At 64.8% G+C, this 53,575-nt stretch carries 52 protein-coding genes and 1 pseudogene; 26 read left to right on the forward strand and 27 right to left on the reverse strand.

Annotated elements, in window-relative coordinates; all coding sequences use genetic code 11:
- Positions 1-324 (reverse strand): ISAs1 family transposase (locus tag ABWV23_RS20350; protein WP_353351152.1); only part of this gene is annotated, 324 nt, incomplete at its 3' end.
- 706 nt (positions 325-1,030) lie between these two features.
- On the opposite strand from ABWV23_RS20350, the pseudogene ABWV23_RS20355 reads away from it, so the two are divergent.
- The 6 genes and pseudogenes from ABWV23_RS20355 to ABWV23_RS20380 form a co-directional block, all read left to right on the forward strand.
- Positions 1,031-1,255, forward strand: a pseudogene (locus tag ABWV23_RS20355) (transposase); the annotation flags it as partial.
- Between the two features lie 248 nt (positions 1,256-1,503).
- Positions 1,504-1,965, forward strand: coding sequence for a helix-turn-helix transcriptional regulator (locus ABWV23_RS20360; protein WP_353351154.1), 462 nt, complete (start codon positions 1,504-1,506; stop codon positions 1,963-1,965).
- A gap of 223 nt (positions 1,966-2,188) precedes the next feature.
- Positions 2,189-4,018 carry a site-specific integrase gene (locus ABWV23_RS20365; RefSeq protein ID WP_353351156.1) on the forward strand — a complete coding sequence of 610 codons (1,830 nt, stop codon included), beginning with the start codon at positions 2,189-2,191 and terminating at the stop codon, positions 4,016-4,018.
- A complete protein-coding gene (locus ABWV23_RS20370; RefSeq protein ID WP_353351158.1) occupies positions 4,011-5,714 on the forward strand; it encodes a hypothetical protein in 1,704 nt (567 codons plus the stop codon). The genes ABWV23_RS20365 and ABWV23_RS20370 overlap by 8 nt, the downstream gene beginning before the upstream one ends.
- A 151-nt stretch (positions 5,715-5,865) precedes the next feature.
- The gene (locus tag ABWV23_RS20375; RefSeq protein ID WP_353351160.1) at positions 5,866-6,156 is read left to right on the forward strand and encodes a hypothetical protein; all 291 of its coding nucleotides are present in this window, start codon (positions 5,866-5,868) and stop codon (positions 6,154-6,156) included.
- Between the two features lie 35 nt (positions 6,157-6,191).
- Positions 6,192-6,467, forward strand: a complete 276-nt coding sequence (locus ABWV23_RS20380; RefSeq protein ID WP_353351162.1) for a CcdB family protein — start codon at positions 6,192-6,194, stop codon at positions 6,465-6,467.
- Positions 6,468-6,521: 54 nt separating this feature from the next.
- On the opposite strand, the gene ABWV23_RS20385 is transcribed toward ABWV23_RS20380, so the two are convergent.
- From ABWV23_RS20385 to ABWV23_RS20405, 5 genes are all read right to left on the reverse strand, one after another.
- Complete coding sequence (locus ABWV23_RS20385) at positions 6,522-6,821, reverse strand: hypothetical protein (RefSeq protein WP_353351164.1); 300 nt, start codon at positions 6,819-6,821, stop codon at positions 6,522-6,524.
- Positions 6,822-6,960: 139 nt separating this feature from the next.
- Entirely contained in the window at positions 6,961-7,281 is a 321-nt protein-coding gene (locus ABWV23_RS20390; RefSeq protein WP_353351166.1) for a type II toxin-antitoxin system RelE/ParE family toxin, read from the reverse strand.
- Positions 7,268-7,513, reverse strand: a complete 246-nt coding sequence (locus tag ABWV23_RS20395; RefSeq protein ID WP_353351168.1) for a type II toxin-antitoxin system ParD family antitoxin — start codon at positions 7,511-7,513, stop codon at positions 7,268-7,270. Before ABWV23_RS20395 ends, ABWV23_RS20390 begins: the two co-directional genes overlap by 14 nt.
- A gap of 504 nt (positions 7,514-8,017) precedes the next feature.
- Positions 8,018-8,602 (reverse strand): hypothetical protein, encoded by a 585-nt coding sequence (locus ABWV23_RS20400; protein ID WP_353351170.1) that lies wholly within the window; start codon positions 8,600-8,602, stop codon positions 8,018-8,020.
- Between the two features lie 667 nt (positions 8,603-9,269).
- A complete protein-coding gene (locus ABWV23_RS20405) occupies positions 9,270-10,286 on the reverse strand; it encodes a hypothetical protein (protein ID WP_353351172.1) in 1,017 nt (338 codons plus the stop codon).
- A 312-nt stretch (positions 10,287-10,598) separates the two neighbouring features.
- On the opposite strand from ABWV23_RS20405, the gene ABWV23_RS20410 reads away from it, so the two are divergent.
- From ABWV23_RS20410 to ABWV23_RS20420, 3 genes are all read left to right on the forward strand, one after another.
- Positions 10,599-11,180: a hypothetical protein gene (locus tag ABWV23_RS20410; protein ID WP_353351174.1), complete on the forward strand. Its 582-nt coding sequence runs from the start codon at positions 10,599-10,601 to the stop codon at positions 11,178-11,180.
- A gap of 102 nt (positions 11,181-11,282) precedes the next feature.
- On the forward strand, positions 11,283-11,780 hold the full coding sequence (locus ABWV23_RS20415; RefSeq protein ID WP_353351176.1) for a hypothetical protein: 498 nt from the start codon (positions 11,283-11,285) through the stop codon (positions 11,778-11,780).
- A 435-nt stretch (positions 11,781-12,215) separates the two neighbouring features.
- Entirely contained in the window at positions 12,216-13,019 is an 804-nt protein-coding gene (locus ABWV23_RS20420; RefSeq protein WP_353351178.1) for a hypothetical protein, read from the forward strand.
- 722 nt (positions 13,020-13,741) lie between these two features.
- On the opposite strand, the gene ABWV23_RS20425 is transcribed toward ABWV23_RS20420, so the two are convergent.
- The 4 genes from ABWV23_RS20425 to ABWV23_RS20440 all read right to left on the reverse strand — a co-directional run bounded on the left by ABWV23_RS20425 (position 13,742) and on the right by ABWV23_RS20440 (position 15,433).
- The gene (locus ABWV23_RS20425; protein WP_353351180.1) at positions 13,742-14,125 is read right to left on the reverse strand and encodes a hypothetical protein; all 384 of its coding nucleotides are present in this window, start codon (positions 14,123-14,125) and stop codon (positions 13,742-13,744) included.
- Entirely contained in the window at positions 14,122-14,604 is a 483-nt protein-coding gene (locus tag ABWV23_RS20430) for a hypothetical protein (RefSeq protein WP_353351182.1), read from the reverse strand. The genes ABWV23_RS20425 and ABWV23_RS20430 overlap by 4 nt, the downstream gene beginning before the upstream one ends.
- Positions 14,601-14,900 (reverse strand): hypothetical protein, encoded by a 300-nt coding sequence (locus ABWV23_RS20435; RefSeq protein ID WP_353351184.1) that lies wholly within the window; start codon positions 14,898-14,900, stop codon positions 14,601-14,603. Before ABWV23_RS20435 ends, ABWV23_RS20430 begins: the two co-directional genes overlap by 4 nt.
- 143 nt (positions 14,901-15,043) lie before the next feature.
- Positions 15,044-15,433 (reverse strand): hypothetical protein, encoded by a 390-nt coding sequence (locus ABWV23_RS20440; protein WP_353351186.1) that lies wholly within the window; start codon positions 15,431-15,433, stop codon positions 15,044-15,046.
- 266 nt (positions 15,434-15,699) lie between these two features.
- Here ABWV23_RS20440 and ABWV23_RS20445 point away from each other — a divergent pair, with 266 nt between their 5' ends.
- The 3 genes from ABWV23_RS20445 (at position 15,700) to ABWV23_RS20455 (ending at position 18,330) form a co-directional block, all read left to right on the forward strand.
- Positions 15,700-16,350, forward strand: coding sequence for a hypothetical protein (locus tag ABWV23_RS20445; RefSeq protein ID WP_353351188.1), 651 nt, complete (start codon positions 15,700-15,702; stop codon positions 16,348-16,350).
- A gap of 439 nt (positions 16,351-16,789) precedes the next feature.
- A complete protein-coding gene (locus ABWV23_RS20450; RefSeq protein WP_353351190.1) occupies positions 16,790-17,101 on the forward strand; it encodes a helix-turn-helix domain-containing protein in 312 nt (103 codons plus the stop codon).
- A 2-nt stretch (positions 17,102-17,103) separates the two neighbouring features.
- The gene (locus ABWV23_RS20455; RefSeq protein ID WP_353351192.1) at positions 17,104-18,330 is read left to right on the forward strand and encodes a type II toxin-antitoxin system HipA family toxin; all 1,227 of its coding nucleotides are present in this window, start codon (positions 17,104-17,106) and stop codon (positions 18,328-18,330) included.
- A 172-nt stretch (positions 18,331-18,502) separates the two neighbouring features.
- Here ABWV23_RS20455 and ABWV23_RS20460 read toward each other — a convergent pair whose 3' ends face one another.
- From ABWV23_RS20460 to ABWV23_RS20505, 10 genes are all read right to left on the reverse strand, one after another.
- A complete protein-coding gene (locus tag ABWV23_RS20460; protein WP_353351194.1) occupies positions 18,503-19,564 on the reverse strand; it encodes a helix-turn-helix domain-containing protein in 1,062 nt (353 codons plus the stop codon).
- A 4-nt stretch (positions 19,565-19,568) separates the two neighbouring features.
- Entirely contained in the window at positions 19,569-19,862 is a 294-nt protein-coding gene (locus tag ABWV23_RS20465; RefSeq protein ID WP_353351196.1) for a WGR domain-containing protein, read from the reverse strand.
- Positions 19,863-20,269: 407 nt separating this feature from the next.
- The gene (locus ABWV23_RS20470; protein ID WP_353351198.1) at positions 20,270-20,503 is read right to left on the reverse strand and encodes a hypothetical protein; all 234 of its coding nucleotides are present in this window, start codon (positions 20,501-20,503) and stop codon (positions 20,270-20,272) included.
- A gap of 124 nt (positions 20,504-20,627) precedes the next feature.
- Complete coding sequence (locus ABWV23_RS20475; RefSeq protein ID WP_353351200.1) at positions 20,628-21,344, reverse strand: YjbF family lipoprotein; 717 nt, start codon at positions 21,342-21,344, stop codon at positions 20,628-20,630.
- Positions 21,323-23,545, reverse strand: coding sequence for a YjbH domain-containing protein (locus ABWV23_RS20480; RefSeq protein WP_353351202.1), 2,223 nt, complete (start codon positions 23,543-23,545; stop codon positions 21,323-21,325). Before ABWV23_RS20480 ends, ABWV23_RS20475 begins: the two co-directional genes overlap by 22 nt.
- 143 nt (positions 23,546-23,688) lie before the next feature.
- Positions 23,689-25,566: a polysaccharide biosynthesis protein gene (locus ABWV23_RS20485; RefSeq protein ID WP_353351204.1), complete on the reverse strand. Its 1,878-nt coding sequence runs from the start codon at positions 25,564-25,566 to the stop codon at positions 23,689-23,691.
- Between the two features lie 184 nt (positions 25,567-25,750).
- On the reverse strand, positions 25,751-26,734 hold the full coding sequence (galE, locus tag ABWV23_RS20490) for a UDP-glucose 4-epimerase GalE (protein ID WP_353351206.1): 984 nt from the start codon (positions 26,732-26,734) through the stop codon (positions 25,751-25,753).
- A 33-nt stretch (positions 26,735-26,767) separates the two neighbouring features.
- Positions 26,768-27,661, reverse strand: coding sequence for a UTP--glucose-1-phosphate uridylyltransferase (locus ABWV23_RS20495; protein WP_353351208.1), 894 nt, complete (start codon positions 27,659-27,661; stop codon positions 26,768-26,770).
- 150 nt (positions 27,662-27,811) lie between these two features.
- Complete coding sequence (locus ABWV23_RS20500) at positions 27,812-28,426, reverse strand: sugar transferase (RefSeq protein WP_353351210.1); 615 nt, start codon at positions 28,424-28,426, stop codon at positions 27,812-27,814.
- 10 nt (positions 28,427-28,436) lie between these two features.
- Positions 28,437-29,354 (reverse strand): NAD-dependent epimerase/dehydratase family protein, encoded by a 918-nt coding sequence (locus ABWV23_RS20505; RefSeq protein WP_353351212.1) that lies wholly within the window; start codon positions 29,352-29,354, stop codon positions 28,437-28,439.
- A 119-nt stretch (positions 29,355-29,473) separates the two neighbouring features.
- Here ABWV23_RS20505 and ABWV23_RS20510 point away from each other — a divergent pair, with 119 nt between their 5' ends.
- The gene (locus tag ABWV23_RS20510) at positions 29,474-30,598 is read left to right on the forward strand and encodes a polysaccharide biosynthesis/export family protein (protein WP_353351214.1); all 1,125 of its coding nucleotides are present in this window, start codon (positions 29,474-29,476) and stop codon (positions 30,596-30,598) included.
- 89 nt (positions 30,599-30,687) lie between these two features.
- Here the strand turns inward: ABWV23_RS20510 and rfbA are convergent, their stop codons facing one another.
- From rfbA to ABWV23_RS20535, 5 genes are all read right to left on the reverse strand, one after another.
- A complete protein-coding gene (gene rfbA, locus ABWV23_RS20515; RefSeq protein ID WP_353351216.1) occupies positions 30,688-31,560 on the reverse strand; it encodes a glucose-1-phosphate thymidylyltransferase RfbA in 873 nt (290 codons plus the stop codon).
- A gap of 1 nt (position 31,561) precedes the next feature.
- Positions 31,562-32,413: a dTDP-4-dehydrorhamnose reductase gene (gene rfbD, locus ABWV23_RS20520; protein ID WP_353351218.1), complete on the reverse strand. Its 852-nt coding sequence runs from the start codon at positions 32,411-32,413 to the stop codon at positions 31,562-31,564.
- The gene (gene rfbB / locus ABWV23_RS20525; protein ID WP_353351220.1) at positions 32,410-33,459 is read right to left on the reverse strand and encodes a dTDP-glucose 4,6-dehydratase; all 1,050 of its coding nucleotides are present in this window, start codon (positions 33,457-33,459) and stop codon (positions 32,410-32,412) included. The genes rfbD and rfbB overlap by 4 nt, the downstream gene beginning before the upstream one ends.
- A gap of 13 nt (positions 33,460-33,472) precedes the next feature.
- The gene (rfbC, locus tag ABWV23_RS20530; protein WP_353351222.1) at positions 33,473-34,045 is read right to left on the reverse strand and encodes a dTDP-4-dehydrorhamnose 3,5-epimerase; all 573 of its coding nucleotides are present in this window, start codon (positions 34,043-34,045) and stop codon (positions 33,473-33,475) included.
- Between the two features lie 88 nt (positions 34,046-34,133).
- A complete protein-coding gene (locus ABWV23_RS20535) occupies positions 34,134-35,183 on the reverse strand; it encodes a replication initiator protein A (RefSeq protein WP_353351224.1) in 1,050 nt (349 codons plus the stop codon).
- Between the two features lie 383 nt (positions 35,184-35,566).
- Here ABWV23_RS20535 and ABWV23_RS20540 point away from each other — a divergent pair, with 383 nt between their 5' ends.
- Positions 35,567-36,988 (forward strand): AAA family ATPase, encoded by a 1,422-nt coding sequence (locus ABWV23_RS20540; protein WP_353351226.1) that lies wholly within the window; start codon positions 35,567-35,569, stop codon positions 36,986-36,988.
- A gap of 28 nt (positions 36,989-37,016) precedes the next feature.
- The gene (locus ABWV23_RS20545; RefSeq protein WP_353351228.1) at positions 37,017-38,156 is read left to right on the forward strand and encodes a ParB/RepB/Spo0J family partition protein; all 1,140 of its coding nucleotides are present in this window, start codon (positions 37,017-37,019) and stop codon (positions 38,154-38,156) included.
- 162 nt (positions 38,157-38,318) lie between these two features.
- On the opposite strand, the gene ABWV23_RS20550 is transcribed toward ABWV23_RS20545, so the two are convergent.
- A complete protein-coding gene (locus tag ABWV23_RS20550) occupies positions 38,319-39,320 on the reverse strand; it encodes an NAD-dependent epimerase/dehydratase family protein (RefSeq protein WP_353351230.1) in 1,002 nt (333 codons plus the stop codon).
- Between the two features lie 160 nt (positions 39,321-39,480).
- Between ABWV23_RS20550 and ABWV23_RS20555 the strand changes: the two genes are divergently transcribed.
- On the forward strand, positions 39,481-40,497 hold the full coding sequence (locus tag ABWV23_RS20555) for a glycosyltransferase (protein WP_353351232.1): 1,017 nt from the start codon (positions 39,481-39,483) through the stop codon (positions 40,495-40,497).
- On the opposite strand, the gene ABWV23_RS20560 is transcribed toward ABWV23_RS20555, so the two are convergent.
- On the reverse strand, positions 40,454-41,275 hold the full coding sequence (locus ABWV23_RS20560) for an ABC transporter permease (RefSeq protein WP_353351234.1): 822 nt from the start codon (positions 41,273-41,275) through the stop codon (positions 40,454-40,456). The two genes, ABWV23_RS20555 and ABWV23_RS20560, sit on opposite strands and share 44 nt — an antisense overlap.
- A gap of 88 nt (positions 41,276-41,363) precedes the next feature.
- Between ABWV23_RS20560 and ABWV23_RS20565 the strand changes: the two genes are divergently transcribed.
- The 10 genes from ABWV23_RS20565 to ABWV23_RS20610 all read left to right on the forward strand — a co-directional run bounded on the left by ABWV23_RS20565 (position 41,364) and on the right by ABWV23_RS20610 (position 53,531).
- Positions 41,364-42,671 carry a KpsE/RkpR family capsule polysaccharide export protein gene (locus tag ABWV23_RS20565; RefSeq protein WP_353351236.1) on the forward strand — a complete coding sequence of 436 codons (1,308 nt, stop codon included), beginning with the start codon at positions 41,364-41,366 and terminating at the stop codon, positions 42,669-42,671.
- 63 nt (positions 42,672-42,734) lie between these two features.
- Complete coding sequence (locus ABWV23_RS20570) at positions 42,735-43,391, forward strand: ABC transporter ATP-binding protein (RefSeq protein ID WP_353351238.1); 657 nt, start codon at positions 42,735-42,737, stop codon at positions 43,389-43,391.
- A gap of 158 nt (positions 43,392-43,549) precedes the next feature.
- Complete coding sequence (locus tag ABWV23_RS20575) at positions 43,550-45,367, forward strand: glycosyltransferase family protein (protein ID WP_353351240.1); 1,818 nt, start codon at positions 43,550-43,552, stop codon at positions 45,365-45,367.
- A gap of 125 nt (positions 45,368-45,492) precedes the next feature.
- Positions 45,493-46,605: a hypothetical protein gene (locus ABWV23_RS20580; protein WP_353351242.1), complete on the forward strand. Its 1,113-nt coding sequence runs from the start codon at positions 45,493-45,495 to the stop codon at positions 46,603-46,605.
- A gap of 30 nt (positions 46,606-46,635) precedes the next feature.
- Entirely contained in the window at positions 46,636-47,706 is a 1,071-nt protein-coding gene (locus ABWV23_RS20585; RefSeq protein ID WP_353351244.1) for a hypothetical protein, read from the forward strand.
- A 54-nt stretch (positions 47,707-47,760) separates the two neighbouring features.
- Entirely contained in the window at positions 47,761-48,924 is a 1,164-nt protein-coding gene (glf, locus tag ABWV23_RS20590; RefSeq protein WP_353351246.1) for a UDP-galactopyranose mutase, read from the forward strand.
- Positions 48,925-49,279: 355 nt separating this feature from the next.
- Positions 49,280-49,786 carry a hypothetical protein gene (locus ABWV23_RS20595; protein WP_353351248.1) on the forward strand — a complete coding sequence of 169 codons (507 nt, stop codon included), beginning with the start codon at positions 49,280-49,282 and terminating at the stop codon, positions 49,784-49,786.
- A 35-nt stretch (positions 49,787-49,821) separates the two neighbouring features.
- Complete coding sequence (locus ABWV23_RS20600) at positions 49,822-50,769, forward strand: glycosyltransferase family 2 protein (protein ID WP_353351250.1); 948 nt, start codon at positions 49,822-49,824, stop codon at positions 50,767-50,769.
- Positions 50,766-52,643 (forward strand): FkbM family methyltransferase, encoded by a 1,878-nt coding sequence (locus ABWV23_RS20605; RefSeq protein ID WP_353351252.1) that lies wholly within the window; start codon positions 50,766-50,768, stop codon positions 52,641-52,643. Before ABWV23_RS20600 ends, ABWV23_RS20605 begins: the two co-directional genes overlap by 4 nt.
- A 150-nt stretch (positions 52,644-52,793) precedes the next feature.
- Positions 52,794-53,531 carry a hypothetical protein gene (locus ABWV23_RS20610; RefSeq protein WP_353351254.1) on the forward strand — a complete coding sequence of 246 codons (738 nt, stop codon included), beginning with the start codon at positions 52,794-52,796 and terminating at the stop codon, positions 53,529-53,531.
- The last annotated feature ends 44 nt before the right edge of the window (positions 53,532-53,575 follow it).

Consider the following 53,575-nt stretch of genomic DNA (forward strand, 5'->3'; position numbering starts at 1 on the left):
GCCGTCAACGGCGATGACATCCCCGTCCCTGAGGAGCGCGGTGACATCGGCCAGCACCTTGCCGAACGCGGCGTCGAGGGCCTTCGGGTCGATCATCCGGAATACTTCCGAGAACGTGTCGTGTGACGGGATGGCATGTTTGAGCTTCAGGAAGCTCCTGAAAAAGCTCTCTTTTGCGCGCCCAAACGCAGCCATCTCGGCGCAGGATGCCGAGCCGCAGAGCACGGCAACAAAGGCGATGACGAGGAGTTCACCGAGATCGTGGCGTGCGTTGCTGGCACGTGGATCCGGAATGTCGTCGAAGGCGGACAGGAAGATTTGCATGGTGCTGATGGGCTCCCAGGAATGAATCCACCACTCTGAATCCATCCCACCATCAGACGCAAGGAGGACGGTTCATGCCTTCAGTTCCAAACGCGATTCCCCTGTCCTTGGGATAGATGTATCGCGCGATTGACTGGACGGATTCTGCCTTCCCAGCCCAAAAGTGGTTCAGGCTTCCCAACACGGCGAATGGCCATATTGCGTTGATCGCGATGATCCAGCAGCTCTCCGACCCCGTGAAAGTTGGATTTGAGGCTACGGGTGGCCATGAATGGGTGCTCTGAACGGAACTGTCGATGCAGGGATTATCACTGTCCAGCTGTCTCCGGCACAAATCAAGGCGTACGCGCTTTCCCGGGGCACGTTGGCGAAGACCGACCGAATTGATGCCGAACTCATCGCCCGGTTCATGGCATTCAGACGGCAACCACAGAGGCGGTTACTTCAGACCGGAGTCCGGGCGAGAACTGCCAGATGAGAATCTACGTATTCTCAGAACCTTGACGACGCGGAGGGGGCAACTTGTCGATATGCGCAAGCGGCTCAGAGCCCAGATTGGCGCGCGCAGGAAGCAGGGTGTTTCTACCGACGTCGAGACCATGGAGAATGACCTCAAAGAGGTGCTCGATACTCAGATCGATGACTCAAAACGGCGGATCGAAAACGTCATCGCGCAAGTGGAGACTTCGCCGCCAGCGCGAACCTACTGCGATCAATACCGGGAATTGGTCCGGTCTCGGTTGCGATGCTGATTGCCGAATTTCCCGAATTGGGCCGGATGACCTCAGGCGAAGCCGCCGCCATGCCCAGCCTGGCGCCGGTTCCTCATGACAGCGGGGCGATGCGAGGCAGGAGAACGATTGCGGGCGGACGACGATCTTTTCGGCATGTGCTGTACCAGGCTGCGCTCGCCGCCGCCAACCACAAGCCAGTCGCAAAGCGTCTCAAAGATCGCGGGAAGCCACACAGAATCGTCATTATCGAAATTGCACGCAGGCTGGTCACAATCGCAAACGCGATCATCAAGACCGGTACACCTTGGCAGCTTCGGTCCGGTGAATACACACAGTTGTTTGTGATGTGCGCGGATGCCATCAAGGGCGTTACCCGAAGTTGCACCCCTCCGTGGGACATAACCGATTTTGGCGCGGTGATGCCGGGGTCTAATTGCGTTGGGCCATGCTCGATACGCCCCTCTCCCGCTCTGACCTCATCACCTACTTCGCCCTGGCGCCCGGAAGGCCTGGGGACAGGCGGCCGCTGGCCCGCGTGCTGCGGGATCTGGGGCTCTCCCTGCGCGGCGGCACCACCCGCTGGCCGGTCGTGTGGCGGGCGCTCGGGTTGGCGGAAGACCAGGATCCGGCGCATTTCGCCGAGCTGACCGCGCCGTTTCTGACCGCGCGCGGTGTTGCCGAGCTCCTGGGGGTTGCCGACCCGTCCATCATCTACCGCTGGGAGAAGGGCAAGCCGCCGACAGGCTCCGGACCGTTCCCGTCCGCCATCGACCTTTCCAACGGCCGCAAGGGCGCCCGCGCCAAACGCTGGCGCCGGGCCGAGGTGCTGGCCTGGCACGCGGGCAAGCCGCTACCCCGCTACGCGAAGCCCGCGCCGGTGTTCGGCGCCCTGACCCCGACACAATGAGGGGGCACCGCGATGGACTTCTGCCCCCCGGACACAGCGATCCGCGCCCTGGCGACCAAGGATACGCGCAAACGACCGGGACACGACCGCCCGGCCGGTTTCACCGGCGGCAACCTGCGAGGCCTGTGTGTCCGAAGCGCGTTTTGGCGACCGAAACCGCGCTTGAGCGATCCACACACCCCTCCCCGTTTCACATCACGAGCAAACAGAAAAGGACACCCCCATGCTTGATCTGACCGGCCGCCCGGCCGCCTCCAGCCTGGCCATGACGGCCGCCGCTCCGGCCCTCGCGGGGCCCACCCTCGCGGATCTTCACGCGCATGTCTCGGCCCGCAGCGATCTCAAACCCTCGGTCAAGACCCGCTACCTCGGCGCGATCGACGAGGCGGCGCGGATCGTCAACAAACCGCTGGCCCAGGTTGCCGCCGACCTGAACCTGGTCGAGGAGCGGTTTCCGCTCGACGGCTACGACCCCCTGCAGTGGCCCAGCAACGCGGCCTACCTGCTCTTCCGGCGCCGGTTGCAGGCACCGCTGAGGGAATTCCTCGGTGTGCATGCCAAGCTGGCGGCCCTGCGGGCGCAGCAGGACGATTGGACCCGGCTATTCGCGGCGGTCGCGCCGCTGACCGAGGGGAAAGTCGGAAAGAGCGCCGACTGGCATCCGATGAAGCTGGCCGCGCTCAAGAGCTTCGCGCTGGTCGCCCGCGCCCGGGGTCTCCAGCCGCGCGACCTGACCCTCGCCGCCGCGCGGCAGATCGATGGCGATTTCCAGGGCAACAAGCGAGAGTCGAACCGCCGGACGCTGCGGCGGCTGGACGAGCTTCGTGCTTTTCCGCAGCTGCTGCCGCTCCTGCCGGCCCAGCCGATCGGGTTCTCGGCCGAGCAGGTGGCGCCGTCCCGCCCGGCATTGCCGCACCACTGGGAGGCGCAATTCCTGCCCTGGATCGATGCCGTCACGAAATCCGGCTGGGACCCGGTCGACCAGGTCTTTGCGGATGACCACGCGGGCCATGCCCATGTGCTGCGCGCCGCGTTCCGCACCGCCCTGCGGATCGGGCTCGAGATCGGCGCCGTTTCGGAGAGCGCGGATCTGCAGGCGGTGCTTGCCGACGACGAGGTGCTCTGCGCCATCGCCGGCGAGATGTTCGCCCGGCGTCAGCGGTCGAAGCGGGACGGTCGCCTCGCGCCGCGCACGTCCCGCAAATACCTCAAGGGGTTGAATCAGGTGCGCGACCACCTCGGCCTCGACACGACCCTTCTCGGCCAGGTGCTGGCCAACAACGCGGTGGCGCGCGAGGGCAAGAAGGCCGACAAACGCATGACGCAGAAGAACCGTCAATTCTGCCAGGCGCTGGTCGAGCAGCGGTCGGTGCGGCAGCGGTTCCTCGGGTCGTTCGGCAAGCTGCGCGCGGAAGCCGAGGCGATCCTGGCAAGGGCCGCGCTGGAACAGCGCAAGCTCACCGGCCACGAGGTGGCGCGGGTGCGCCTGCTCGGCACCTGTGCCTGCTTTGCCGCCCTCGAGATCGGCGGGGCACCAATCCGGGTCGAGAACGCGATGGGGCTGACCTGCATCGGCGAGGATGCGCAGATCCGCATCCCCGACAAGGGCAAGAAAAAGATCGAGGTGCTGATTCCACCGGAGTTCACGAAAAACAAGGTCGAGATCACATTCCCGATCCGCGCAAACGCATATGGCTGCCACGACACGATCTGCTGGTATTGCCGGGTGATCCGGCCGCTGTTTCCGCATGCCGAGACCGGCCCCTACCTGTTCCCGGCGGTCAAAACCCCCGGGAGCCACCTGAACCCGGATTTTTTCGGGGCGGAGTTCGCGGCGCTGATGCGCACGGTGGGGAACCTGCCGATGACCCCGCACCAGATGCGGCACGGCCAGACCTCGCTGCTGCTCAACACCTATCCGGGCGAGATCGAGGTGATCGCCAAGCGGATCGACGATGCTCCGCAAACCCTTCGCCAATACTACGGCTGGCTCAACGCGCTGAAGCTCGTCGAGCGTGGCCAGGATCTGCTGGTGGGGCTGATGAATGACTGAGACAACCTATGACACCCGCAGCCGCGAGGAGATCCTCGCGGCCGATGCCTTCGCGCCGTTTCGCGACGCGCCGGGGTTGCCCACGCTTGGCCTGCGGGAACTTCGGACGCTCGACCGGTTCTTCCGCTTCGCCGCGGACCGGGGCGTCACCGTGCCGGGGCCCGAGGATTTCCTGGCCTTCACCGAGAAAGACCGCTCGACGCGACGGCTCGACGATCTGCGCACCGCCTTCGACCGGTTGCTGCCCGCGGGCACGCCGGTGCAGGAGACGGTGCGGGCGGCGATCCGGGCAAAGCGCCCGCGCCGCCGGGCCTGTGATCGGCGCAGCCGGGAGGACCTGCGCGCCGACCCACGGATGGCGCCCTATCGCGACCTGCCCGCCTTCGACGACGTGCCGCTCGAGGACCTGCGCGTGCTCGCACGGTTCCTCGCCTTTGCCGAGGCACGCGGGATCACCGTGCCGGCCGAGGAAGACTACCTTGCCTTCGCCGCCGATACCGCGTCCCCCCGGCGCCTGCGCGGCCTCAAGTCCGCCCTCGACCGGTTGCTGCCGGGCAACCCGGCGGTGCATGTCGTGCTCGCGGCGGCAATCGCGCGCAAGACCCCGGCGCGCTCCAGGGCAGGCCGGAAACCGCGCCCCGCTGCAAAGCGGCGCGTCGTCCCCTCCGAGCTCCCCAAGGACTGGCAGGCGCTGCTTCGGCAGATGCGGCTTGGCGCGCTTCCGATGCATGTTGCGGCTCCGGCAGCCTCCCGGATCGACAGCATGGAGGATGTTCTGCGCGAATACGTGAAAGTCCAGCGCGACGCGGGGGCGCCGCCCAAGATCTGTGTCGACGGCGTGCGGCGGCTCGAGACCTCGCGCAAGGCGCATGCCGAGGCGCGGGGGGAAACAACATACCAGGACCAGGGCAACCGCCCCGCGACCCGGCATACCGCCACCATGCGCCTGCGGCAGTTCGGTGAGGCCCTCGGGCTCGAGCCGCGGCTGCTTGCAGAGCTGCGCGCCCACGAGAACGCGCTGCGTCGGCAACTCGGCACCGTCGTGCCCCTGAAGTTCGGCAAGCTCGACAAGCTGCCGGCCCTCTCCGCCACGTGGGGGCTTGCCGCAAGCCTGCTCGAACAAAGCGCGCACGCGTCCCGGCGCCAGACCGGGCTGCGGCTGCTGAACGAGGCGGCGGTGATCGCGCTCTGGACGCTTCTGCCGCTCCGCCTTCGCGACGGGCAACTGCTGTGGAACCGCGATATCCGCTTCAACGGCACGCACTACCGAGTCGATATCAAGACCGGGAAGGAAGAGGAGCCGCTGCAAGGCGCGTTGCACCCGGTTCTGACCCCCTTCCTCGACGCGCTGGTGCTGCGCGGCATGGATCCCGCCTGGCTCGACGAGCTGCGCCGCCGGGCGATGGAGGAGGGTCTCGCGCTCTTCCGCGCGTCGAACGGCCGGATGCTGGCGGCCAGCTATCCCTCGAACGTCTGGCGGCACCACTTCGGCACCGGCGCGCATATCTCGCGCAGCCGGGTTCATTCCGAACTGGGCCAGCTTGGCCCCGAGGGCGTGGAGGCGGCGCTGGCGCTCAATGCGCAGCGCGATGCGCGCACCGCCGCCAGCTACCAGAGCGCCGCGGTAGAGGTGGCCCGGCGCCGGCGGGGCCAGGACATGGTCGACGCGCTGCTCGCCGAGGCCCTCGGGGAATAGCGGCGCAGATCCTCCGCCATGATCTTGCCTGGCCCCCCGCGCCTCCCAGCCCCTTCCGGAAAATGTTGATCAGATGTTGGCGTTATCAATTCTTGCGACGCTAAAGTGCAGGCACTTGTGTCATTTTTTGTGTTGCCATGCGTGTATCACTATGTACATCAGTTTGCACGGCAATCCGCATGAAAGCGAGGTCATCATGCCTTCACCGCTGAATATTCGTGACATCGGTCAAGATCGCAAGGCGGCCCTCGAATTGGAGGCGAAAGCCACAGGCCGTTCTATTGCGGAGGTTGTTCGGGACTGGATCGACGCTGGCATTGCACGGTCCAGAGCTGAGCGCGACCGTGCCGCCTGGATCGCGTCCGCTAAAGAAGGCATTGCCGATGAGAGCCTTCATCTCGAACAGAACGGACCCAGTCTCGCTCGGTTCAGGCAGGTTTGAGCGAGAACGATACAATGCAAGGAAGCATCCATCGCATGCGCGATGGCAACGAGATCGTGTGCCGTGTTCAGACGGATCTCGGCATTGAGACGCCCTATATTCTTTGTGCGCCGGTCCTCCCTCGCTCCGAATGGGGCGCGCTGGTTCCAAAGCTGCATATTCCCATGCATCTGGAAGGTGTCCCGCACGTCATAATCATGTCACAGTTGGTTGCGCTTCCGGGCACACAAATCGGTTCTGTTATTGGTGATGCGTCGGCCTGGCGCGACGAGATAGTCGCTGCCATTGATCTCCTGGTTTCTGGTTTTTAGCCCACGAGCAACCCATCAACATTTACCGACAGGGGCTGGCCCGCGCCTCCCCCCTTACCAGGCCGGGCGGACCGGTTTCAGGATGGGGGTCACCTCGGCCAGGACCCGCACCGCGGTGTGGTTCGAGGCGCACTCGGACGATCGCGACCGGACCACGTCGAGCGCCTTGACCCGCCGCCGCACATGCAACTGCAGCAGTTGATGGAGCCGGGCAACATGGGCGATGGAGCGCCCGCGCGCCAATTCCGAGCGCGGATAGGCCCGGCTCGGTTCCCGGATCGCGTCACAGCAGGCGCAGTGCTCTGCGCAGTAGAAACGGCCTGCGCGACCGAAGCGTCCCGCTGGAAGGGACAACCGCCACTTGCGATTGCAAGCCTCCTGCGCTGCCGCGCTCGAGCAACATTTCCTCGACCTCGCGCAGGCTCGGATTGAACCGGAATACAGCCAGACCGCCTGGGCGATGATATGGACGCCACGCGGCGTCACGCAGAGCTTAGTGGTCCACCGCCCTCAAGATCGCTTGCCAGTCCTGCCCTGCGCCCAGAACACGCAAGATCACCAGGTGATCCTCCTCGGTCCGGTAAATGATCAAGTGCTCTGCGCTGGAATGAATGCGGACAGGTGGGTCGAACTCGGAACGTCCACGTACCACCTCCGGCATGAAGAGCAACCGCTCGAGGGTATCTTCCAGGATGTCGGTATAGCGGTCGGCCTGCAGGAACGACCACTGCTGCGCCGTGTATAGCCAGATGTCTTCCAGATCGTTTTGGGCCGCAGGCGTCAGCCTGAAGGCGGTCAGGCTATTTGCGGTCATGTCGCTCCCGCATCCGTGCCTTGAACGCCTTGAAGTCGAACGGCTCGGGAGCACCGCTGTTCACGCCCTCGTCGATCGCCTGCTGCAACGCCTCGATCGCTTGCGCGCGCTCCTGATCGCGGCGAATGAGATGGCGCACATAGTCGCTCGTGTTGCTGAAGCTGCCGTCCTTCAGCCGGGATTCGACCCAGGTCTTCATCGGATCGGGAAGGGAAACATTCATCGTTGCCATGGAGCATCCTCCTTCATCCAATCCCCATAGCATGATTTGACAATAATTGGTAAGAACGATGGCAATGCTTGTCATATCTACCAACATATGAAGTCCGCTTTTGCGCGCCCCAAGCGGTTGATATCCCGGCCACAACGAAACCTCCTGATCCGAGTCTTGGCCTCAGGGCCCGTTGCATTCACGCGTTGCCGGCACCTTGCCGAATGCTCACTTCGGATCGAAGCTGGGAGGCAGGCATCCGATTGGTTTGCGGGCGACGGTGCCGCCCGCGCATGAACGCCTGTTCGCCGTCGCCAGCGGCTTCGGATCGAAGATCCCCGTCCAGGACACGCGAGACGAGACCGTCAAGGCCGCGGTTGCGGGCCCGGGCGACAAGCTCCGTCCTGGGCCGGTCGCCGGGCTGGCAATGGATCGAAATCCCGACGTCACGCCCCCCCCCCGGCATTCCACCGAGACGGATGATCGACAGCGCAGAGATCAGCGTCTCGGCGGTGGCGCGGCCGATCAGGCGGCACGGTACAGCATATCAGGCGTCGGCAGGTCGATGCGGTAGCGGCTCAGCAAGGTGTGCCATTCGCCGAGAAACGCGAAGATGGCCTTGATTTCGGCGACCCGCCGCTCGGCTTCACACGCCTCCCTTACCGGGTCCGAAAAGATCCGGACCTCGCGGATATCGGGTTGATCACTGGAATAGTCATAGAGGACCGCGATAGTGAAATTCGCAAAATGCGCCGTCTCGAATTCGCCGTTGGGTGCGCCGAGCACCCAGTGAAATATCCGGGCCAGCGCACCGGCCTCGAGGTCGTGGGGGAGGAGGGTATTGAGAAGCGACCTTGCGTGCGGCGCCAGGCGGATCACCGTGCCGTCGCAACTGCGACCGTCGCCGGTCCCGATCAAGGAGCATTGGTACTCGGAGACCGCGCCGCCGGTGTAGCGCGCGCCCAAGCCGTGCATGAGTTCGAAGCCGAGCAGGTCTCCCGCCGCGGCTTGTTCGAGATTGGCGAGCCCCGCGGACATGCAGCGGATCACGGGCTGGACGGGCAAGGGCCAGCCGAAATGCAGGGAGGGGCGAAGATGAAGGTTGGACATGGAAGAAAGCCTTTTGTGTCGGGTGTGAAGAAGAGGTGGGATCACTTGCGCAATCCGGGAAATCGCCGAGCGACCGCAACGGGATAGGCGCGGCAGGGGGGGACCTGGGAGAGGAGGCGCTGTAGACCACCGACCTCTTCCGGCGGGGAGGAGCCGGTCAGCCGATGCCGGCGAAACGACGCCTGTCGACGACCCGCAGGCTGTACTCCAGGAGGCGCTCGTAGGGAGGCGGAACATGATGTGTCCTTTGTTTCTTGGCCGCGAAGGGCGGTGATGGAGCCTGCGGGCCGCAGGCGGGGAGGCGGGTGAGCAGCAGGCTCGGAAGGTAAGTCGGATCGGGGCGCGACGCGGCAAAACGATTTCCTGCAGCGGCGCGATTTTTCCCGCAGCGGTGTACGCGCCGGGGAGGGCACCCAACTGCATCGGGACGCCAGGCCGCTTCCCCTTCGATGGTCCGTCCGAGGCGTTCCTCGCGGGCGCCGCGATCATCTGCGTAATCGCGACCGGATCGGCGGCGGCGCCGTTCTTCATGAACGACGATCGCCTGACCTGCGTGGCTTAAGGCGCATCGGCCGCGCGCTCCCCGGGCAACCGGGGATATCGTCCTGCCGCACGGCACAACGGTCGGTCGCCATGGCGCCCCCTGCGGGGCATGGCGACCGACCCGTCAGTGCGTCATGTCGTGGGAACGGGCCCGGGGCGGCTGACCCGCGCAGGCCCGGGCCAGGTATCCCCTTGACCTCTCCGCTGACGCGGCCCCGACCGACAGCAGGTTCCGCGCCTCCCGCCGGCTCTCCTCCGTCCGCTCTTGGAACAGGTTCAACGCGACACGTTCGGACACCCGTCCGACGTAGCGCATCAGGTCCGACAGGATTTCGGCCTTTTGCGGTTTCGAGGTGGTATCGTACTGCGCTTTGTACATGTGAACTGTCCGTCTCACCGACGCGAACTCCGCTTCGATCGTCTCCCGGCCCCAGATGGAGCTATCGCTCGGCTGAACACGCGTCCTGGCCGCCGCGATCAGCTCACCTGCGATCCCAAGAACACGTTCTGAATCCGCCTGGAACACCGGATGGGATCTCAGGTCAGCCTGCGACACCCTCCGGCGCGGATCATCGTCCGCGATACGCCCGTCTCGGTGAAGGTCGATCACCGTTCTGGAAAAGCCCTGGCCTGTGTGTGCGGCGATCTCGGTGGCCAGGAGCTCGGGAGCGCGGTGCCGGGCCGCCAGGGCTCCCCGGTCGTTGATCGCGATCGCAACACTCAAGATCTCTCGCGCATGTCGCCGACCGCGTTGCGAGCCGTCGCTGGCCAGCATCAGCGCGATATCCTCGGATGCCGCGGCGAAATACCCCAGAACCCCCATCCCGAAGGCCCCCGGCGCGGCGAGTTTGCGCGTCAGCTTCGCATGGGCCGCCCGTTTTGCCTGGTAGAGCCGCGCTTGGGTCGGGTTGCGGCCCCCTGCCCGCTCCAGGACCTCGGCAAGCGCCGCATGCGATGCGTTCAAAAACTCCGGCGTGACCTCCGGCAAAGGCCGGCGCGGATCGATGAAATCGGGCACGAGACGGAAATCATCTGTCGCGATCTCGCCCGAGCCACGCATGCGCATCGCCGCCTCGCGGCAGGTGACGCCCTCCGCGACCGCGCGCGGCAGGATCGGAACGAGGGCAGGTTGTTTGGGCATCCGGGGTATCTCCTTTTCTGACTGAACGGGAGATGGAGCCCACCCCGGCGGACCGCGCCCCCCTTTTGATCGAAAACTCGCGGAAGGCACGATCGGACGTGATCGGGTCTGATGGGCGGAGAGCCTGGTCGGACTGGTCCGGCGCAAACAACCGATCAAGCTCCTACGATGATTTCAAACCATTGAGAAAAGGATGATCCGAAGGGGGCCGTTTGGCCCTGCGCGTCTTGGTGCGGACGCGCAGGTCGAAACGCCCCTCCGGAGCGGGAAGGGAGACCGGTCGGTGCGCCGAAACAACAAGAGGAGAGCGCAATGCTCGACACATCCAACCCCAACCCCGTCAAAACGCCGGTGATCGCCGATTGGCGAGACCGCCTGTCCTGCGGGGACATCGTCCTGTTCCGGTTTCCGCCGGCGGGCACGGCCAGCTCGGCCTGCCCGGTGCCACAGCCCTGCCTGGTGCTCGACATCGAGTTCCTCCGCGGCCGGCGCTGCGCCGTGCTGGCGCCGGCCCGGCCAACGCGGCAGGGAGCCGAGCCTGACCGCCGGATCACGGTGGACCGCCGAACGGACTGGCGCGCCGCCGGGCTGGCCGGCGCCACGCGCTTTTCGATCGGGGCGCGGCAGATCGTGCCACTCGCCCATGGCGGGTTCGTTCCCGTCCCCCCCGTCGGCACCCCGGTTCTCGGGCGGCTGCCGGAGGCCGCGATGGACCGGTTGCAGGCGGAGCGCGCCCGCCTGCACGCCCTGCGCGACATCCGGCGTGACCAGGAGTGGGAGCACAGCCAGGATCACCGCCGGCGTCGGCGCGCCCCGCTCCGGGATCGCGATTTCACCGTCGAGCGGCGCAACATCCGCCGACCGCTCCCCCTGCCGCCGCGCAGCCCGGGGTAACCCCGGCGTCGCCCCCCTCGGGAGCGCGCTCCTTCTCGCTTCCCAGCCCGGCGCCCCCAAGGCGCCGGATGCCCCCCCATTCATCCCATCGAGGACTCCACCATGATTCAACACTGCGATTACACACCCGCTTTGCGCCCTGTCATCTCCGCCACCACGCTGTTCCGCCGGCTGGCACCGCCCTGTGCCCGGGAAGTTTCAGGCCAGCTGTATCGGCTCGGTATCGTCAACTCCGACGATCTGCTCCATGCCCTGGCGACCGGGGTGCAGCATTTCGCGGCGGAGCAGGACCTCCGCTTCTCGGCGGATTTCCGGACCACCTGGCCCGAGGCGTTGCAATACCTGCGGACCGGGCGCAGCGAAGCGGACTGGGCCCGCCTGGTGCCGCAAACCGATCACGCGCCTCAAGCCGCCGCGCACAAGGTCGCGCGCGGGGCCTCGCAGATGGTCCAGGTCCTGGAAGCGGCGCGCGAAACGGCGGGGCTGAGCCCCCGCCGCGCGGTCACGCTGGGCGGCTGGTGTCTCACGGCGGTGGTCATCGCTCAGGTCGGTCCACGCGACGCGGAAGCCGCCCTCAAGGATCTCGCCGCAACGCTTTGAACCTGCCCCGCCCGGACCTTCACCAGGCCGGGCGGCCACTTGCTCGGCCGGATGTCTTCTGCTCGCCTCTGACAAGGCAAATCCACCGGTCGGACCCCGGCGGGCAAACCCCTGTCAGGGGGTCAAACATCCCGGCCATCTCGATGTGTGGGGATGTCTTTCCGTCTCGGATGTCTGACGTGTCTATTCATGTCTGGCCAAGGAAAGCCAATCCTTTACAGGAGGTTGCCACGCGTCGCGACGGGATTTCCCCACCCGCGGACGACAGGCTGCGGGGCCGCAACCAAAAGATGCGGGGTCTGGGCAGAGGTTTGCGGGTGCCGGCCCGCGCCGCGCGGGCTGGGCGCCGGATCATGCGGGATCTGCCCCCCGCGTTTCCGCCGGGCCCCATATCCCCCCACCTCCCCTCCGGATAACACTCTGGAGAACAAGACAATGCCTTTGGACAACGGAAAGGTCTGCGTAAGCCACAACCTGCTGGACTGGCTGTTTCAGGCCGGGGCCTCCGCGCCGACGATACGCCTGCTGATCGCCATGATCCACCACCAGGACCAACTCGGCCTCTGGGACATCATGTACATGGACGATGCCCATGCCGCGCGCACCCATGCCACGGGAAGCGTTCTGCGCGGTCGCGTCGGGCCAAAGCGGGACAACGGCGCAAGAGCGCTCAAACGCCTGGTCGAAGAAACCCGGGAAACCGGGTTGTTCGACAATATCCGCCTGCAGAACCGCAACACGGTTCTGTGCTGGCAATTCGCGCCATGGGTACAAGACCTGATGCATCATCGATGGGAGGCGGATTTCGCACTGCTCGAGCTCGAACACGTCGCGCAGTGCCGGTCGGACCGAACCCTGCGGCTCTATATCGAGGCCCGGAGCCGCTACAACATGAACGCCCCGGCCTTCACCGGGACGGTTCCCGGCAGTTGGCGGCGGTATCGCCACCCCTTGCTCACCAGTTGCCAAGACGTCGCGCGCCTGGTCGGCACGGTGTTCTTCATCGGCCTGGTCCCCGATCCGCACGAGCCAGGCGAGGTCTCCCTGGTCTTTCGCATGCGGCATCCCGGCACGACTTGGTATCCCGGCGCGCTGATGAAGTTCCCGGCTGGCACGCGGGTGTTCCGGGCCGATCCCGCGACCGCGCGCGAGATCGATCCGCGGACATTCGAAAACGACGCGCTCGGGGGCGAAGATCCGGCGGAGCTGGAGGTCAACCTGGCCGCCAACCTGCCTTGAGCCCATGGGAAGAACTCGCAACGCGCCTGTCGCTCCGCCTTTGCCCGCGCGCGTCGTCCCTGGTGCCGAAATCCCTTGAAACACGGGGCTGATGCCGGGTCGCGAAAAAAAAATCAACAAATTTCTTTTGCCCGCCGGAGAACGGTCCCAATTCTTTTTCGAGCCGAGTGCTCAGTCCTCCGAAGACCCGCGCTCAAGGGCCAGACATCACCGGCCGCGCGGGCCAAAAAATGAAGGATGGGATTGTGGCGACACGCCGTTTGATCCTACCTTCTCCTCGGGGCCAGGCCTCGGTGTAAGCCGCCGCATAGGCGGCTGAGAAGATGAAAATGTTTCGACGATTTCGTCGGACCGCCCATCGGGCGTTGTCTTCAGTGAGCCGCCGCACAGGCGGTTGAGAGATGGGATCAAGTGGCACGCCGCCGGGTCCCATCTCCCCCTCGGGGCCCAGGCCCCATGTAAGCCGCCGCATAGGCGGCTGAGAAGATGAAGATGTTTCGACGATCTCGTCGGACCGCCCATCGGGCGTTGTCGTCAGTGAGCCGCCGCACAGGCGGTTGAGAGATGGGATCAGGCGGCACGCCGCCGGGTTCCATCTCCCCCTCGCCTCCCCGCGAAACCTTGCACCCCCGCAGCGGTACCCCTCGAACCGACATGCCCCACCAGTCTGCTTTTTCGCGCGGCGCTCGGGTCCGACATTCCTTTGCCGAGGCAGATTGGCCTCAGGCCGCAAGGCCGCAGCGAAGCGCCGCGACGATCCCCTCGAGCCGGATCCTGGATCCGCACACCCACGGATCGAGATCCGAAGAAGCCGGACCGGCCGCCTCGAGCGGGATCATCCGCACACGGTCCAGCAAGCGGTCGAGACAGGCCAGCGCCCCGCCGAGCAGCCGCCTGACATCGTCCGCAGTCGCATCCGCATCCAGGTGCAGCCCGTGAAGGGCTTCCAGGTCGTCGATGGCATCCTCATGGCCGGAAACATCGAGCAGATCCTCCAGGTTGCCGATCTCGGCGTCGAAGTAGGCGCCGAAACGACCCAGGGCCGCGTGGAGAGGGGACGCGCCCGCAGCGGGCGTGACGAAATCAGTGAAGACGATCGAGTTCATTGCAAACCTCCATTGCGATGGATCCGGGGCATTCGCCCGAGGGCCGCGTCGGAAAACACGGCGACAATCGCCGCCACGGCCGTCAAGGTAAGGATCGCGAGAGTTCGATCCGGGTTGGGAACTTCCATGCCTGTTCCTGTTTGAGGCGGATATTGGCCGCTCGCCCGGATGACGAAGAGGAAATGTTCACCTGAGTAGCGAAATGTTGTTGGCTTTGCGGTTTTGCGGTCGGCCTCGACATGATGTTTCGAAGGAATCGGTCGATCAAATCTGGCCCGCAAGGTGGTGCCCCGGCGATCTCCGACACCCACCGCAGGGTCACGACCGTCGCCTGCCTCGAAACGCTGTTCATCGCCGATTTGTGCGATCCGGGTACGGCCCTGCGATTGCCAGCCGAATTCCCGAGGGCGGCGCGTCGACGGAACGCGGTCACGCTGCCATTCCGTATCCTCGGAGGTCAGGAACAGCGGCTCATTCACCAGGTCCGCAGCACCATGATCGGGCGGGCGCGGTCACGGGCGCCCCGTTGGGCGGCCGTTCCGACCTGTTGAACGCGGCCTTCGCAGGGGCCGGCATGGGTTTTTCCCCGCGCGCATTGGACCCGGCTCCTGTTCATGACGTCATGGACGCAGGCAAACCTTGAAACCACGCGCAACGCCGGCGTCATCGGCACGCGTCGCGACAACAGCGCCATCGCCGGTCGCTCGCCACCGAGGTGACTGAGCGGCGGCCTTGACCCCTCAAGGGGGAAGATCACTGCGGTATCGATCGCCATCAGGATGGCAAATCAACGGTCCTGACCCCTCAAGGGGAAAAATCACCGGCGGATGAGCAACACGACGGCGCCATCAGCCGTTACCTTTCATATGGAGGGTTTTTCTCTCGCCCAAAAGGAAATCGAAAAAAATTTCTCCGATGTCAGACACTCCAACTGCAGATGACGTGACCTTCCGCGGCAACAAGGGCGAGCAGGCGAGTCAGAAGCAAGCGGTAATGTGGCAGGGCCTGCCTCCAGCTCTCGGGGGGCTCATCGCAAAATCCCCCGGGAACACCGCGGCAAAGGGTCTCGCGAGAGACCTCGCCGGGATCTGCCCGAGGCGGCACAGGCGCACCGAGGGCACGCAGGTCGGCCTCGATACCCGCCAATAGGCTCGTGACCATCGACCGGGTGACATGGAAGTCACTGAATGGGGCAATCGTGTCATCATGCGTGGTCACGGCGAGAATGCGGTCGAGCAGACCGTCGTGGCCGCGGAACTCCAGAACACCTGTTCCGTCGCGTGTATAAAAACCGAGATCGAGTCCCATCGAACACTCCTTTCAATGTTGCCTGGCGATCGTCGATGATCGCCGATCGGAAAGTCGGTCGTATTCGGCGGGTGTCAAAATCCTGGCGTTTTTTTTCGGAACGCCGGCGCGCAATGCGCTGGCGCGACGCGACCAGGCACGCTGGCTCGTCTCTGCAGCAGACGCCCCCTGAACACACCCGAACCGGCTCGACGCGAAAAAAAATTTCCGGGGCGGACCAGGGCGGACCCACATCACAATTACCATCACATGGAAAGGACCACCAAATGACCTTCAGCCTCCACCAGTGCCCCGCCTCGCTCGCCGATCTCCGCGTGCACGTGCCACGGTATCTTGCGCCGATCACCCTCGCTCCGCAAATCACGCCTCTGGACGAGGCTACGCCCGGCGATATCGTCGCCATGGTGAGCTATCTGCGTGGCAACGTGGATCTCTTTCCAAGCCACGAGCATTACCTCCAGGCCTTCATTGTTCAGGGCAAGGACCGCCTCGAGATCGCGCTCTACCAAGACCTTACCGGGCGCGCGGCGACGCACGCCGCTCGCCTCATCGCGGAACAGCTCTTCGCGAATCATGGCCTGCATGACCTGGTGCTTGATTGCGACCTCGTCCCGAATGTCGAAGCCTACGAACTGCACAGGGTGCATTTTACCGATGCCATCCTGACTTTCGAGGCCACCTGGCTGCGCGGTGACCTCGAGGACGACGTGGAGGACATGGAAAACATAAATCCCGTGGTCATCGAAATGAGCCAAGTCTCCGACCGGGCCTCGGCCGAGGCCTGCGTGACGAAGACCCGGCGCTACCTCGAAACCTTTCGGCGCATGCTGCCGGGCGATCTGCGTGACCAGGCGGACTGGTCGATCGCGCTGCCCGCGCCTGAGGCCTTCCTCTACCCGCGGACGGCATCGGCCTGAAGGCGTTGTCGCACCCACGTAAGAGGAACGGTTTCCCGGATGTTCAGGGCGCTTGAAACGGTGCCGGACACCATCTTCCAGGCGTCAACGACTTCCATCCGGTGGCGCCCGTCGTCCGGGTGTGTCGGCGACGGGCGGGAACGGAGAAACGGTTCCCGCCCGGTCCGGTTTCATGCGGGCCGGTGCAGGAACGGACCGGCGCCACGCCCTCAAATTCCGAAAAAGAAAGCGGCGGCATCCCCCTCCTCCCGGAGGCCGCCGCTTATACCAAAACGGTCCGGGAGGAGGAGTGAACCGATCACGCGACTGGAGACAGCTGCGATCCCAGGGAACGGAATGCGTCATCGCGTGCGGGGCCCAGGTACGCCTCCTTCTTGCCCCGTGTTTTGGGCTAATATATTATCCGACAGATTCCAAATTTCACATCAAAGATAAAATAATGACCCTTATACTTGACCTCGACACACCCTCCGATATGCAGGATCGGGTTCGCGCGGCGGCCCGCGACCGCCGGCTCGCACTCGGACTGACCCAGAGCGACCTGGCCACGCGGTCCGGAGTTCCGCTGGCGACCCTGAAGCGCTTCGAACAGAAGGGGCAGGTCAGTCTCACCGGCCTGCTCGCGCTCGCCGGCGCGCTCGATGCACTCGCTGGCTTCGGCGCCCTCTTCCCGGCCGTCGAGGCAACCCGTCTCGAGGATCTCGACAAGCCCAAGGCGCGACAGCGCGTCCGCAAACGCAAGGGGGCCTGAGCATGGCTCGCCGCCTCCGCATCGAGATTGCCTTCGATCCGAACAACATCCGGCCCGTGGGGCAGATCGCCTGGGATCCCGCCCGCCGCTCTGCCGCGGTCGAATGGGACCCGACGTTCGTGGCCGACCCGCTGCCGATCTCGCCCTACCACATCAAGACCCTGGCCGGACTCTACCGCACTGGCACTCCGGCAGCCTTCGAAGGCCTGCCCGGGGTCTTCGGCGACTCGCTCCCTGACGGCTGGGGTCGACTGCTCATCGACCGCGAACTCGAGCGCCGCGGCAGCGGCCGCACCGCCATCACCCCGGTCGACCGTCTGGCGATCATCGGCTCCCACGGTATGGGTGCCCTCACCTACCGCCCCGAGGAGCGAACGGTCGACCCGAACAGCGTCGACCTCGAATGGTTCGCCGATCTCGCGACCAGCATGGCCGAGGACGCGTCGGTAGAGGACCTTCGCAAAGCCCGCGCGGCGACCGGCGGCTCTGCCGGTGCCCGGCCGAAACTCGTGGCCCTGCTCGATGTGGAGACCGGTCGACTGCGTGACCATCGCCGCCCCCCGGAGCGGGGCGAACGGCAGGTGCTGATCAAGCATCCGGCGACAACCGACAGCCCGACCGCGATCGAAGAGGAAGAGGCCTACGCGCGGATGGCGCGGGCGGCCGGTATTGCCATGCCCTGGACCATGGTGCTGCGCTCCGGGCGCGGCGATGCTTTCCTTGCCGTCGAGCGCTTCGACCGCAGCGGCACTGGACGGATGCATATGCACACCGCCGCCGGCCTGCTCGACGTCGACTTCCGCCAACCGTCCATCGACTACGAGAACCTGCTGAAGCTGGTGCGCTGGACCACCCGGCACGCTGGAGACCAAGACGAAATGTTCCGCAGGATGACCTTCAACGTCCTCACCCACAACCGGGATGATCACCTGAAGAACCACGCCTTCCTGATGGACCCCGAAGGCAGTTGGCGCTTGTCGCCGGCCTACGACATCAGCTTCTCCGACGGTCCCGGCGGCGAGCACCATCTCGCGATCGCCGGAGAGGGGCGCCGGCCCGGCCGGAAGCACTTGGAAGCGGTCGGGCGGGCGCTCGGCATGAAACCCGCAGCGATCGCCGCGATCGTGGATCCGGTTCGCGCCGCCATCGCTGACTGGCCGCGACACGCGGATGCCGCCGGTGTTCCGTCGCGGCGCGCCAAGCAGATCGCCGGCTACTTCGCCACGTAAGGCCGGATTGCGGGACGCCGGCGCTCCCCGTGTCTCCGTTGCCATGAGGGCGCCGTTCCGCTGCTGGACAGGATCCCTCATCCGGGACGTTCTGCTCGGATGGGCTCGGCATACATCCCCCCGAAATTCGGCCCCTGGCGTAAGCTGCGGTTTGCTGTCTGTTGGTCCTCCCCTACAGCCGCGCGGCCCAGACGCGGTATCTCCCCTGGCCGGTGATCTCGCGGATCAGCCCGCGCCGCACCAGGAGATCGAGGTTGCGTTGCACGGCGGCGCGGGAGGCACCGGTCTCGGCCTCGGCCATCGGGGCGGAGACCTGGGGCCAGGCGGCGAGCAGGGCGATCAGCGCCGGCGGGGTACGGCCGGAGAGATCGGCGATCTCCGCCTCGGCGCGTTGCTGCCAGGCGGTGACGCGATCGAGGTGCAGCAGCGCCGCCAGCGTCGCCCGCTCGGCGCCGCGCAACCAGGCAGCGAGTTTCTCCGCCGGTGTCCCCTGCCCGCGCAATGCCCCGGCGCCGGTCTGCGCCAGCGGCAGGAACAGCGCCCCCTGCCCCGGTACCCGCGCCATGGCCGCGGCGTGGCAGGCGGCGAGCACGGCGGCCTCCAGATCGACGGCCCCGGGTGGCCCCAGCGCCCGCCAGGCATGGAACAGCCGCGCCGCGGCAACGACCGGGTGCAGCCCCTGGCCACCGGCAAAGACCTCCTCCAGGTCGGCCAGCGCATCCTCATGTCCATCCCCGGAGACGGTGTCGACCCGCGCACGGCCGAGGAACCCGGCCAGGTCCGCGCCAGGCGCCGCGCCCCCGGTCAGCCGCCGCATCGCCCAACCGGCCCGCGTCAGCGCCCGCTCGGTGTCGCCGGTGGAACCGGCGCGCAGGGTGACCCAGAGCGCGATCCGCTCCGCCCCGAGCCGGTCGCCGGTCCACCAGCTGAGATCGGAAACCTCGCGCAGCGCCAGCCGCTGCCGCCAGCCTGCGGGCGCCAACCGCAATCGCTGGTCCAAGGCGCCGTAAAGCTGCGCCACCTCGGCCAGCTCCATCGCCAGGTCGGCCTGCGCCGCGGCCCAGGGGGCGGGGTCGAACAGCGGAGTGCTGTCGCGCCGTGGCTCGGGCGCCGCGCCCGGCGGCAGGTCCTCCTCCGGATCGGGTCCGGGCAGGAACCACAGGTCGTCCTCGGCGGTCTCCTCCTCGAACGGCTCCGCATCCTCCGGGTCCGGGATGCCATTGCTGCCGATCATCGGATCAGGCCCCCTGCCCCGGCGGCAAGTCGAGCGGCTCGGGCAGCCTCACGTAGCCCCGACGGCATTTCAGGGCCTCCAGGCGCCGGGCCGCGACCAGGGCTTCCGCTTCGGTGGCAAATGTCTCGTACCAGTCGCGGCCACGGGTTCCGATCCGGCCCCAGCTGCGACGCAGGCTCCAACCCCCGAACAGGGTCGGCAGGATCTCGAGGTGGTAGAACCGGGCGATGTTGTCGGCCGGCACGCGGCGTTCGAAATGGCCCTGCATGGTTGCCTCCGGTGTCTCGGATTTCTCCATGCATGATGGCATGAATTGCGCATGATGTGCAAAATATTATGCTTTCGCACAGCACTGGCGCAAGTTGCGGTTGCGTTCCGTTAGGCCTGATAAGGAGCCATTATCACGCCTGTTGTGAAATCGCCGGAAAACCGGCAATATCGGGGCATGACACAACTCGATCGGACATCTTGGCCGGATCGACGGAACTTAAGGATAGCCTTAGACCTGATGATCGCGGGGTGAGTTGACTGGCTCGGTGGCCATCGTCCTGGACACGCTTTGGCACATCCGGCAATCAATTTGGATGACTGATCCCGGTACAAGCTTTCTGCACTCGGCTCAGGAGCGCACACACGAAAAGGCAGGCGGCCCGCAGGCCGCCCGCCCAGATCTCTGTCCACCCGGCCCCGAGGGGCCGCACCAAATCAGTTGGTGGTGGTGGTGGTGGTGGTGCCGCTTTCGTCGTCGTTGGAGACGGCCAGACCCAGACCCAGCACGCCCAGACCGATCGCGGCCAGCGTGGTGGTGGTCAGCGTGGTGCCCCCGACAACGACAACGTTGCCTGCGGGCGCCGGCGGCGCCGGCGGCGTGGTTTGAGCAATGGCGGCGGTCGACAGGCCGAAGGTGGTGGCGACCAGTGCGGCAATCATCTTGTTCATAATCCAAAACCTCTTTGGCTGATTTAACCCAAGTTGTAGCGCAGTTTCGGAACCGGATCAACGCGCAGCATTCCCCGCGCCGCCCCGCATGTGCGATTTTCCCCCTGCGGGCTTGATCCTGTGCCTATTTTACCAGCCGACGCAGGCCCAGGTATCCCAGGTACGGCCCGGCCCATTGCCGCGACTGCCAGAGGATGCCGGCGCGCGGATCGGTCCAGTAATCGTTGACCACCCGGCCGCCGCCGCCCTCGCAGCGCTGCTGCAGGTGGCGGGTGGCATGGCGGCGCTCGACGATCTCGATGGTCTCGGGGCCCAGGTCAACCAACTCGCAGCTCAGCGCCAGCGCGGTTTCGCGGTAATCGAGGCTGCGAATCAGCTGCCGGTGCTCGCCGCCGCCAGCCGGGCCGGGTCGGGCATCCGAGACCTGCACCGCGCTGGACAGAAGATCACCGCCCAGCCCCCGCGTGGCGATCAGCACGCCACCGCGCAAGGTGAGGGTGACATTGCTGTCCTCGGTGCTCCATTGCTCGATCCGGCCGGGGCTGGCGTCGGTCCGCTCCAGCGTGCGGAACAGGAAGGCCCAGTCGCCGCGCCGCTCCACCGTGACCTCCAGCACCGGCACCTCGACCGTGTCCAGCGCCGCCCGGGTCAGCGGCGGCCGCGCCGGCGCCTCGGCGCCACGGACCTTGCCGGCGATCTTGCCGGTCGCGGCGCGCGCCGCGTTCAGCAGTTGCAGCTGTGTCGGCGGCGCGTCGGTGCCACCGCTGCAGCCCGAGAGCACCAGCAACGCCGCACCGGCCAGGCCTGCCAGCCGCCGGTTCATTCCCAGACCCTCGCCCATCCTGCCTCCAGCCCGCTGCGGTGCGCCTCGCGCACCTGCCCGTAAAGCCGCCCCGGCACCGTGACCCGCTGGCCGCCGTCCCGCTGCACCGGCCGGATGCTCAGCCCCAGCCCCGAGCGGCTGGGCTTGCCCAGCAGCGTGGCCAGCGGGATGCGGAAGCGGATGCCCTTGTCGAAGGAGCCCTCGCCGAAATCCGCCGCCGAGACATTGGTCACCGAGAAGAAGCCGCCGACGCTCCAGCCGTTGGCAAAGGTCCGGTCGAGCGAGAAGGTGGCGCCGTAATCCCCGGCCAGGTAGCGGCCGGCGTCGACCTGTACCTCGTAGCCGCGGCCGAGATCGTAATAGGCCGAGGCATGGCCGGTGAAGACGTCGTAATCCTGAAAACCAAGACGCTGGTCGTAATCGCGCTTGATCACGTAATTGCCCTCCAGCCCCAGCCCCAGCCGGCTGCCCACCGGTTTCCACAGGATCTCGCCCGACAGCCCGCCGTACATCGATTCGAAATACCCTGCGGTGATGCGCGCATAGAGGTTGCGGCCCGGCCGCCATTGCCGCGCCACGTAGAGGTTTTCCAGCGTGGTGTTTTCCTGCGCGTAGAGCGTGGCATCGGTGCGCACATGCGGCAGCACCGAGTTCGACAGCCGCCCGTCCTTGATGTTGCCCCAGATCCGCCGGCGCAGCTTGCCCGAGATCCGCCAGCCCGGCGCCGGGCGCCAGGTGGCACGCAGGTCCACCCCCACGTCGAGCCGGAACGGCAGCGAGGGGTCGAAATAGGAGGGCGAGGTGTACTGCGCCACCGACCAGCTGAAATCGGGATAGAGATCGGGCCCCGGCATCGCCCCCGGCCCCGGCTTGGCGGCGGCATCGGCCAGGCCGGTCACCGCGCGCAGCGCCTCGGCACTGCGCGAATCGAACTCCAGCGCCTCCAGGTCCGAGCGCCGCAGGATCGCCGCCGAAATCGCCATGCCGTCGACCACCGGCACCAGCCGGAAGGTCTCGACCGAGGCCGGCATGGTCGCCGCCATCGCCCGGGCGGCGCGGCCCAGGGCGGCGGCCTGGGCGGTATAACGCGGGTTGCGATAGCGCAGCTCGGCCTCGGTCGGGCCCACCTCCAGCGATTCGAGCACCAGCCCGTCACGCTTGAGCGCCTCGGCCAGCCGGTCGCGCAGGCCCAGCACGGTCTCGCGGTTCCCCGCCCAGGCCGTGTCCCAGCTTTCGGGCGGGCCGGCCCATTGGCTGCGGGGCTGCACCGGGTAGGGGGCGGGCACCGACAGCCGGGAGACCGGCTGGCGCGGGTCGAGCTGGACCTGCGCCGAGACCCCGATCTCGGAGCCGTAGAGATAATAGGCGCCCAGCCGGGTGCTGCGCGTCCATTGGTACTCGACCCCGAAGTTGAACGGCGAGCGCCGCTCGAACAGCGACGATGTCTGCGTCTCGGTGACGTAATTGTCCGAGGAATACTCCAGCTTCAGCCCCAGCTTGTCGTTGGGGCGCCACTCGATGCCGCCGAACAGCGCATAGGGGCCGCGAAACCACTGATCGTAAGAGGGTTCGCCGCCGCGGCTGGTGGTCCCGGAATAGGCCGGTCTGCTGCCCAGCGTGCCGAGGCTGTTGTAGGAGCCCAGCCGCCCCCAGCCGATGCCCCCGGTCACCATCAGCCGGCCGCCGTCGCGCGCCGCCCCGCCCCAGGCCGGGGTTCGAAAGCTCTTGCTGGCGACGATATACTCGGCGCCGAACAGGCCGGTGCCGCTGAAATCCTGCAGCCCCAGGGTCACCTGCGGTCGATAGCGCCCCTCGCGCCAGAGCCGGAAGCGGGCATCGAAACTGCGGTCGTAATAGGTCTTGAACCCGAACAGGTTCAGATCCTGCAACTGGTGATAGCGAAAGCTCGCCGACATCCAGGGCGTGGCCTGGAAGGTCAGGGTCATCCGGTTCTGGCCGCCGAACCCGGACAGGGTGGTGGCAAAGGTGCCGTCCGGCATCATCTCGGCCGAGGGCATGTCGATGCCGCCGGGCGAGCCGTAGAAGTTCAGGCTGGCGGCGGGCAGCGGGGTAAAGCTCGGCTCCTCCGATCCGGCCTCGGGCGGCAGGTCCTGGGCCAGGCCCGGCGTGGCGGTCGCGCCCGCCAGCAACACGGCCAACGCCACCGCCCGCGTCAGGGCAGTCCCGTGTCGGCGCAGGAAGAGAATCGGCAGGGGCATCTGTCGGCCTGTCTTGTCGGTCCTGAGCGGTTAGACCACGAAGCGGCAAAGCGGATCAACGCCAACCGCCCGAATCCGGCGCCGGCGCGACTTTGCGGTGACAGTGAAACCGAAAGCCCCCGCGAAGGTCCGGGGCGACGGGGTCACAGGCGTTTGCGCCCGGCCTCTTGCGCGCCATAGCCTTCGACCCAGCGGGCGATCACCGCGCGGGCGGCCGTCTCGTCGCCGGAGGCCAGCGCCTGGCGCAGCCCGCGCAGCACCCCGGCCACCTCGATCTCGGAAAGATGTTCCTCATGGGCGCAGAAGATCTTGGGATAGCGGGTGCCGACCAGCCCGCCGTTCAGCGTCAGCTCCTCCTCCAGCTTCTCGCCGGGGCGCAGCCCGATGATCTCGATTTCGATATCGCCCTCGGGGTTGGCGCTGTCGCGCACGCTATAGCCGGCGCTTTCGATCACCTGGCGCGCCAGCTGCAGGATCGGCACCGGCTTGCCCATGTCGAGCACGAAAACCTCGCCGCCCTGCGCCCCCGCGCCCGCCTTGAGCACCAGCTGCACCGCCTCGCTGATGGTCATGAAAAAGCGTTTGACGCGCACGTCGGTCACCGTCACCGGGCCGCCGCGGCTGACCTGGTCCTGGAACAGCGGCACCACCGAGCCCGACGAGCCCAGCACGTTGCCGAAGCGCACCATGGTGAACACCGTGTTGCCGCCATGCCGGGTGGCCAGGTCCTGGACCACCAGCTCGGCCAGCCGCTTGGAGGCGCCCATCACGTTGGTCGGGCGCACCGCCTTGTCCGAGGAGATCAGGATGAACCGCTCCACCCCCGCCTGGGCCGCCTCGCGCGCCAGGGTGCGGGTGCCGAAGACATTGTTGGCCAGACCGGGCAGCGGGTTGGCCTCGACCAGCGGCACATGCTTGTAGGCGGCCGCGTGCAGCACCACCTGCACCCCGTGATCGGCCAGCACCTTGCGCACCTGGCGCGGATCGGTGACCGAGCCCAGCACCGGCACGATCTCGATCCCCATCCCCTCGGTCAGCTGCTCCAGCTCCTGGTGCACGGTATAGAGCGCCAGTTCCGACAGCTCGTAGAGCACCAGCCGCGCCGGCTGGCAACTCAGCAGCTGCCGACACAGTTCCGATCCGATCGAGCCGCCGGCGCCGGAGACCAGCACCGTGCGCCCCGCATAGCTGCGGCTGGCCTCCTTCAGGGCGCTGTCGGCGGACTTGCGGCCCAGGAAGTTCTGCGGCGCCACCGGGGTCAGCTTGTCGATCAGGGCCTCCTCGCCGATCAGCTGCGCGAAGGAGGGCAGCACCTGCACCTCCAGCCCCATCTTCTGCAGCCGCCGGGCAATCTGGGCCTGTTTCGGCTGGCTGAGCGAGGGCATCGCCAGCACCACCCGGGCGATCTGCCGCGACCGCACCAGCTCGGCGATCCGCGCCGGCGGATGCACCGGCAGCCCGGCCAGCAGCATGCCCTGCAGCGAGGTGTTGTCATCGACGAAGGCGACCGGGTCGATGCTGTCATGGGCGCTCAGCGCCTGGGCCAGCTGGGTGCCGGTGGTGCCGGCGCCATAGATCAGCACCCGGCGCCGCGGCTCGGCCCGGCGATAGATCGCCGTCACCACCTGAAGCAGCGCCATCCGCACCGCCACCACGAAGAGGAAATAGCACAGCCCGAAGATCACGTGGGTGCCCGCCGGCAGGCCCAGCTCGGCGATCCAGGACAGCCCGGCCAAGGCCACGGCCAGCCCCGTGGCATAGAGCGCGGTCAGCCCGATGGCGAAACGTTCATAGGCCTTGAGCTGGATATTGGGCAGGCCCAGCCATTTCGACAGCGCCGCCGCGATCAGCAGCAGATAGGGCAGCACCGGCAGGCTGGCCTGCAACGTCTGCAAGGGCGAGGTCGGCAGCGCCTGCACCGCGTAGGTGAACAGCAGCGCGACCGGGATCAGCGCCAGGTCGATCCCCAGGAACACATAGGCCCGCTGGCCGCGCGACAGGGCGCCAAGCAGTTTCAGCATGTCTCGCCACTCCCCCGGCCCCGCATCGTCATGATGAAAATCTGCTCACAATCCAAATCGCGGCACCGCCCGACTCGACGGGTCCCAAAAGGACACCCTCGTTCGGTTGATAATTGTCATGATTATCAACCCTTTTCCGGGAAAGTCAAAATCGGGGTGGCGAAACCCCGCCGCCGCGGAGGGACTATGTCTCGTAATGCCCGGTCTGGTGCCACTTCCAGGCGTCGGCGATCATCTTGTCCAGCGTCGAGCGGCGCGGGGTCCAGCCCAGCTCCTGCTCGGCGCGGGTCGAGCCCGAGACCAGCTTGGTCGCGTCGCCGGCGCGGCGCGGGCCGGTCTGGTAGGGCACCGCGCGGTTGGTCACGCTGCGCGACTGCTCGATCACCTGCATCACCGAGAAGCCGCTGCCGGTGCCGAGGTTGAACACCTGGCTGCCCTTGCCCGCCTCGAGCCATTTCAGCCCCAGCACATGGGCGTCGACCAGGTCGCAGACATGCACGTAATCGCGGATGCAGGTGCCGTCGGGGGTGTCGTAATCGGTGCCATGCACGGTCAGCGCCGGGCGGGTGCCGTCGATCGCCTCGAGCATCACCGGGATCAGGTGGGTCTCGGGGCGGTGATGCTCGCCCACCTCGGCCTCCGGGTCGGCGCCGGCGACGTTGAAATAGCGAAAGATCACCGCGCGCAGCCCGTGAGCGGCCCCGAAATCGCGCAGGATGTCCTCGACCGCGCGTTTGCTAGCGCCATAGGCATTGAGCGGCTCCTGCGGGGTGTCCTCGTCGAGCACCACGTTGTCATGTTCGCCATAGGTGGCGCAGGTCGAGGAGAACACGACATCGAGGCAGCCTGCCGCCGTGGCCGCCTCGATCAGGGTCAGCGACCCGGCCACGTTGTTGCGCCAGTAGCGGCCCGGTTCGCTCATCGCCTCGCCGACCTGGCTGAGGGCGGCGAAATGCATCACCGCCGCCGGCTGGTACTTGGCGAAAACCTCATCCAGCCGGGCGCGGTCGGAGAGATCGCCGCGCTCGAACGGGCCGAACTTCACCGCGTCCTGCCAACCGGTCACCAGGTTGTCATAGGTGACGGGGGTGTAGCCCGCCTGTTTCAATGCCTTGCAGGCGTGCGAGCCGATATAGCCCGCGCCGCCGGTCACCAGGATATTGGTCACGTCTTGCCCCTGTCCGTCCGGATTATTCTGCGATCACTGTGCGGCGCGGTCGATCTCGACCACCTCGGCGAGGAAGCGCGAAAGCTCCTCGCGCAGGTCGTCGCGGGCCAGCGCGAAGGCCACCGTCGCCTGCAGGAACCCCGCCTTGGAGCCACAGTCGAAGCGCTGGCCGCGGAACCGGTAGCCATAGACCGGCACGTCGTTGGCCAGGTCCTCGGCGATCGCGTCGGTCAGCTGGATCTCGCCCCCCGTCCCGGTGCGCATCCGGTTCAGGTTGCGCAGCACCGAGGGCCCCAGAACATAGCGCCCGATCACCGCCAGGTTCGACGGCGCCGTGCCCGGCTCGGGCTTTTCCACCATGCCGCGCGCCCGCACCACCTGGCCCAGGTCCTCGGCCACGTCCAGCACGCCATAGGCGCTCGCCTTCTCCGGCGGCACCTCCATCGCGGCCACCATGTTGCCGCCGGTCTCCTCGTAGGCCTCGATCATCTGGCCCAGGCAGGGTTTTTCCGCCGCGATCACGTCGTCGGGCAGGATCACCGCAAAGGGCTCGTTGGCAATCAGGCGCCGCGCGCACCAGACCGCGTGGCCCAGCCCCAGCGCCTTGTGCTGGCGCACGTAGGCGATCTCGCCGGAGTCCATGTTGCTCGCCTTCAGCTCGGCCAGCAGCGCCTCCTTGCCCTGCCGTTTCAGCTGTTGTTCCAGCATCGGCGCGTGGTCGAAGTAATCCTCGAGCGCCGATTTGCCGCGCGAGGTCACGAAGATGAATTCCTTGATCCCCGCTTCCCGCGCCTCGTCGATCGCGTATTGCACCAGCGGGCGGTCCACCAGCGTCATGATCTCCTTGGGCACCGATTTCGTTGCCGGCAAAAACCGCGTTCCAAGACCCGCGACCGGAAAAATCGCCTTCGTTACCTTCTTGCGCATGAATTCCTCAATTCAAATTCTATCCCTCAACCGGACAGGGCGAAAAAACGCCCCGCCACGTCCTGCTGTCTAGCCATTAACCGGGCTCGGCGCAATCGCCGCCGCCCCTCTCCCGCGCCGGATCGGCCCTTTCCTGCCCGCGCCGCACAGTTACCGGTCACGGCGGAACAGGTTGCCGATGGTCTGGAACACCAGGTCGAAATCGTAACAGACATTCCGGTGGCGCTGGTAGATCAGGTCGAGCCGCGCCTTCATCGGCACGCAGATCCGCGAATAGACCGCGTCGGTCTCCTCGGGGGTGGCGCAGCGCGCCAAGAGCGCCGCCTCGTGCCGGTGATAGGTGATCGAGGCCAGCCCGGTGACCCCGGGGCGCGATTTCAGCACCTCGGCATAGATCTCCGGGTGACGCTCGACATATTGGCGCAGCGGCGGGCGCGGGCCGACGAAGCTCAGATCGCCCTTGAGGATGTTCCACAGCTGCGGCAGCTCATCCAGCCGCTTGGAGCGCAGCCAGGCGCCGGCGGGGGTGATCCGTGCCTCCTTGTCGCCGCCCGAGACCCCGGCATCGTGCTCGGCCAGGGTCATGGTCCGCAGCTTCCACAGCTGAAAGGGTCGATCGACCCCCTTCATCCGCTCGGCCACGTAGAACAGCGGCCGGCCCTGCTTCAGCCAGAGCCAGGCCAGCAGCCCCAGCAGGACGGGCCCCAGGATCAGCACCAGGAGGGTGGCGAAGAACAGGTCGAAGATGCGTTTGTCCCAGGTCATGACGGTCCTCTCATGGCTGCCGGTTTTGCGCCAGGCCGCGCCATTCGGCAACCAGCATCTGCGCCGTCCCGGCCTCATGATCGAGGGGCACCAGCCCGGCCAGCGCCGTCACGTCGAGAATCACCTCGGGAATCGCCGCCTCCGGCGCCGGGCGCGGCGCCCAGGCCAGGCCCGCGGCATCGAGCAGCGCGCCCATCTCCACCGCGCCGGGGGCGGCGACATTGAGACAGGCCGGCAGGTCGCGCCGCCGCGCCGCCCGCAGGGCCAGGTCCCCCAGCACCCGGGCCAGCACCGCCGGGCCGATATAGCTGCGCCGGGGCGTGCGCCCGTCGGCGAAGCGGTCCAGCGTGAACCCCGCGCGCCAGCCGCCGAGGATGGCGTCGGCCCCGGCCACGTTGCCGATCCGCAGCGCGGTGACCGGAACGCCCAGCTCGGCGCCCAGATCGGCGGCGCGCGCCTCCATCTCCGCCTTGGCGCGGCCATAGGCGCTGACCGGCGCCGGCGGGGGGACCTCGGACAAGAGCCCGCCCCGGGTGCCGTAGACGGCGGACGAGGAGGCCAGCAGCACCGGCACGCCCGCCCCGTCATGCCCCCTGGCGCCCCCCTTGGCCCCGGCCCGCACCGCCGCCAACCCGAGCGCGATGTTGTCACCCATCTCCGCCCCCCGCGCCGCCGCCGCCGGGGTGACCCCGGCCAGGCAGAGAATCACATCCGCCCGGCCCGCCGCCACCGAAAGCGCCGCCGGATCGCCCAGGGGATCGAACCGCAGCCACGCCGCCCCGCCCTGCCCCGATCCGGATTCCAATCCAGACTCCGACCCCGGTCGGACCTGCCACAGCCCCTGCCCCGCCGGCCAGCCCCGGCGCAGCATCGCGCCGATCCGCCCGCTGGCCCCCAGCACCAGAATCCGTGGAAAATCCCTGTTCATGCCCCTCTCGCACCCCTGTAACGGTTGACCGCCCCCCGGCTGCCAGTATCTTGCGACCAAGAAAATGCAACGGATTTCCCGATCATGGAGAGGTCCCGGAACAGACAGGCCCCCGGCAGATGCGCACAGCTCTCAACCTCCTCGTGATCCTGGGACTCACCGCCCTTACCATCGGTTGCACCGCCCGCGGTCGCCTGCCCGGCGGCGCGCCGGTGCGCGAGGAGGTGCTGCGCCAATCCGCCGACGAGACACCGGATTTCGCCGTCTACCAGGTCACCCGCGCCTTTCTGCCCACGGTGGCGCAATGGCCGGCGACCGGAGACCAGGAGCGGCTGAACTGGATCGGCACCAGCCGCGGCCCCGCGACCCAGATCATCCAGCCCGGCGACATGCTCAGCATCCGCATCTGGGACAGCTCCGACAACTCTCTGCTGACCGCGCCCGAGCAGAAGGAAACCCGGCTGGAAGAGGTCAAGGTTTCCGCCAACGGCACCATCTTCATGCCCTACGTCGGCAACATCACCGTGACCGGGCTGACCCCGGATCTCGCGCGGGCCGAGTTGCAGGGCGCGCTGGAGGCGATCGTGCCCTCGGCCCAGGTCCAGCTCAACATGGCCGAGGGGCGGGCCAACTCGGTCGACCTGGTCGGCGGCGTCGGCCGCCCCGGCAGCTACCCGATGCCGGACCGCAACTATACCGTGCTCGGCCTGCTGGCCGCCGGCGGCGGGGTGAACGAGGACCTGGTGAACCCGCAGATCCGGCTGATGCGCGGCGGCGGGATCTACGGCACCTCGGTCGACACGCTGCTGAACAATCCCCGGCTCGACACCCGCCTGCGCGGCGGCGACCGGGTCTTCGTCGAGGCCGATAGCCGCTATTTCCTCTCCTTCGGCGCCGCCGGCACCGAGGACCTGCACCGATTCCGCAAGGACGATGTCTCGGCGATGGACGCGGTCTCGATCATGGGCGGGGTCAGCGACAGCAAGGCCGATCCGCAGGGGCTGCTGGTGCTGCGCGAATATCCCGGCGACGCGCTGCGCCCCGGGGTGCGTGGTCCGCGCCAGACGCGGGTGGTCTTCACCATAGACCTGACCTCGGCCGACGGGCTGTTCTCGGCGCGCAACTTCGCGATCAACCCGGGCGACCTGGTGGTGGCCACCGAATCGCCGATCAACGACGCGCTGACCATCTCCAACATCTTCGGCAACTTCTTCGGGGTGTTCAGCCGCGCCGGGGTGATCTGAGTGGCGTGACAGCCACCGCATGACAAAAGGCCCGGGCGGTTCCCTTCGCCCGGGCCTTTTTGCAGTGATCCGTTCGACGCGCCGCCCGTTCAGTCCAGCAGCCCGGCCAGGTAGGCGCCATAGCTGTTCTTGGCAAACAGCGCCGCCCGCGCCGCCAGTTCCTCGGCATTGATCCAGCCCTGCTGAAAGGCGATCTCCTCCGGGCAGCCGGCCTGCAGCCCCTGGCGTTCTTCCAGGGTGCGCACGAAATTGCCCGCGTCCAGCAGGCTGGCATGGGTCCCGGTATCGAGCCAGGCATAGCCGCGCCCCATGGTCTCGACCCGAAGCTGCCCGTCGGCGAGATAGAGGCCCAAGAGCGAGGTGATCTCCAGTTCGCCGCGCGGCGAGGGCATGACCGCGCGGGCGCGCTCCGGCGCGGTGCCGTCGAGGAAATAAAGCCCGGTGACGGCATAGTTCGAGGGCGGCTGCTCCGGTTTCTCGATGATCTCGCGCACCGCGCCGGTCTTGTCGAAGGCGACCACGCCATAGCGTTCGGGATCGGCCACGTGATAGCCAAAGACGGTGCCGCCCGTCTCCTGCCCATCGGCCCGCGCCATCAGCTCCGGCAACCCATGGCCGAAGAAGATATTATCGCCCAGCACCATGGCGCTGGGGGCGCCGGCAAGAAAATCCTCGGCCAGCAGATAGGCCTGGGCCAGCCCGTCGGGGCTGGGCTGCTCCACATAGGTCAGAGAGATGCCCCATTGGCTGCCGTCGCCCAGGGTGCGGATGAACTGGTCGCGATCCTGCGGCGTGGTGATCATGCAGATCTCGCGGATGCCGGCCAGCATCAAGGCGGTCAGCGGGTAATAGATCATCGGCTTGTCATAGACCGGCAGCAGCTGTTTGCTCAGCCCCATGGTGATCGGATACAGCCGGGTGCCCGATCCGCCGGCCAGGATGATGCCCTTGCGCGCGCTCATGTCATGTCTCTCCAAGATCTTTCAGAATATCCGTGAGCCCGGCCCGCCAGTCGGGGCGCGCAAGGTCTAAAACAGTCTCTAAATCGGTGCAATCCAGCCGCGAGTTCAGCGGCCGCGCCGCCGGGGTCGGGTAATCGGATGTGGGGATCTCCGTCACCGCGCAATTGATGCCCGCCTGCGCGAAGATCTCCCGCGCAAAGCCTGCCCAGCTCACATCCGGGGCGCCCGAGAAATGATAGACCCCGCGTTTATCAGGCTCTGACACGAGGGTTTCGGCCATGGTCACACAGGCCGCCGCGATGGCGCGCGCCGGGGTCGGCCCGCCCACCTGGTCGGCGACGATGGTGAGGCTCTCGCGGGTCTTGCCCAGCCGCAGCATGGTCTTGACGAAATTATTGCCATGCGCCGAGACCACCCAGGAGGTGCGCAGCACTGCGTATGCCCCCCCCGCCGCGCGCACGCCCTGCTCGCCCGCCAGCTTGCTCCGGCCATAGGCGCCCAGCGGCGCCACCGGATCGCCCGGGCGCCACGGCGCCGTGCCAGCGCCGTCAAAGACGTAATCGGTCGAGATCTGCACCAGGGGGATGCCAAGATCCGCGCAGGCCGCCGCCATGGCCGCCGGGGCGGCGCCGTTGATCGTGGTGGCCAGCGCCTCCTCCTCTTCCGCCTTGTCGACGGCGGTATAGGCGGCGGCGTTGATCACCGCGCGCGGCGCATGGGCGCGGATCGTTGCGGCACAGGCCTCCGGGTCCGTGAGATCGGCCTCGGTCCGCGACAGGCAGAGGGTATCGGCACAGGTGGCCAGTTCGCGCGCCACCTGCCCGGTCTGGCCAAAGACGAGCAACCCGCTCATGCCTTGACCCCCAGCCGTTCCCCCACCCCGGCGCGGTCCTGCAACGCCCGCCACCAGGCCTCGTTATCAAGGTACCATTGCACGGTGCGCCGCAGCCCCTCCTCGACCGTCACGCTTGGCCGCCAGCCCAGTTCGGCGCGGATGCGGGAGGGGTCGATGGCATAGCGCGCGTCATGGCCGGGCCGGTCGGTGACGAATGTGATCTGATCGGCGTAGCTTCCCGCCGATTTCGGCCGCAACTCGTCGAGGATGGCGCAAAGCGTCTGCACCAGCTCCAGGTTGGTCCGCTCGTTCTCGCCGCCGATGTTGTAGGATCGGCCCAGTTGCCCCTGTTGCAGCACCAGCAGCAGCGCATCGGCGTGATCCTCCACGTAAAGCCAGTCGCGCACGTTCGACCCGTCGCCGTAGATCGGCAGCGGCTTGCCCGCCAGCGCGCCCAGGATGATGACGGGCACCAGCTTTTCGGGGAAATGATACGGCCCGTAATTGTTCGAGCAATTGGTCAGCACCACCGGCAACCCGTAGGTCTCATACCAGGCCCGCACCAAGTGATCGGAACTGGCCTTGGAGGCCGAATAGGGGCTGCGCGGATCGTAGGGGGTGTCCTCGGTGAACCTCACCGACTTGTCGGCGGGCAGGGAGCCGAAGACCTCGTCGGTGGAGATATGGTGAAACCGGAACGCCTCCGGCTTGCCCTGCGCGGCCCAATAGGCGCGCGCCGCCTCCAGCATGTTGTAGGTGCCGGTGATATTGGTCTCGATGAAATCCCCCGGCCCGTCGATCGAGCGGTCGACATGGCTCTCCGCCGCCAGGTGCATCACCGCGTCGGGCACATGCGCGGCGAACACCGCATCCAGCGCCGCGCGGTCGCGGATATCGGCATGGACGAAGCTGTAAAGCGGACTGTCGGCCACGCTGGCCACGTTGTCGAGGCAGGCCGCATAGGTCAGCGCGTCGAGGTTGACCACCTCATGACCGGCCCCGATGGCATGGCGTACCACCGCCGAGCCGATGAAACCGGCGCCGCCGGTCACCAGAAGTTTCATGATCTCTTACCCTTCAAAGACAAACGGGCCCTTCAAAAACAAACGGGCTGTCGAAATCGGCAAACCCCTGCGCCGCGGCATCCTTGCCCGACAGCACCGGCTCGCCCGTCAGCCCCCAGTCGACGCCGATCGCCGCATCGTCAAAGCGCACCGCCCCGTCACAGTCCGGCGCGTAGTAATCGGTGCATTTGTAACAGATCTCGGTGTCGGGTTCCCGCGTGGCGAAGCCGTGCAGGAAGCCCTTGGGCACCAGCAGCTGCTTGCCATTTTCCGCCGAAAGCTCGGTGCCGAACCATTTGCCATAGGTCGGGCTGCCCTTGCGGATATCCACCGCCACGTCGAACAGCGCGCCGCGCCCGCAGCGCACCAGCTTGTCCTGGGCATGGGGCGGCGCCTGGAAATGCAGCCCGCGCACCGTGTTCACCGCCGCCGAGAGCGAATGGTTGTCCTGCACGAAATCCAGGTCGATCCCGGCCGCCTCCATCCGCTGGCGGTTCCAGCTTTCGGAAAAGAACCCGCGCGCATCGCCGAACCGCGCGGGGGTCAGGATCAGAAGGCCCGGCAACGGGGTTTGGTCGATCTGCATCTGCACTGTCTTTCATTCCCTGTATCCCCGCGCCTTAGCAAACACCCCGCAGGGTTGTCACGCGGCTTGGCAAACATATCGTGGGTTGTCAGTGGGTCGCGTCCCCCTGCCCGGCCCGTTTTTTCACCCAGCCGAGAAAGGCGGCATCGGGACTGCGCAAGCGCGGCGCGCCGGAGCGGGCCCAGATCGCGCGCCAGTCGGCCTCCAGCGCGTAGACGTCCCAGCCCGGCATCATCTCGCGGGCGCGCTCACGCGCCGCCTCGCTCAGCCGTGGCGGGGTCACCGGCGCCTCGATCATCCGGCCCTTGGGGGTAAAGCGGATCAGGTCGCCGTCAAGCTCCTCCATCGCGTAATCGGGCAGGTGGTCGGCCGCGATCATGTCGCGCAGCATGCGCCGGAACACCCGGCGCGGGCTGGCCGAGCCGGATTTCTTCAGCAGGGTCTCGACCGAGACGGTCCAGCCCTCCTGCCGGCCGCAATGCTTGCGCGCCAGTTCGTAGATCCGTCGCTCCAGCGGTTTGCGCAGGCGAAAGTAATCGCGGCTCAGCGTCAGCACCGATTTCGACAACACCGCGCGATAGAGCCAGTCCGACAGCGTCACCGACACGCTCACCATCCGCCCGCCCCCCTTGGCGTTCCTGGGGGTCTTGCGCACGATCTCCCAGCTTTCGATCAGACCGAAGCCGGTGGTGGTCTCCTGCGCGCCGGTGACGATATTGGTGGTGATGCGGGTGCCCGCCAGCCGCTCGAAGGCCTCGCGCAGCCGCCGGTAGGCATCGCCACTGGTCTCGCGGTTGGTGGCAATCAGCAGGTCATGCGCCTTGAGATAGAGCGTGCGGCTCACCTGCCGCCCGGCATTGAGCGCCGCCATCAGCTGGCTAATGCAAAAGATCAGGATGTCCTTGTCGTGGATCGTCGCCAGCCCCTTGACGCTCGGGGTCACGGTGATCTGCACCGCGTTATGGGCATAGGACAGGATCCGCCGGTCCGGCCGGGTCGAAAGCGAGAACAGCGGATGCTCCATGCTCGCCAGGTCGTCCTTGGGAATCGCGTCGAAGATATCGCAGAGAAAGAAATCCCCCTGCCTGTGACGGTCGGGCAAAAGCCCCCCTGCCCCGCTGCTGACTGCACTGCTCATGGCCGGTTTCCGACTCGCGTTTTTATCGTGGTTTCAATGACGCCCAGCCTAGGGTTATCCACAGGCCCCCGCAACGGGGGTTCGGAATCGCATCTTCGGGGGTTCAGAGTCATCCCATCGGGGGTTCGGATTCACTCGGGCCTTCGCAAAATCCCGAAACCCCTTTGCGAACAGCAGCTTATCTGGCAGGCTGGGGATGCGTAACTTACAGATAACACAAAAATAACAGGGCAAAAAAATCCAGCCCCCCGGATGACACCCCGCGCGCCCGGAGATTTCCCCCTGAATTTGCTTGGAAAAATCGGTTTTGTGCTGCTTTTGCTTCCATGTAATGTGTTTTGTGGTACCATGTGGAAAACGCAGCACATCGGGCGATTTTCTTCATGGCAAAAGACAGCACGGGGCTGCCCCCCTATTTCAACATCGATCCCGACGCGGCGCTGGAGGAGCTTGACAGCGCCACCGATACCGCCGGCTTCGCCGCCATTGCCGAGGCCTGCGCGCGCGGTCGCTCGGACCTGGCCAGCCGGGGCATGGACGAGGACGGGCGCAAGACGCTGCGGCTGTTCTCGACCTGGGAGATCACCCGCTACCTGATCCCGGTCGCCCAGGCCCATTTCCGGCGCGTGCTCAAACAGAACCCCGAGCTACCGCAGGGCCGGTCCGAGACTGAAGGCGGCGCCAAGTGGTTCACCCTCGACGAGGTGCTGCGCCTGCGCGCCCATTTCGCGGCACAGGGGTCCAAGGCCAAGAACTACCTGCCCTACCGCCCCGAGGGGCTGCCGGCGAAACTGGTGGCGGTGGCCAACTTCAAGGGCGGCGTCGGCAAGACCTCCACCGCCGCGCATCTGGCGATGTCGGCAGCGCTCGACGGCTACAAGGTGCTGGTGATCGACCTCGATTCCCAGGGCTCGATGACCTCGATCTTCGGCGGCACCGTCGAGGACGAATGGCAAACCGCCTTCCCGCTGCTGGCGCGCCACTACGGCGAGCATCTGCGCGCCGAGAACCAGCGCCGGCTTGACCGGGGCGAGGCGCCGCAGCCGCTGGACGAGGCGCTCTCGGCGGCGCTGGAGATGACCGCGAAAGACGTGATCCAGCCGACCCACTGGCCCAACATCGACCTGATCGGCGCCCAGCTGAACCTCTACTGGGCCGAGTTCCAGGTGCCGGTCTGGCGCATGGCCGCGCGCGGCTGGAAGCTCTGGGATGCGCTGACCGACCGGCTGCAGGCCGATGGGGTGCTGGACCAGTACGACGTCATCTTCATCGATACCCCCCCGGCGCTGGGGTACCTGACGATCAACGGGCTGGCCGCCGCCGACATCCTGCTGGTGCCCTTCGGCGCCTCCTTCCTCGAATTCGATTCGACGGGCCGGTTCTTCGACATGCTGCATTCCACCTTTGCCTCGATCGAGGAGGGCGAGAATATCGCCGCCCGCGCCCTGGGCCGCCCCGGGCTCGCCTTTGAATGGGACGCGGTGCGCGCGGTAGTCACCCGTTACGACGGCGCCCAGCAGGGCGAGCTTTCGGCGCTGATCCAGGCCTATCTCGGCCGCACCCTCTCGCCGCACCGGCAGGATTTCACCGCGTTGATCGGCCAGGCCGGCGAGCAGGTCGAGGGCATCTACGAGGCCGATTACCGCGACTTCAACCGCGAGACCTATGCCCGTGGCCGCGAAACCTTCGACGAGACCTATGCCGCCTTCAAACGCTTGCTGGTCGGCGTCTGGCGGCGCGAGGAACTTGCGGCCCGGGCCGAGGCCGCCGCGCGCCCGGTTGAGCCGGGCTTAACCGCAAGCTGACAGAGCCGGGCGAAGAAGGAGACCAGACATGGCGAAACGCAGGCGACTGACCCCGGCCCAGGCCCATTTCCTCGATCCCGCGCCGGTGCGCATCGGCGGCCCCGGACTCGGGACGGATGCGGGCGCCCCCCCGGCCTCCGCCCCGATCGCTCAGGTTAGCGGTGACGCCTCGGCGCTGGCCGCGCTCACCGAACTTGCCGCCGAGATGGAGGCGGCCCGTGAACAGGGTCTGATGCTGGAGAATCTTCCGCTCACCGCGATCGACATCGGCCACCTGGTGCGCGACCGCATGGTGCAGGACGAGGAGGAGATGGCGGCGCTGATGGCCAGCCTCGAGGCGCGCGGCCAGCAGACCCCGGTCGAGGTGGTCCGCCTGCCCGATCCGAAGGGCGGCAAGACCCACGGGCTGATCTCGGGCTGGCGCCGGCTGACCGCGCTGACCCGCCTGCATGAGCGGACGCAAGAGCCGCGCTTTGCCGCCGTGCGGGCGCGGGTCATCGCCCCGGAGAGCGCCCAGGCGGCCTATGTGGCGATGGTCGAAGAGAACGAGATCCGCGTCAATCTCAGCCATTACGAACGCGCCCGCATCGCCCTGCGCGCGCTGCAGGAGGGCGTCTATGACAGCCGCCGCGAGGCGCTGCTCAGTCTCTACAACGCGGCGCCGCGCGCCAAGCGCTCCAAGATCGGCAGCTTCATGACCCTGGTCGAGCGGCTCGACCCGGTGCTGAGCTTTCCCACCGCGATCCCGGAAAAGCTGGGGCTGGCCCTGTCCAGGGCGTTGAGCGAGGATGCCGATCTGGCGGCCCGGCTGACAACGCGGCTGGCGGCGACCCCCGCCGAAAGCGCCGAGGCGGAGCTGCGGATCCTGGCCGAGGCGGTGGAGCCCCCTGCCCCTGCGCCAACCGCTGACCCGGCGCCGATTGAGCCAGCCTCGACCTTTGATCCTGCACCGACCCCCGCGCCGGAAAAAGGCTCTAAACGGCGCGCAGAGACTGATATCAGAGAGCCTCATGTCGGCCCGACCCCCGGCGCGCCGCTGCCGATTGCTGTCGCGCCCGGGGTGCAGCTGCAATTCGACCGGCACCGGGGGGAGATCGCGTTGCGCGGCGAAGCCGTGGATCAGACCCTGTTCGAGGCGCTGCAGGCCTGGCTGGCGCAGCGCGGCTGACAGGTCAGCCCCCCTGCCCTTTTGTTTCGCGCGCGAAACATTTTCCACCCGGTTCAGGCCGCAGGCCCCGATGTCGGAATGCTCAGAAATCGGCGGTCGAATTCAGGTCAGTATGGGTTACCTATTGTTTCGCACGCGAAACATGGCGCGCAAGGCGGCCGCTCAAACCTGGTAATAGTCCCGGTACCAGGCCACGAAACGGCGCAGCCCCTCTTCCACCCCCACCTTCGGCGCATAGCTGGTCAGCTCTGTCAAAAGCGTGGTATCGGCCCAGGTTGCCGGCACGTCGCCCGGCTGCATCGGATGCATCACCTTCTCCGCGGCGCGCCCGCAGGCGGATTCGATGGCGGCGATGAAATCCATCAGCGCGGTGGGGTGGCTGCCGCCGATATTGACCACGCGGAACGGGGCGACCGGGCTCAGGCTGTCATGCTCCGACACCGGGGTCTCGCCCGGCACGGCCCGGGACAACCCGAGGATGCCGTCGACCAGGTCGTCGATATAGGTGAAGTCGCGCTGCATCTGGCCGTGGTTGTAGACGTCGATCGGCTCGCCACGCAGGATCGCGCGGGTGAACTTGAAATGCGCCATGTCGGGCCGGCCCCAGGGCCCGTAGACGGTGAAGAAACGGAACATGGTGGTCGGCAGGTGATAGAGATGGGCATAGGAATGCGCCATCGCCTCTGTCGCCTTCTTGGTGGCGGCATAGAAGGACATCTGCGTATCGGCCTTGTCGGTCTCGGCGTAGGGCATCTCGGTGTTGGCGCCATAGACCGAAGAGGTCGAGGCCAGCAACAGGTGCGCCGGGGGATGGGCGCGGGCGGCCTCCAGAAGCTCATAGGTGCCGATCAGGTTGGCCTCGAGATAGTCGCGCGGTGCCTCGATCGAATGGCGCACCCCGGCCTGGGCGGCCAGGTGGATCACCAGTTCCGGCGTTTCGTCCCGAAAAAGGGTCTTGAGGCGGTCGGGATTCTCCAGCTTGCCGATCACCGGGGTGAACTGCGGGTTCTGCTCCAGCCGCGCGTGACGGCGCCGTTTCAGCGCGACGTCGTAATAATCCGACAGGCTGTCGAGCCCGATCACCCGCCAGCCCTGCTCGAGCAGACGGGCGCAGAGGTGATATCCGATGAAGCCGGCCGAGCCGGTGACGAGGGCATTGCGCATGGCGCCTTGGTGGCGCAGTGCGGTGCGGCTGTCAAATCGGTTCGGGTGGGGCGGGGGATTTCGCGCGGATTTGACACCGGCGCCGAATTGTGGGTTTTGCAATCCGAATGCCTGCCCGGGCTGATCCCGGGCAGGCAAACAAGAAAAAGGCGCGCGTGCCGTGAGTGAAGAGCAGACCCGAAAGACCGAGAGCCTGGTGGCGGTGGTGGTCACCCACAACCGCTTGGACAAGCTCAAGCTGGTGCTGGCGCGGCTGCTGGAAAGCCCGGCGGCGGAACTGCAGGCGGTGGTGGTGATCGACAATGTCTCGACCGACGGCACGGGCGCCTGGCTGGCGGCGCAGCCCGATCCGCGGCTGGTGGTGGTGACCAGCACCGAGAACCTGGGCGGTGCCGGCGGGTTCGAGACGGGCATGCGGTTGGCGTCTGAGCGTTTCGATCCCGACTGGATGGTGGTGATGGACGACGATGCCCGCCCGGCCCCCGGCGGGCTGGCCGCTTTCCACGCCAGTGACAAGAGCGGCTGCGACGCCATCGCGGCGGCGGTCTATTTCCCCGACGGGCGCATCTGCGAGATGAACCGCCCGTCGCGCAACCCGTTCTGGCACGGGCGCGAATTCGCCCGCACCCTGCTGCGCGGTCGCGGCGGCTTTCACATCGCGCCCGAGGATTACCGCGGCACGGAGCGCTGGGTCGATGTGTCGTCCTTCGTGGGGCTCTTCGTGTCGCGCCGCGCGCTGTCGCTGGCGGGCTATCCCGACGGGCGGCTGTTCGTCTATGGCGAGGATGGCATCTTCACCCTCGGGCTCAGCAAGGCGGGTGGGCGCATCCGCTTTGCTCCCGGGGTCGCCTTCGAGCATGACTGCTCAACCCTGCAGAGCGGCCAGTTCCGGCCGCTGTGGAAGGTGTACTACTACCACCGCAACCTGTTGTTCCTTTATCGCATGGCGGCGGGCTGGCTGTTCTGGCCGGCGCTGCTGGTGGTGCTGCCGAAATGGCTGCTGAAACTGCGTCATCACCCCGGCGAGCGGATCCGGTTCCTGCGCCTGCTGGGCCGGGCGGTCACCGATGGCCTGTCCGGTCGAATGCACCGCCCCCATCCGGAGGTGCTGGCGCTGGCCGGCACCGCGGGGCCTAGCGGTTCAGGATGTCGCGGTGATAACGCCCCATCAGGATGAGCCCCATCGCCAGCAGCGCCAGCGACACCCCCAGCACGTAGACATGGCTGACGTAGGAGGCGGTGTAGGTGGGGTAGAACCCGGTGCGCATCAACCCGGTGATGTGCATCAGCGGGTTGTACCACAAGATGTCCTGTGCCAGCGGCGGCATGCTGTCGTAAAGAAAGAAGACGCCGGAAGCGATGAAGAGGGGTCTTGTGGCGATCGACCAGATCATGTCCCATAGGGGAAACAACCCCATGAGGGCGCAGTTGAGCACGCCCACCCCCAGCCCCAGCAGCATCGCCAGTGCCATCGCCTCCACCACCGGCGGCAGGTCCAGCACGGTGCGGCCGTCGATCACCGCGAGAATGCCCGTCAGCAGCAGGAGTGTCACCAGGATCCCGGTCAGGCTGTTGAGCAGGAAGCGCGCCAGCACCGCGTCGAGCCAGGTGACGGCGGGGTATTTCAGCAGCGGCTTGGAGAAATTGATTGCCTTTCCTACCATGTTCGACAGGGTCTGATACAGGTCGAAGGGCATGTATCCTGTCGCATAAAACAGGATAAAACTGGTCCCGAGCGGTGGGGTGCGCATGACTATTGAAAAGGCGAGGCTCAGCACCAGGATCGCCCCCAGGGGTTCCAGGATCGCCCAGGCATAGCCGCCCGGAGTGCGCCCGTAGCGGGTCGACATCTCGCGCAGCACCAAGGCCAGCACCGTGCGCGCTGCCGCGAAACGGCGCGGCCCGGATTGCGCGGGGGGCAGGGCAGGGGGCGCCGGGGGGGGCAGGACGGCCATGAAAAGCGTTCCGATACTGGCGTTTACATGCGCCGTTATGTAAGAAACGGAAACAGATTTCAAACGGCTTCGCGCCAAGCAGGTCCTGATGAACGACAAGACGCTTACCTCCGACCTGGCAGAGGGTGCCACCGCCGACGCGCCGGGCGAGGGGCAGGCCCCGGTCGCTGGCGCGAGACGCCGTGCTGCCAGGGCGGCGGCGAAGAAAAACCGCAACCGGAAGGCCGCCCCGGCCGGGGAGGCCCCGGTGGTTGCGGTGCAGCCGATCGCGCCGCCGGCGCGACTGAAGAAACGGCATTGGGGGCTGTTGGCCAGTTTCGCGGCGCTGGTGCTGTTGCCGCTGGTGGCGGTGATCTTCTATCTCTGGACCCTGGCCAGCGACCAGTACATGTCGACCACCGGCTTCACCGTGCGCAGCCAGGAAAGCGGTGGCGCCTCCGAGTTGCTGGGCGGGCTGGCGCAATTCGCCGGCGGCACGACCGCCTCGGACAGCGACATCCTTTACGAGTTCATCCAGAGCCAGGAGATGGTCGAGGCGGTGGATGCCAAGATCGACCTGCGCGCCCATTACAGCCAGCCCTGGCCCGACGACTGGGCCTTCGCGCTCTGGCCCGACGCGACGCTGGAGGACCTGGTCTGGTACTGGCAGCGCATCGTGGGCATTTCCTATGATGGTGGCACCGGGCTGATCGAGGTGCAGGCCTTGGCCTTTGATCCGCAAACCGCCCGCGCGGTGGCCAGCGCCATCCTGAGCGAGAGCCAGGACCGCATCAACGCGCTGAACGAGCAGGCGCGCGAGGACGCGATGCGCTATGCCCGCGATGACCTCGACCAGGCCATCGCCCGGCTGAAGGAGGCGCGCGAGGCGCTGACCCGGTTCCGCACCCGCACCCGGATCGTTGACCCGGCGGCCGACATCCAGGGCCGCATGGGGGTGATGAACAACCTTCAACAGCAATTGGCCGAGGCGCTGATCGAATACGATCTGCTGCGCGGCACCAGCAATGACAGCGACCCGCGCCTGACCAAGGCGCAGCAGCGCATCGACGTGATCCGCGACCGCATCCGGATCGAGCGGCAGACCTTCACCAGCGAGAATACCGATACCGGCGCGGTGGGCGAGGATTACCCGACCCTGATCGCCGAGTTCGAGAGCCTGAACGTGGACCTGCAATATGCCGAGGAAACCTATCGCGCGGCGCTGACCGCGCTGCAGGTGGCCCGCGACGATGCCGCGCGTCAGAGCCGCTACCTGGCGACCTACATCAAGCCGACCCTGGCGCAGGAGGCGGAATATCCCAGGCGCGCCATCCTGGCCGGGCTGGCGGGGTTGTTCCTGGTCCTGATCTGGTCGATCGGCGCGCTGATCTATTACTCGATCCGCGACCGCAGTTAAGTAGGGCAAGGGGATGACGCGACAAGGATTCGCAGGCTCCCGGCGGCCCGGGACGGACCGCCGTTGATCCGGTTCGAGAACCTCACCAAGAGTTTCCGCCTGCGCAGCGAGCGCAAGGTGGTGATCGATCATCTCAACCTGACCCTGCCCAGCGGAAAATCACTGGCGCTGCTGGGCCGCAACGGGGCCGGGAAATCGACGCTGTTGGAGATGATCGCCGGCACCATGCGCCCGGATTCGGGGCGGATCGTCTCCGATGGCTCGATTTCCTGGCCGGTGGGCTTCGGCGGCTCGTTTCACAGGGATCTGACCGGGGCCGAGAACGTGCGTTTCATCGCCCGCATCTACGGGGTCGATACCGACGGGCTGATCGCCTTCGTCGAGGATTTCGCCGAACTTGGCAAATTCTTTCACATGCCGGTGCGCAGCTATTCCTCGGGGATGAAATCGCGGCTGACCTTCGGCGCCTCGATGGGGATCCATTTCGACACCTATCTGGTCGACGAGGTGACGGCCACGGGGGATGCGGCGTTCAAGTCCAAGAGCCGGGCGGTCTTCGCCGAGCGGATGAAGAATTCGAGCGCGATCATGGTCAACCACTCGATGGGGCAGATCCGGCAGTTCTGCGATGCCGGGCTGGTGCTGGAGAATGGCCAGGTGCAGTATTTCGACGACCTCGAAGAGGCGATCGCCATGCATGAGGCGATCATGGCGAGGTGAGCCTGCGCTGCCGTTGCATTTTCATCGCGTGTTTTTGCGCAGAGAGGGAAGACATGATCTTCTGTTGAACCGGGCTCTTTTGCTCCATTAAGAGAATTGAAAAATTGAGAGATGCGCCGCCGCTGGCGGTGAGAGAGGAACGCCTTATGCCCGTCCAGATGTCCCCGCCGGCCGTGACCACGTTGCAGAGCCTGATCTGGCCGGAGCAGGGGATTTGTACCGAACGTGACCTCTATGTCCGTCTGCATGGTCCGGCGGGGTTTTCGGCGGAAGAAGGCATGGTGCATTTCTCGGTCGATAGCAGGGCTGAGTTCAACACTTGGTTCAACCTCTTCAACATCGGCAAATGGCAGCACAATTGTGCACTGAGCGATTTGCAACTGTCGCTGGAAGGGGCCGGACGTTTCGAAGTCTCGGTGTTCCTGGCGCTGCCCGAACGGTCCTGGGAACGACTGGTCAACGAGGTGGTGTCCCTGAGTGCGACGGCGCCCACGCTGATCGACTTGTCGCATGTCTTCGATCTGGAATTGACCGAAGGGGTGTTGTTCTTCGAGTTGCGGGCGTTGAGCCGGGGGAAACTGACTGCGGCGGATTGGGTCACGGCGGATGCGCCGCGGCGCGTACCGGAGTTGATGCTGTCGATCACCACCTTCAGGCGCGAGGCGGCGGTGCAGCGGACCGCCCGGCGGTTCGGGAGCTATATTTCCACCTCGCCCCTGAAGGATCACATCCGGCTGACCGTGGTCGACAACGGCCAGAGCGTGACGATCCCCGAAAGCTCAAATGTGACGGTGGTCCCGAACGAGAACCTCGGCGGGGCAGGGGGGTTTTCCCGCGGGCTGCTGGCGGCGCGCGACAGCGGCGCCAGCCATTGCCTGTTCATGGATGACGATGCCTCGGTGCATATGGCGAGCCTCGATCGCACCTGGCGGTTTCTGGCCTATGCCATCGATCCCGCCACGGCGGTGGCCGGGGCGATGATCAACGCCTCGCACCGCTGGGCGATCTGGGAAAACGGGGCGGTGTTCAACACCCGTTGCATGCCGCTCTACATGGGCACCGACCTGCGCGATCCGGGGCAGAGCTTTGGCATGGAATATGCCACCACCGGCCCGGCCCCCGCGAATTTCTACGGCGGCTGGTGGTACTTCGCCTTTCCGGTCGACAAGGTGGCGCATCAACCGTTCCCCTTCTTCGTGCGCGGCGACGACGTGAGTTTCAGCCTGGTGCATGATTTCAACATCGTCACCCTGAACGGCGTGGTCTCCTTCCAGGACAGTTTCACCGACAAGGAAAGCCCACTGACCTGGTACCTGGACCTGCGCAGCCACATGGCGCATCACCTGAGCCTGCCATCAATGGAAATAGGCGCGCTGCGCACGCTCAAGATCGCGGTCTGGTTCTTCCTGCGCAACCTGCCCAGGATGCATTACGAGACGATCGCCGCCATCAACCTGGCTTTGGCGGATGTGCTCAGGGGGCCGGAGTTCTTTGACGCCAACGCCGACATGGCGCAGCGCCGGGCCGACATCAAGGCGCTGACCAGGCAGGAGGCCTGGGTCAAGTCGACGGGACAGGACCCGTCGGACAGCAAATGGCGGATGAACCCGCATAACCGCTGGACCCGACTGGTCATGAAGCTGACGCTGAACGGTCACCTGCTGCCGTTGTTTTCCCTGTTCGGCAACCGCATCGTGCTGGAAGCACAGGACCGGGGCAGCATCCACTTGGCCTGGGGCGCGTCGGAGATCACCTATCTCAGCGCGAACAAGCGTCAATGTTATACCGTGCGCCACTCCAAGCGGGCCTTCCTGCGCGAGAGCGCGCGGTTCACCGCGCTGGCGCTGACCTTCCTGCGGCGCTATCCCCGGCTCGTGAAGCAGTACCGCAAGGGCTATGATGAGTTGACTGGTGAGGGCTACTGGCGGGCCAAGCTGGGGATGGCTGGGGATGGCGTGGAGGGAACTGCGCCCTGAGGGGCATGGGCGGAGAACGGCCCTGTGCCGCCGTGAGGCGGGTGGGGCGGGCTTGCATTTCCTCGGCGCCCTGTTCCATATGACCGGACCGGGCAGGCCCTGTTGCAAGAGGTTTTATCAAGCGTATGAAAGTCATTCTGTTCATCGGACATCACAAGGTAGGCTCGACCTCTCTGCAGGACTTTCTGGCCCGGAACAGCGTGGCCCTGGCGCAGGCCGGCATTCTCTACCCCAGTGTCGATTTCGAGGGCATGGCGCTGATGCTGGGGGCCGCGACGGGGCGTTATGCGCCGGAGGGGGTGCTGCCGATCAATGCACGTGAGCCGCATAATGCGCTGGCCTTCCGGATGTTGGCGGAACACGACAAGGGCAAGGTGCCCGGCTTTCACAAGGGGCTGCCGGCCCGCGGGCAGATGGAGCGCGCGATCCGCAAGCAGATTGAATTCCTGCGGCCCGAGGCGGTGATCCTGGCCGCGGAGGTTTTTGCCAATTTTGCCCCCGCCGATCCGGCCCTGATCCAGGGCCTTAGGAATATCTTCCCACCCGAGGCCGAGATCACCGTGATCGCCACCCTGAGGCGGATTGATGACTATCTTGCTTCCTGGCACGGGCAGCGGTTGAAATTCGGCCACAAGATCGCGCCGTTGAGCGCGGGCGGCCTGCAGGGATATTTCGGGAACATCCATTTCGATTACCGGTTGATGCTGGAGGGCTGGCTGAAAGAGGTGCCCGAGGCCCGCTTTGTCCTGCGCGATTACGCCGATGTGCGGGCGGCCGGCGGCTCGGTGGCGGATTTCATTGCACAGTCGGGACTGACCTTCCCGGAGGGGCTCGGCCCGGAACAGCGCACCAATGAATCGCTGCATCGCGGCGTCTACGAACTGGCCCGACGCGGCAACGAGGTGCTGCCGGGGCCGCAGGCCGGCGCGCTGCGCCGGTGGTTGCGGGTGCTGACGCCGGAGCTTGATCTGCCAAAATCTTCGGAGATCGAGTTGTTCGGGGAACAGAACCGCGCGGAGATGGTTGACCGGTTCACCCCGATCCAGCAGTTTCTGGGCGAGGTCTCGGGCAAGGCGCCCTTCTTTCCCGACCTGGAGGCGGCGCGCCAGCCGTTGCCGGTGCCCGAGGTCGAGGTGTTCCGGCACGCGCTGGCCCGGCTGCGCGGGTATGAAAAGGACATGGAATCCCCGGAGATTTCCGAGTTTTTGGCCATGTTAGGGGCTGAAATCATATCCTGATTGCAGATTTCATTTGGCGAAAGGGCCGAGATGATCAACGAGCTTGTCATTCACTTGGGCGACACCAAGACGGGGTCGACCTCGATCCAGAAGGCGCTGGTGCGGGGCCAAGTGAAGACGCCGGGGATATCTATTCTCTACCCAACCCGCAGCAATCACATCGCTCTGGCCAAGACCCTGACACTCCGGCGACGTCTCGGCCAGCGTGAGGCTCGGTTCGGACGCTTGCACGAGGCTTTCGTGCAGAGCGATGCAGATTACGGTATTGTCTCGGCAGAGCATTTCCAGATGGTCGATCCGCTGGTTCTGCAGCAAGCGATCGGGGAGTATTGGCCGGACCTGCAGGATCAGCTGCGCCTGATTTCCTATGTGCGCCCGCATGCGGGTAAGTTCCTGTCCGCCTTCTCTGAGAGGATCAAGCTTGGTGCGGATCTCGATTCGCTGGAACAGCTGTTCGATATCATGACGCAGAGTGGTGTACTGGATTACACGCCGCGTTTCCAAGCTTGGCGCGACACGTTTGGTGATCGGTTCACCTTGCGGGCCTTTATTCGTGATAGGATGTATAACAGCGACGTAGTGCAGGATTTTTTTCACACTGTATTGAACAGCGAGAGGTTTGAGATTGCCGATGCGGCCCCGGCGAATCCCTCCCTAACGGTCAGCCAGTTGGCGTTGCTGCGCCGGGTTCAGACTTGGGCGGTAGCGATGGCGAAGGGTCCAAAGGGACCGCTGTTCCGTGACGCGCAGGGGGTGTTTGGCAGGATCTTGGCGGACCACCTCGTGCAGAGCGGGATCGGAACCGACGGCGCCAAGCTGCGCATGCCTGCCAGTCTGGCAACCCGTTTTCAGGAGCGGTTCGCCGCAGATGCTGAGGCGCTGGACGTGGCCTTTTTCGAGGGGTTTCCGTTTTCCGATGCGTTGGAGCAAAGCGCGGCCGTGGTGACCGCCGCGCCACAGTCCTTGCGAGCAGAGGATCATTTCGATGCGCGCATGATCGAAGAAGTGCTGGTCTTTGCTCGACCGTTGGCCGAGAGGATGGCCGGGAATCCGGGCGATTTCCGCAAAACTGCAGTACTGGGCGGTGCGGTGACTCGGTAAAGCGGACTCGTATCGCCATTCGTAAGGTGCCTGGTAGAGACAATAGGAGTGAACATGAACTTTCTGATGGTAGGCGCGGGGCTGTCCGGCGCGGTGATCGGGCGGCATCTGGCCGAGGCGGGGCACAAGATCACCGTGGTCGACAGCCGGCCCCATATCGGGGGCAATTGCCATACCGAGCGCGACGCTGACACCGGGGTGATGGTGCATATCTATGGCCCGCATATCTTTCACACCGATGACGCCGAGGTCTGGGAATACGTCAATTCCTTCGAGACCTTCCTGCCCTACAAGAACCGGGTGAAGACCACCTCGCGCGATCCCGAGGGCGCGCTCGGGGTGTTCTCGCTGCCGGTCAACCTGCACACCATCAACCAGTTCTTCCGCAAGACCCTGCGCCCGGAAGAGGCGCATGACTTCATCGTCAACGAACAGGCCGATACCTCGATCACCGATCCGCAAACCTTTGAAGAGCAGGCGATGCGCTTTGTCGGCAAGGATCTCTACGAGGCCTTCTTCAAGGGCTACACGATGAAGCAATGGGGCTGTCACCCCAGCGAACTGCCGGCCTCGATCCTGAAGCGGCTGCCGGTGCGCTTCAACTATGACGACAATTATTTCTTTCACAAGTTCCAGGGCATGCCCGAGAGTGGCTATACCGCGATGATCGAAAAGATCCTCGATCATCCGGGGATTACGGTGCAGTTAGAGACTGTTTTCGACCGCGCCCAAGCGGATCAGTATGACCACGTGTTCTATTCCGGACCGCTGGATGGCTGGTTCGATTTCGAACTGGGACGGCTGGGGTACCGGACGCTGGATTTCGAGCGATTCACCCATGAGGGCGATTACCAGGGCTGCGCGGTGATGAACTATGGCGAGGTCGAGGTGCCCTATACCCGCATCACCGAGCACAAGCATTTCGCCCCTTGGGAAAGCCACGAGGGTTCGGTGCTCTACCGTGAATTCTCCCGCGCGGCCGAGCCCGAGGACATCCCCTATTACCCGGTCCGCCAGGTCGCGGAAAAGGCGCTGCTGTCCGATTACGTGAAACTGGCCGAGGAGACCTCGGGCGTCACCTTTGTCGGGCGTCTCGGGACCTATCGCTATCTCGACATGGACGTGACCATCCGCGAGGCACTGGATACCGCGCGCGGCTTCGTTCAGTGTCTGGACAAGGGCGAGAAGGTGCCGGCGTTCTTTACCGCGCCGTTGTGAGGCTCCTCGTTTTCGGTTGGAGTGTGCCCAGGATGCATTAATAGGCATCATGAGAAAAGTTTAGCGACCACGACCGGTGTGCTAGCCTCGATGCTCGTTCTTTTCGTCGGGAGCGGGTACTGTTGGTTTCGGGGCGGAACGAAGGGTGTGTTTCCATCAAGAACGTCGGCTAGTTGAAGGGAAACTTTGTCGGTAACGGTTAAAAAATTCCGTAGCGTTAGAAAGGTTTCAGCTGGTGGCGCGCCTTCGGTCGCACTTAGGGCATGCGCCTGAGATCACGGTTGACAGTCACAAGGTCGTGGCCAATACGAGGCTGGCATCCATGTATTTGCAGAACGAAAGACGGTAGGCAGACATGTTCCTGAATTATCATTTTTCAGATCACGCATATGATTCGGATATAATTTTCAAAGAAGTTTCGACGGATGAGAATGCGGTTGTGGCGGATGGGGTGCACATTGCCGTCGATCCTAAGAAGGGCTGTCTCTCAACAGAACGCGCCAAGACTGGGCGGTTGAGAGCCACCGAGATTGCACTTGACGCTCGATGGTTGGAAGTTGCCATTTTCATGGACCAGAAGGAGTGGTTGGAGTGCCGTTGCGTCCATGTCAAGTTTCGAGCATCTGCAAAGGCAGCGACGACAATTAATCCCGCCATTCGCCTGCTTTTCGATGACGGCTTCCATGATTTGTTCTTGCCTGAGAAGTGTTGGATTGGGACGACACCCACCGACGCTGCCGCAACCTACCATATCCCACCAAATTTGACTAATGACGCTCAACGACTTGAACTACATCTTTTCCTGGAGCCCGAGGACAACTGCTACGAGCTGTATGACCTGGTCATGACAGGCGTTATTTGAGGACGGGGGTTGGAACAGTGAAATTTTCTTGCATCATGACGACCTTCAACGACGGAGAATTGATCCGTCAATCCATCGCTTCCATACTCAACCAGAGCTTTGAGGATTTTGAACTGATCATTGTGGATGACGGTTCGACTCAAGAAACCAAGGATATTCTGGCTACTTTTGATGATCCGCGCCTGCAGGTTCTGCCGCAGGCGAATGATGGGCTGTCTGGGGCACGAAATCGTGGGCTGCAGCATGTTCAGGGCGATTATATCTGCTTTCTGGACGCCGACGATACGCGCGCGCCATGGTCGTTTGCCGAAGCCGCAGGGGTGATCGATGCAACCGGGGCCGAACTGATCCTGACGCGGGGTGCCTATTCCGGTGAACGTACTGAGTTGACGCCCTTTTTTGACGAGAAACACTTCGACTTCATTACTGCGGAAAAGGTAGGGAGTGGTTCCCTGCCGCTTTCACGCCGCAAAGCTTGGGCTGCCAGCCTAGAGCCGCAGTCAGCGAACAAGTTTGTTTCACGAGAACTAGTTGACCGAGGACACTTGCGGTTTCCGAATGACCATTTTTTTGAAGACATCCTATTCCACACGATGGCTGTGGCTTGGGCTCGCTCTATCGAATTCGTGTCGTCACGTCACTTCACTTACTTCCAGCGCCAGATACGCCCGCAATTGACTGCATCCAAGGGCACTATCCGTTTCGATGTTCTCGGTTCGGTGAGCGTGACACTGCAGATATTCGAAAATCACCCCGATTTTTATAACTCAGAGATGCGCGGGGCATTGGCAATTTCGGTTCTGCGGTTGTTGCGCTGGTGTGAGGAAGAAATTCCAGCATATCATCAATTAGCGTATCGTACCGCGTTGAAGGAAGTACTCAGGCGGGTGGACCCAAGATTTTTTATCTTCGACAAGAAGACTCCTGATCCTCGTGGAGAGCGTGAGCAATTGTCCAGATATGCGAAAGAGGTGATGGCATGAGTACTTTTGACCGCACGATGTGGACGGCTACGGCGTGTCATAGCCGTGCAACGGACACCAACACCTGTGAAATTCAGATGTTTGGGCAGAAGATTGAGATCAAGACTTGCAGCGACTTGCCCGAGCAGCGCAAACGGCTGACCGATCTCGATGCGATCGCCGAACGGTTTCTGGCCTCGCGTGCCATTCCGAAGGCAGGCCTCTGCGTTGACATCGGGGCGGGGGAGGGATGGTTTGCGCTTCCTTTCGCCAAGGCGCATCCAGAATGGCAGGTGATCTGCTTCGAACCCGTGCCGTCCGCTTTTGAGGTGCTGGAAGACAATGTTGCTATACTTGATTTGAGCAATGTTACCTGCGTGAACGCTGCCTTTCACCCGGATCTTGACCGTCTCGGAATCGCGCCACGTGCAGCAGAGAAGGAAGTCGGTCTGAGCCGCAAGTTGCGTGCGGCATTGAAACGCACGGAAGAGGCTATCTTCAAGCCTCTTTTGGCCATGGGGTCCCGCGTTGCCCCTGTGAGTGCGGATGAAGTGGAGAAAACTATCCTCCTGCCGGCGTTGCCTGTGGACCTGATCGCGTCGCTGACACCTGATCTTGTCCGGCTTGACGCGCCCGGAGCGGAGCGCGCCATTCTTGCGGATTTACAGAATGTTCATGCCCCATTTATATTCGGCGCCTTGCATTCGTATGTGCCCTCGACCCTGTGCACTCCCGGTCCTAATGCCGGACAGCGGGAGTATTACTTTGTGCATGGCGAGCATGCGTTGCGTCGGGATTATGAAGACCGCTTTACTACTCGGCAGGCGCGCTTGGATGTGGTCATCGCCATGTACAACGCCCGCGAGTTCATCGCAGAGTGTATCGATAGCATCATTGCGGACAATAACCCTGACATCCATGTCATCGTGGTGGACGATGGGTCGACGGATGGAGGCGGTGATCTTGTCTTGGAGCGTTACGCAGATCATGATCGCGTGCATTTGAAACGCAAAGCCAATGGGGGCTGCGCTTCTGCACGTAATTATGGGCGGATGCATTCGAATGCGACACACATTGCCTTCATTGATGCTGATGATCGTGTAGATGAGGGTATGTTCTCGGCTCTGCTGGAGACGGCACGCTACACTGGCGCCTTTGTAGTTGAAGCCGGGTTCGAATTTTTTGAAGTTCAGCCTGATGGTACGGAAGCCTTTACGCCCAGCTACGAGGCAGAAATTTACGGGGGACCGGGGGAGCACCGAATAGGCGATGTCAGTTTTTCCTGGCTACCTGGAGACGTGATCGCCATCGGTCAGCCTACGATCTGGCGCCGCGTACACCGTCGCGACTTCCTTGATCGGAATAACCTTTGGTTCCCTGAACACATCCGGGCCTTCGATGACCAGATATTCCAGTTACTTGTCGTGCTTTACGCTGGTGTGATACCGCATATTCGCGGTTACAATTATCACTATCGCCAACATCCAGGACAAGATATCAAACAAGGTGACGAACGTCATTTTTATAGCTTTAACATGTTCAAGTCAGTTTTTCTCCGCGCGCTGGATGAAAACTGGAAGAACATGAATCCTATCTATCGTTCCCTGCTCAACACCATCGGCTGGTCCTATAGTGGTATTCACGATGATCTTAAGCCTATTTATCAAGAGGCTGCGTCGGAATTTCTGGCCGTGGTGGCGAAGGCTTTCGGACACCGTTTCGACCATGCCAGCTTGGCTGCAACAGAAGTTGAAGGCCTTGAGTTTCTGATTGACCATAAGTTGAGATCCATGGACGGCGTCCCGGTAAACTATGGGATAATGCGCCTGGAAAGCTGGACTTGGCAACCGGAATTCATTCAAATGATGAGGGCGGCGTCAGATGGTGAATGGTGAAATCGCCGTTTCCACGTATATATTTAGGAAGAGTTTCCAGATAATGAAATATATATACACCTAAAAATGCATTTAACCCCTCAGGTTTCTCTTTAGGTGAATTATTGCAAGGGGGGATCGACGGATATGTCGTAATAGGAGAAAATAAAAATGGGTGGTAAATTTGTGGTTTTCTCGCACGGACGTGCCGGTACTAATTTTTTGATGAACAATCTCGCGGCGCACCCTGACACGAATGTTTATATGGAGCCATTCCATAACAAAATATCAGATCGCTCTCAGGTCAATGGTAGAAAATGGAAAGAGGGAGAGAGTTCTGCCAATTTTGCCTATAGTGAGGTTTTTTCAGATGATTCAAGAGTGAGTGGATTTAAGCTTTTTTATTTCCATTGTCGTCAAAGCGTCGTATCGTCAGATATATGGGGTGCCCTGAGGGATGATGCGGATCTGAAGGTAATATTCTTGAATCGAAGAAACCTGCTTATGAAGCACTTAAGTGATTTGCGTGCTCAAAAATCGGGAGTTTGGCATCCCACGCGAGAGAATTTTTCCGTGAGTCAATACGGTGATGTTGTTGACGTCACTGTGGATATTCCGGCATTGATGCGTGTAATGAGCGACCTTTATTGTGGCTATCATAAAGTCTCAGAAATTTTTTCAAATCATCAGTGCTTCCACATGTTTTTTGAGGATCTGGCTGAGGATAGTGATGATATATATGGGGAGGTTTTGGATTTTCTCGATTTGCGATCTGGTGAAGTTGTTAATAAATTTAAATCCGGAACATTAACTAAAAAAACAACTAGAGTTACCAACGGGGCGCGTGTGAAGGAGGTAGTTGGGAGCTCAATTTTTTCAGATTTTCTCGAAACCTGTACTGTTTTGTAGGCGATGTCCGCATGGCGTGTTGGTTTAGTCATCGTTTTGGACTC

This window comes from Aquicoccus sp. SU-CL01552 (genome assembly GCF_040365005.1).
GTDB lineage: Bacteria > Pseudomonadota > Alphaproteobacteria > Rhodobacterales > Rhodobacteraceae > Antarcticimicrobium.

Coding starts and splice junctions, on each gene's coding strand:
- ABWV23_RS20360 (WP_353351154.1), top strand. CDS start 1,504: ATGCTCGATACGCCCCTCTCCCGCTCTGACCTCATCACCTACTTCGCC.
- ABWV23_RS20365 (WP_353351156.1), top strand. CDS start 2,189: ATGCTTGATCTGACCGGCCGCCCGGCCGCCTCCAGCCTGGCCATGACG.
- ABWV23_RS20370 (WP_353351158.1), top strand. CDS start 4,011: ATGACTGAGACAACCTATGACACCCGCAGCCGCGAGGAGATCCTCGCG.
- ABWV23_RS20375 (WP_353351160.1), top strand. CDS start 5,866: ATGTACATCAGTTTGCACGGCAATCCGCATGAAAGCGAGGTCATCATG.
- ABWV23_RS20380 (WP_353351162.1), top strand. CDS start 6,192: ATGCGCGATGGCAACGAGATCGTGTGCCGTGTTCAGACGGATCTCGGC.
- ABWV23_RS20390 (WP_353351166.1), bottom strand. CDS start 7,281: ATGACCGCAAATAGCCTGACCGCCTTCAGGCTGACGCCTGCGGCCCAA.
- ABWV23_RS20395 (WP_353351168.1), bottom strand. CDS start 7,513: ATGGCAACGATGAATGTTTCCCTTCCCGATCCGATGAAGACCTGGGTC.
- ABWV23_RS20400 (WP_353351170.1), bottom strand. CDS start 8,602: ATGTCCAACCTTCATCTTCGCCCCTCCCTGCATTTCGGCTGGCCCTTG.
- ABWV23_RS20405 (WP_353351172.1), bottom strand. CDS start 10,286: ATGCCCAAACAACCTGCCCTCGTTCCGATCCTGCCGCGCGCGGTCGCG.
- ABWV23_RS20410 (WP_353351174.1), top strand. CDS start 10,599: ATGCTCGACACATCCAACCCCAACCCCGTCAAAACGCCGGTGATCGCC.
- ABWV23_RS20415 (WP_353351176.1), top strand. CDS start 11,283: ATGATTCAACACTGCGATTACACACCCGCTTTGCGCCCTGTCATCTCC.
- ABWV23_RS20420 (WP_353351178.1), top strand. CDS start 12,216: ATGCCTTTGGACAACGGAAAGGTCTGCGTAAGCCACAACCTGCTGGAC.
- ABWV23_RS20425 (WP_353351180.1), bottom strand. CDS start 14,125: ATGAACTCGATCGTCTTCACTGATTTCGTCACGCCCGCTGCGGGCGCG.
- ABWV23_RS20435 (WP_353351184.1), bottom strand. CDS start 14,900: ATGGCGATCGATACCGCAGTGATCTTCCCCCTTGAGGGGTCAAGGCCG.
- ABWV23_RS20440 (WP_353351186.1), bottom strand. CDS start 15,433: ATGGGACTCGATCTCGGTTTTTATACACGCGACGGAACAGGTGTTCTG.
- ABWV23_RS20445 (WP_353351188.1), top strand. CDS start 15,700: ATGACCTTCAGCCTCCACCAGTGCCCCGCCTCGCTCGCCGATCTCCGC.
- ABWV23_RS20450 (WP_353351190.1), top strand. CDS start 16,790: ATGACCCTTATACTTGACCTCGACACACCCTCCGATATGCAGGATCGG.
- ABWV23_RS20455 (WP_353351192.1), top strand. CDS start 17,104: ATGGCTCGCCGCCTCCGCATCGAGATTGCCTTCGATCCGAACAACATC.
- ABWV23_RS20460 (WP_353351194.1), bottom strand. CDS start 19,564: ATGATCGGCAGCAATGGCATCCCGGACCCGGAGGATGCGGAGCCGTTC.
- ABWV23_RS20465 (WP_353351196.1), bottom strand. CDS start 19,862: ATGGAGAAATCCGAGACACCGGAGGCAACCATGCAGGGCCATTTCGAA.
- ABWV23_RS20470 (WP_353351198.1), bottom strand. CDS start 20,503: ATGAACAAGATGATTGCCGCACTGGTCGCCACCACCTTCGGCCTGTCG.
- ABWV23_RS20475 (WP_353351200.1), bottom strand. CDS start 21,344: ATGGGCGAGGGTCTGGGAATGAACCGGCGGCTGGCAGGCCTGGCCGGT.
- ABWV23_RS20480 (WP_353351202.1), bottom strand. CDS start 23,545: ATGCCCCTGCCGATTCTCTTCCTGCGCCGACACGGGACTGCCCTGACG.
- ABWV23_RS20485 (WP_353351204.1), bottom strand. CDS start 25,566: ATGCTGAAACTGCTTGGCGCCCTGTCGCGCGGCCAGCGGGCCTATGTG.
- ABWV23_RS20495 (WP_353351208.1), bottom strand. CDS start 27,661: ATGCGCAAGAAGGTAACGAAGGCGATTTTTCCGGTCGCGGGTCTTGGA.
- ABWV23_RS20500 (WP_353351210.1), bottom strand. CDS start 28,426: ATGACCTGGGACAAACGCATCTTCGACCTGTTCTTCGCCACCCTCCTG.
- ABWV23_RS20505 (WP_353351212.1), bottom strand. CDS start 29,354: ATGAACAGGGATTTTCCACGGATTCTGGTGCTGGGGGCCAGCGGGCGG.
- ABWV23_RS20510 (WP_353351214.1), top strand. CDS start 29,474: ATGCGCACAGCTCTCAACCTCCTCGTGATCCTGGGACTCACCGCCCTT.
- rfbA (WP_353351216.1), bottom strand. CDS start 31,560: ATGAGCGCGCGCAAGGGCATCATCCTGGCCGGCGGATCGGGCACCCGG.
- rfbD (WP_353351218.1), bottom strand. CDS start 32,413: ATGAGCGGGTTGCTCGTCTTTGGCCAGACCGGGCAGGTGGCGCGCGAA.
- rfbB (WP_353351220.1), bottom strand. CDS start 33,459: ATGAAACTTCTGGTGACCGGCGGCGCCGGTTTCATCGGCTCGGCGGTG.
- rfbC (WP_353351222.1), bottom strand. CDS start 34,045: ATGCAGATCGACCAAACCCCGTTGCCGGGCCTTCTGATCCTGACCCCC.
- ABWV23_RS20535 (WP_353351224.1), bottom strand. CDS start 35,183: ATGAGCAGTGCAGTCAGCAGCGGGGCAGGGGGGCTTTTGCCCGACCGT.
- ABWV23_RS20540 (WP_353351226.1), top strand. CDS start 35,567: ATGGCAAAAGACAGCACGGGGCTGCCCCCCTATTTCAACATCGATCCC.
- ABWV23_RS20545 (WP_353351228.1), top strand. CDS start 37,017: ATGGCGAAACGCAGGCGACTGACCCCGGCCCAGGCCCATTTCCTCGAT.
- ABWV23_RS20550 (WP_353351230.1), bottom strand. CDS start 39,320: ATGCGCAATGCCCTCGTCACCGGCTCGGCCGGCTTCATCGGATATCAC.
- ABWV23_RS20560 (WP_353351234.1), bottom strand. CDS start 41,275: ATGGCCGTCCTGCCCCCCCCGGCGCCCCCTGCCCTGCCCCCCGCGCAA.
- ABWV23_RS20565 (WP_353351236.1), top strand. CDS start 41,364: ATGAACGACAAGACGCTTACCTCCGACCTGGCAGAGGGTGCCACCGCC.
- ABWV23_RS20575 (WP_353351240.1), top strand. CDS start 43,550: ATGTCCCCGCCGGCCGTGACCACGTTGCAGAGCCTGATCTGGCCGGAG.
- ABWV23_RS20580 (WP_353351242.1), top strand. CDS start 45,493: ATGAAAGTCATTCTGTTCATCGGACATCACAAGGTAGGCTCGACCTCT.
- ABWV23_RS20585 (WP_353351244.1), top strand. CDS start 46,636: ATGATCAACGAGCTTGTCATTCACTTGGGCGACACCAAGACGGGGTCG.
- glf (WP_353351246.1), top strand. CDS start 47,761: ATGAACTTTCTGATGGTAGGCGCGGGGCTGTCCGGCGCGGTGATCGGG.
- ABWV23_RS20595 (WP_353351248.1), top strand. CDS start 49,280: ATGTTCCTGAATTATCATTTTTCAGATCACGCATATGATTCGGATATA.
- ABWV23_RS20600 (WP_353351250.1), top strand. CDS start 49,822: ATGACGACCTTCAACGACGGAGAATTGATCCGTCAATCCATCGCTTCC.
- ABWV23_RS20605 (WP_353351252.1), top strand. CDS start 50,766: ATGAGTACTTTTGACCGCACGATGTGGACGGCTACGGCGTGTCATAGC.
- ABWV23_RS20610 (WP_353351254.1), top strand. CDS start 52,794: ATGGGTGGTAAATTTGTGGTTTTCTCGCACGGACGTGCCGGTACTAAT.